Annotated in this window: 47 protein-coding genes, 4 tRNA genes and 1 other RNA gene (1 of these 52 running past the window's edge); 20 read left to right on the forward strand and 32 right to left on the reverse strand. The window is 38.2% G+C overall.

Annotation, left to right across the window (positions count from 1 at the left end; genetic code table 11):
• From AC1M84_RS02325 to cxpE, 9 genes are all read right to left on the reverse strand, one after another.
• On the reverse strand, positions 1 to 1,267 hold a 1,267-nt coding region (locus tag AC1M84_RS02325; RefSeq protein ID WP_481594349.1), incomplete at its 3' end, for a phage late control D family protein.
• 258 nt (positions 1,268 to 1,525) lie between these two features.
• Positions 1,526 to 3,091 (reverse strand): alkyl hydroperoxide reductase subunit F, encoded by a 1,566-nt coding sequence (gene ahpF, locus AC1M84_RS02330; protein WP_481594350.1) that lies wholly within the window; start codon positions 3,089 to 3,091, stop codon positions 1,526 to 1,528.
• A gap of 171 nt (positions 3,092 to 3,262) precedes the next feature.
• Complete coding sequence (locus AC1M84_RS02335) at positions 3,263 to 4,183, reverse strand: hypothetical protein (protein ID WP_481594351.1); 921 nt, start codon at positions 4,181 to 4,183, stop codon at positions 3,263 to 3,265.
• A 17-nt stretch (positions 4,184 to 4,200) separates the two neighbouring features.
• Positions 4,201 to 5,280 (reverse strand): toxic anion resistance protein, encoded by a 1,080-nt coding sequence (locus AC1M84_RS02340; protein WP_481594460.1) that lies wholly within the window; start codon positions 5,278 to 5,280, stop codon positions 4,201 to 4,203.
• Between the two features lie 59 nt (positions 5,281 to 5,339).
• A complete protein-coding gene (locus AC1M84_RS02345; protein ID WP_481594352.1) occupies positions 5,340 to 6,122 on the reverse strand; it encodes a tellurium resistance protein in 783 nt (260 codons plus the stop codon).
• Between the two features lie 128 nt (positions 6,123 to 6,250).
• Complete coding sequence (locus tag AC1M84_RS02350; RefSeq protein ID WP_481594353.1) at positions 6,251 to 8,662, reverse strand: CSLREA domain-containing protein; 2,412 nt, start codon at positions 8,660 to 8,662, stop codon at positions 6,251 to 6,253.
• A 12-nt stretch (positions 8,663 to 8,674) separates the two neighbouring features.
• Entirely contained in the window at positions 8,675 to 10,465 is a 1,791-nt protein-coding gene (gene rbtA / locus AC1M84_RS02355; protein WP_481594354.1) for a rhombotarget A, read from the reverse strand.
• 179 nt (positions 10,466 to 10,644) lie between these two features.
• Entirely contained in the window at positions 10,645 to 11,352 is a 708-nt protein-coding gene (hda, locus tag AC1M84_RS02360; RefSeq protein WP_035266869.1) for a DnaA regulatory inactivator Hda, read from the reverse strand.
• A 15-nt stretch (positions 11,353 to 11,367) separates the two neighbouring features.
• The gene (gene cxpE / locus AC1M84_RS02365; RefSeq protein ID WP_481588959.1) at positions 11,368 to 12,591 is read right to left on the reverse strand and encodes a chloramphenicol efflux transporter CxpE; all 1,224 of its coding nucleotides are present in this window, start codon (positions 12,589 to 12,591) and stop codon (positions 11,368 to 11,370) included.
• Positions 12,592 to 12,727: 136 nt separating this feature from the next.
• Here cxpE and purM point away from each other — a divergent pair, with 136 nt between their 5' ends.
• Together purM and purN are read left to right on the forward strand one after the other, a co-directional pair.
• A complete protein-coding gene (purM, locus tag AC1M84_RS02370) occupies positions 12,728 to 13,798 on the forward strand; it encodes a phosphoribosylformylglycinamidine cyclo-ligase (RefSeq protein ID WP_035266866.1) in 1,071 nt (356 codons plus the stop codon).
• Positions 13,799 to 13,816: 18 nt separating this feature from the next.
• Positions 13,817 to 14,446, forward strand: a complete 630-nt coding sequence (gene purN, locus AC1M84_RS02375; RefSeq protein ID WP_092766790.1) for a phosphoribosylglycinamide formyltransferase — start codon at positions 13,817 to 13,819, stop codon at positions 14,444 to 14,446.
• 15 nt (positions 14,447 to 14,461) lie between these two features.
• Here purN and AC1M84_RS02380 read toward each other — a convergent pair whose 3' ends face one another.
• Positions 14,462 to 15,271, reverse strand: a complete 810-nt coding sequence (locus tag AC1M84_RS02380; RefSeq protein WP_481594355.1) for an alpha/beta fold hydrolase — start codon at positions 15,269 to 15,271, stop codon at positions 14,462 to 14,464.
• The gene (gene sppA, locus AC1M84_RS02385) at positions 15,268 to 16,281 is read right to left on the reverse strand and encodes a signal peptide peptidase SppA (RefSeq protein ID WP_035266860.1); all 1,014 of its coding nucleotides are present in this window, start codon (positions 16,279 to 16,281) and stop codon (positions 15,268 to 15,270) included. Before sppA ends, AC1M84_RS02380 begins: the two co-directional genes overlap by 4 nt.
• Positions 16,282 to 16,412: 131 nt before the next feature.
• Here sppA and AC1M84_RS02390 point away from each other — a divergent pair, with 131 nt between their 5' ends.
• Positions 16,413 to 17,348: a lysophospholipid acyltransferase family protein gene (locus tag AC1M84_RS02390; protein ID WP_481594356.1), complete on the forward strand. Its 936-nt coding sequence runs from the start codon at positions 16,413 to 16,415 to the stop codon at positions 17,346 to 17,348.
• Here AC1M84_RS02390 and AC1M84_RS02395 read toward each other — a convergent pair.
• The 3 genes from AC1M84_RS02395 to AC1M84_RS02405 all read right to left on the reverse strand — a co-directional run bounded on the left by AC1M84_RS02395 (position 17,345) and on the right by AC1M84_RS02405 (position 21,822).
• Positions 17,345 to 19,834 carry a DNA internalization-related competence protein ComEC/Rec2 gene (locus tag AC1M84_RS02395; RefSeq protein ID WP_481594357.1) on the reverse strand — a complete coding sequence of 830 codons (2,490 nt, stop codon included), beginning with the start codon at positions 19,832 to 19,834 and terminating at the stop codon, positions 17,345 to 17,347. The genes AC1M84_RS02390 and AC1M84_RS02395 overlap by 4 nt on opposite strands.
• Before the next feature lie 82 nt (positions 19,835 to 19,916).
• A complete protein-coding gene (gene lolD, locus AC1M84_RS02400; RefSeq protein ID WP_035266856.1) occupies positions 19,917 to 20,594 on the reverse strand; it encodes a lipoprotein-releasing ABC transporter ATP-binding protein LolD in 678 nt (225 codons plus the stop codon).
• Complete coding sequence (locus tag AC1M84_RS02405; protein ID WP_481591824.1) at positions 20,587 to 21,822, reverse strand: lipoprotein-releasing ABC transporter permease subunit; 1,236 nt, start codon at positions 21,820 to 21,822, stop codon at positions 20,587 to 20,589. Before AC1M84_RS02405 ends, lolD begins: the two co-directional genes overlap by 8 nt.
• 23 nt (positions 21,823 to 21,845) lie before the next feature.
• Between AC1M84_RS02405 and AC1M84_RS02410 the strand changes: the two genes are divergently transcribed.
• A complete protein-coding gene (locus AC1M84_RS02410) occupies positions 21,846 to 22,421 on the forward strand; it encodes a PilZ domain-containing protein (RefSeq protein WP_092766795.1) in 576 nt (191 codons plus the stop codon).
• Between the two features lie 9 nt (positions 22,422 to 22,430).
• On the opposite strand, the gene AC1M84_RS02415 is transcribed toward AC1M84_RS02410, so the two are convergent.
• Together AC1M84_RS02415 and AC1M84_RS02420 are read right to left on the reverse strand one after the other, a co-directional pair.
• Entirely contained in the window at positions 22,431 to 23,339 is a 909-nt protein-coding gene (locus tag AC1M84_RS02415; protein ID WP_481593046.1) for a DMT family transporter, read from the reverse strand.
• Between the two features lie 23 nt (positions 23,340 to 23,362).
• Positions 23,363 to 23,830 carry a YaiI/YqxD family protein gene (locus AC1M84_RS02420; RefSeq protein WP_035266848.1) on the reverse strand — a complete coding sequence of 156 codons (468 nt, stop codon included), beginning with the start codon at positions 23,828 to 23,830 and terminating at the stop codon, positions 23,363 to 23,365.
• A gap of 270 nt (positions 23,831 to 24,100) precedes the next feature.
• Between AC1M84_RS02420 and AC1M84_RS02425 the strand changes: the two genes are divergently transcribed.
• The 6 genes from AC1M84_RS02425 to AC1M84_RS02450 all read left to right on the forward strand — a co-directional run bounded on the left by AC1M84_RS02425 (position 24,101) and on the right by AC1M84_RS02450 (position 27,769).
• A tRNA-Glu gene (locus tag AC1M84_RS02425) sits at positions 24,101 to 24,176 on the forward strand.
• Positions 24,177 to 24,284: 108 nt separating this feature from the next.
• On the forward strand, positions 24,285 to 25,697 hold the full coding sequence (locus AC1M84_RS02430) for an amino acid permease (protein WP_035266846.1): 1,413 nt from the start codon (positions 24,285 to 24,287) through the stop codon (positions 25,695 to 25,697).
• Between the two features lie 214 nt (positions 25,698 to 25,911).
• Positions 25,912 to 25,987: transfer RNA gene (locus AC1M84_RS02435), tRNA-Glu, on the forward strand.
• A 24-nt stretch (positions 25,988 to 26,011) separates the two neighbouring features.
• A tRNA-Glu gene (locus tag AC1M84_RS02440) sits at positions 26,012 to 26,087 on the forward strand.
• A gap of 45 nt (positions 26,088 to 26,132) precedes the next feature.
• Positions 26,133 to 26,208 (forward strand) — tRNA-Glu (locus AC1M84_RS02445).
• Positions 26,209 to 26,365: 157 nt separating this feature from the next.
• On the forward strand, positions 26,366 to 27,769 hold the full coding sequence (locus AC1M84_RS02450; RefSeq protein WP_481594358.1) for an iron-containing redox enzyme family protein: 1,404 nt from the start codon (positions 26,366 to 26,368) through the stop codon (positions 27,767 to 27,769).
• Positions 27,770 to 27,828: 59 nt separating this feature from the next.
• On the opposite strand, the gene AC1M84_RS02455 is transcribed toward AC1M84_RS02450, so the two are convergent.
• From AC1M84_RS02455 to AC1M84_RS02480, 6 genes are all read right to left on the reverse strand, one after another.
• On the reverse strand, positions 27,829 to 29,073 hold the full coding sequence (locus AC1M84_RS02455) for an NADH:flavin oxidoreductase/NADH oxidase family protein (RefSeq protein ID WP_481594359.1): 1,245 nt from the start codon (positions 29,071 to 29,073) through the stop codon (positions 27,829 to 27,831).
• 102 nt (positions 29,074 to 29,175) lie between these two features.
• Positions 29,176 to 30,753 (reverse strand): dipeptide ABC transporter ATP-binding protein, encoded by a 1,578-nt coding sequence (locus AC1M84_RS02460; RefSeq protein ID WP_481594360.1) that lies wholly within the window; start codon positions 30,751 to 30,753, stop codon positions 29,176 to 29,178.
• Positions 30,731 to 31,741 (reverse strand): ABC transporter permease, encoded by a 1,011-nt coding sequence (locus AC1M84_RS02465; protein ID WP_481593050.1) that lies wholly within the window; start codon positions 31,739 to 31,741, stop codon positions 30,731 to 30,733. Before AC1M84_RS02465 ends, AC1M84_RS02460 begins: the two co-directional genes overlap by 23 nt.
• Positions 31,742 to 31,743: 2 nt before the next feature.
• Complete coding sequence (locus AC1M84_RS02470) at positions 31,744 to 32,814, reverse strand: microcin C ABC transporter permease YejB (RefSeq protein WP_481588947.1); 1,071 nt, start codon at positions 32,812 to 32,814, stop codon at positions 31,744 to 31,746.
• An 11-nt stretch (positions 32,815 to 32,825) separates the two neighbouring features.
• Positions 32,826 to 34,673, reverse strand: a complete 1,848-nt coding sequence (locus tag AC1M84_RS02475) for an extracellular solute-binding protein (protein WP_481594461.1) — start codon at positions 34,671 to 34,673, stop codon at positions 32,826 to 32,828.
• Positions 34,674 to 34,712: 39 nt separating this feature from the next.
• Positions 34,713 to 37,925, reverse strand: a complete 3,213-nt coding sequence (locus AC1M84_RS02480; RefSeq protein ID WP_481594361.1) for a LysM peptidoglycan-binding domain-containing protein — start codon at positions 37,923 to 37,925, stop codon at positions 34,713 to 34,715.
• Positions 37,926 to 38,140: 215 nt separating this feature from the next.
• Here AC1M84_RS02480 and dnaQ point away from each other — a divergent pair, with 215 nt between their 5' ends.
• The 3 genes from dnaQ (at position 38,141) to nudC (ending at position 42,086) form a co-directional block, all read left to right on the forward strand.
• Entirely contained in the window at positions 38,141 to 39,568 is a 1,428-nt protein-coding gene (gene dnaQ, locus AC1M84_RS02485; protein WP_481594362.1) for a DNA polymerase III subunit epsilon, read from the forward strand.
• Positions 39,569 to 39,687: 119 nt separating this feature from the next.
• Entirely contained in the window at positions 39,688 to 41,328 is a 1,641-nt protein-coding gene (locus tag AC1M84_RS02490) for a chemotaxis protein (protein WP_481594363.1), read from the forward strand.
• Positions 41,328 to 42,086: an NAD(+) diphosphatase gene (gene nudC, locus AC1M84_RS02495; RefSeq protein ID WP_481594364.1), complete on the forward strand. Its 759-nt coding sequence runs from the start codon at positions 41,328 to 41,330 to the stop codon at positions 42,084 to 42,086. The genes AC1M84_RS02490 and nudC overlap by 1 nt, the downstream gene beginning before the upstream one ends.
• 23 nt (positions 42,087 to 42,109) lie before the next feature.
• Here the strand turns inward: nudC and AC1M84_RS02500 are convergent, their stop codons facing one another.
• The 4 genes from AC1M84_RS02500 to AC1M84_RS02515 form a co-directional block, all read right to left on the reverse strand.
• Positions 42,110 to 42,991 carry an alpha/beta hydrolase gene (locus tag AC1M84_RS02500; RefSeq protein WP_481594365.1) on the reverse strand — a complete coding sequence of 294 codons (882 nt, stop codon included), beginning with the start codon at positions 42,989 to 42,991 and terminating at the stop codon, positions 42,110 to 42,112.
• Positions 42,991 to 43,683 carry a BON domain-containing protein gene (locus tag AC1M84_RS02505; protein WP_035266827.1) on the reverse strand — a complete coding sequence of 231 codons (693 nt, stop codon included), beginning with the start codon at positions 43,681 to 43,683 and terminating at the stop codon, positions 42,991 to 42,993. Before AC1M84_RS02505 ends, AC1M84_RS02500 begins: the two co-directional genes overlap by 1 nt.
• Positions 43,684 to 43,747: 64 nt before the next feature.
• On the reverse strand, positions 43,748 to 44,164 hold the full coding sequence (locus AC1M84_RS02510) for a YraN family protein (protein ID WP_180027924.1): 417 nt from the start codon (positions 44,162 to 44,164) through the stop codon (positions 43,748 to 43,750).
• Between the two features lie 14 nt (positions 44,165 to 44,178).
• Positions 44,179 to 45,108, reverse strand: coding sequence for a penicillin-binding protein activator (locus AC1M84_RS02515; protein ID WP_481594366.1), 930 nt, complete (start codon positions 45,106 to 45,108; stop codon positions 44,179 to 44,181).
• Positions 45,109 to 45,119: 11 nt separating this feature from the next.
• Here AC1M84_RS02515 and rsmI point away from each other — a divergent pair, with 11 nt between their 5' ends.
• Positions 45,120 to 45,962 (forward strand): 16S rRNA (cytidine(1402)-2'-O)-methyltransferase, encoded by an 843-nt coding sequence (rsmI, locus tag AC1M84_RS02520; RefSeq protein ID WP_481588939.1) that lies wholly within the window; start codon positions 45,120 to 45,122, stop codon positions 45,960 to 45,962.
• Between the two features lie 40 nt (positions 45,963 to 46,002).
• Here the strand turns inward: rsmI and AC1M84_RS02525 are convergent, their stop codons facing one another.
• The 5 genes from AC1M84_RS02525 to AC1M84_RS02545 form a co-directional block, all read right to left on the reverse strand.
• Positions 46,003 to 46,251, reverse strand: a complete 249-nt coding sequence (locus tag AC1M84_RS02525) for a hypothetical protein (protein WP_035269751.1) — start codon at positions 46,249 to 46,251, stop codon at positions 46,003 to 46,005.
• A gap of 170 nt (positions 46,252 to 46,421) precedes the next feature.
• Complete coding sequence (locus tag AC1M84_RS02530) at positions 46,422 to 47,660, reverse strand: FAD-dependent monooxygenase (protein ID WP_481594367.1); 1,239 nt, start codon at positions 47,658 to 47,660, stop codon at positions 46,422 to 46,424.
• Positions 47,657 to 48,865, reverse strand: a complete 1,209-nt coding sequence (locus AC1M84_RS02535; protein ID WP_481594368.1) for an FAD-dependent monooxygenase — start codon at positions 48,863 to 48,865, stop codon at positions 47,657 to 47,659. The genes AC1M84_RS02530 and AC1M84_RS02535 overlap by 4 nt, the downstream gene beginning before the upstream one ends.
• Positions 48,866 to 49,060: 195 nt before the next feature.
• Positions 49,061 to 50,380, reverse strand: coding sequence for a Xaa-Pro aminopeptidase (gene pepP / locus AC1M84_RS02540; RefSeq protein WP_481594369.1), 1,320 nt, complete (start codon positions 50,378 to 50,380; stop codon positions 49,061 to 49,063).
• Positions 50,381 to 50,462: 82 nt separating this feature from the next.
• A complete protein-coding gene (locus AC1M84_RS02545) occupies positions 50,463 to 51,083 on the reverse strand; it encodes a UPF0149 family protein (protein WP_481593061.1) in 621 nt (206 codons plus the stop codon).
• A 65-nt stretch (positions 51,084 to 51,148) separates the two neighbouring features.
• Between AC1M84_RS02545 and AC1M84_RS02550 the strand changes: the two genes are divergently transcribed.
• From AC1M84_RS02550 to AC1M84_RS02565, 4 genes are all read left to right on the forward strand, one after another.
• Positions 51,149 to 51,700, forward strand: coding sequence for a hypothetical protein (locus AC1M84_RS02550; protein ID WP_035269763.1), 552 nt, complete (start codon positions 51,149 to 51,151; stop codon positions 51,698 to 51,700).
• A gap of 2 nt (positions 51,701 to 51,702) precedes the next feature.
• Entirely contained in the window at positions 51,703 to 51,987 is a 285-nt protein-coding gene (locus tag AC1M84_RS02555) for a cell division protein ZapA (RefSeq protein WP_092766816.1), read from the forward strand.
• 101 nt (positions 51,988 to 52,088) lie between these two features.
• Positions 52,089 to 52,272, forward strand: a non-coding RNA gene (ssrS, locus tag AC1M84_RS02560) — 6S RNA.
• 419 nt (positions 52,273 to 52,691) lie between these two features.
• Complete coding sequence (locus AC1M84_RS02565; RefSeq protein ID WP_481593063.1) at positions 52,692 to 53,666, forward strand: hypothetical protein; 975 nt, start codon at positions 52,692 to 52,694, stop codon at positions 53,664 to 53,666.
• Between the two features lie 252 nt (positions 53,667 to 53,918).
• Here the strand turns inward: AC1M84_RS02565 and AC1M84_RS02570 are convergent, their stop codons facing one another.
• Entirely contained in the window at positions 53,919 to 55,175 is a 1,257-nt protein-coding gene (locus tag AC1M84_RS02570) for a putative solute-binding protein (protein WP_481594370.1), read from the reverse strand.
• A gap of 224 nt (positions 55,176 to 55,399) precedes the next feature.
• Here AC1M84_RS02570 and AC1M84_RS02575 point away from each other — a divergent pair, with 224 nt between their 5' ends.
• Both AC1M84_RS02575 and lon read left to right on the forward strand, forming a co-directional pair.
• Positions 55,400 to 56,014: a 5-formyltetrahydrofolate cyclo-ligase gene (locus AC1M84_RS02575; RefSeq protein WP_481593065.1), complete on the forward strand. Its 615-nt coding sequence runs from the start codon at positions 55,400 to 55,402 to the stop codon at positions 56,012 to 56,014.
• Between the two features lie 116 nt (positions 56,015 to 56,130).
• On the forward strand, positions 56,131 to 57,671 hold the 5' portion of the coding sequence (gene lon / locus AC1M84_RS02580; protein WP_035269773.1) for an endopeptidase La. It continues 886 nt past the right edge of the window; the window shows 1,541 of its 2,427 coding nt (coding positions 1–1,541); the start codon lies at positions 56,131 to 56,133; its stop codon lies beyond the right edge, outside the window.

A 57,671-nucleotide genomic window follows, 5' to 3' on the forward strand; every position in this document is an offset into this window, starting at 1 on the left:
TGGCTTGGCGTTCTTGATCCTTGTGGGTTGCTTGGTTGGTGTTTGTCTTGTGTTTTGGCGTCCATTGGCTGCGTTGTAGCAGTTGTTGGACCTGTTGGTCTAAGTCTTTGGGTAGGTTGTTTTGGTTGTAGTAGCGTTTGCCAACAATGAGGAATTCTTGGTCAGCTCCGCTGTGTTGTTCAATTTCTGGATGGCCATCGAGCCTGAACCAGTAGCCGACTTGGCTGTCTCTGACGCTGGCTTTGGCGATGAATTGTTTGCTTTGTCCGGCGTAGTAGTCGCTGAGGTGTTGGTTGAGTTTTTCGACTTGGCCGTTACCTGAGGCAGTGGCTTGGTCTTCGCCTTTGAGATCTTGGATCCATGCAGGGCTGATGTGCCATGCTTGTTCGAGGCCTAGGCTGGCATTGTCTTGGGGGTCACTGTGTTGGTGTTTGCTTTGGACTGAGCCTGCGCCTTCTTCTTGTTCGAGGGCTGTGGCTTGCCAGCGTTGTAGGTGGACTGCGGTGGGTTGTAGGCTGCGTTGTCCGATAAAACTGGTGATGCTATCAAATTGTTCTGTCGCATCACTACGGTGGTAGCGGATGTTGCGTCGGTTAAGCGCTTGGTATTGGCTGTTGTCGTCAATCAGGCGGAGCTTTTGTGCTTCGATCGGGCTGTTGTTGCTCGGTACAATCGGTTGCGCTTCATCAATGAGCCAGTTAATGCCTTCACTGCGTAGTAAGCGAGTCAGAAAGTCGTAGTCGCTTTCGTTGCTTTGCATGATGAAGGGTCGGATGTCGTATTGTTGTTGCAATCCACTGTGGTCTAGGCTGAGGCTCGAGGCAAAGAGTGGGCTTTTGTTTTGCCATTCTTCAAAGAGAATTTCCACCACTTCGACCACGGATTTGTTCATAAATACGCGGCTGTTGCGGCGTTTGTGCCACAGGTTTGTTGCATCGTTGAGCGTGAGTTTGTAGAGGGTCAGTGCCCCATCGCTTTGTCCTTGTGAGGCTTCGGTGATGATGCCGGTAGTTCTAAACAGGGTGCCTTGATCGGTGACTTGATCGACGGCCACTTGTGTGCCGATGAATTGTTTGAGTGGAATTAAGGCATTGGTGGAGAGACAGATGAGTTCTGCTTGCACGCCTTCGTTAAGGACATGGCTGCCATCGATGCGTTGGAGGAAGACTTGGCTATTCAGTTGTGAATGACTGAATTGGATGTGGAGGGCTCTGTTTTGGGCGGTTAGGCCGAGCTGTTCCAATGCCGAAAAGATGTTGGCAAGCATGGTTATTATCTGTCTTTTATAATTTAATAAGGCTAAAGAATTTCTTAATATTTAAACAAAAAACAGACACGATAAACAGGTCCTGTTACACAAAACACCCATTTATTGTGAAATAAAATTACAAATAAAATATAGATTTGATTTAACAAATAATATAAAGCAAGTGAATGATTACAAAAAAAGAGGCTGAAGTGTTAGCATCTTCAACCTCTGTAAACTACAAAACTAAGAACTTCTTATTTAAAGAATACGATTGAACTACTGTCCAGAACGAATGATGTAATCAAACGCTGACAGTGATGCTTTCGCGCCTTCACCAGTGGCAATGATGATTTGCTTATAAGGTACTGTTGTACAGTCACCCGCAGCAAATACACCTTTTACATTGGTTTCGTTGCGATCATTAATCACAATCTCACCACGGTTAGTTAATTCAACTTGGGTTTCTTTTAAGAAATCCGTGTTTGGTAACAAACCGATTTGTACGAAGATCCCCGCCAATTCGACAGTGTGTTCTTCATCCGTCGCACGGTCTTTGTATTTCAGTGCAGTGACTTGTTTGCCATCACCAACGACTTCTGTAGACAACGCATTTTTGATGACAGTCGTGTTAGGTAAGCTGTTCAATTTATCTTGAAGGACTTGGTCAGCACGCAGTTTGGTATCAAACTCAACCAAAGTGACATGCTCAACAATACCTGCAAGGTCAATCGCAGCTTCAACACCAGAGTTACCACCACCGATCACAGCCACACGTTTGCCTTTGAACAATGGACCATCACAGTGTGGGCAGTACGCAACACCACGGGTTTTGTATTCTTGCTCACCTGGTACATTCATTTCTCTCCAACGTGCACCTGTAGACAGGATGACCGTTTTCGATTCAAGTTTTGCACCATTCTCTAAAGTCACTTCAACTAAACCGTTGGCAGTTTCATCTGCACCTTTAATGTCAGACACACGTTGTAGGTTCATGATGTCGACACCGTATTCACGAACATGTGCTTCCATTTCAGCTGCAAACTTAGGACCTTGCGTCTTTTGCACTGATGTAAAGTTTTCAATGTCCATGGTGTCCATGACCTGACCACCCATGCGCTCAGCAACGATTCCTGTACGGATACCTTTACGAGCGGCATAGATTGCAGATGTGTTACCTGCAGGACCACCACCGATCACAAGCACATCAAATGCATCTTTGGCATTGAGCTTTTCAGCATCTTTCGCAGCAGAATTAGTATCAAGCTTCGCAACAATCTCTTCCAATGTCATACGACCTTGACCAATATGTTCGTTGTCTTGGAACACCATTGGTACAGCCATGATTTTGCGTTCCTCTACTTCGTCTTGGAAGAATGCACCATCAATCATGGTTGCTGTTGTGCCAGGGTTGTAGATTGCGATCAAGTTAAGTGCTTGAACCACATCTGGGCAGTTATGACAGCTTAAAGATACGAATACATCAAAGTCAGATTTGATTTCTAAAGCTTTAATGGATGCTAATACTTCATCAGATACTTTTGGTGCATAACCAGAAGTTTGTAGCAATGCCAAAATCAAAGAAGTGAACTCATGACCCATTGGTAAACCTGCGAAGAAGACACGCGGTTCTTCACCCGCTTTAGCAATACCAAAGCTCGGCACACGTTTATTTTGTCCATCAAAACGAGCTGTGACGAATGGAGAAAGTGCAGCCACTTCTTCCACAAGTTCTTTGATTTTTGCAGATTTGTCTGAATCATTTAAAGTCGCAACCAATTCGATTGGACCTTCAAGGCGTTCTAAAAGCGTTTTTAATTGAGCTGAAGTATTTTGATCTAACATTGCTAACGTCTCCAAAGGAGTAATATTTGTTTGATAAAGCTATATTAGAAGAAATACAAAAATAGGTAAAACAGTTAGTTTACATAAAGACTATCGAAAAATTGAATTAAAAAATCATCCATTTAAAAATGAATGATTCTTTTATGATGATCGTAACAGTACAAACTTTAACTATATCTCCAAACGTTGAGTGATCGTTTGAATTCTGCTTTTAAAACTACGAGCTAATCCAAAGAAAATAAACATTGCCAATAACATGATAGCTGAGAGCAGCATGAACATCATCTTGACGACTTCTGAGATTTGTCGTGCCTGATTTGCCCGAGGATCTATCGCTTTTGCCCAAGGAGTAATAGATTGACCATACACTTGTTGCTGCATTGACCATAACTGCTCTGCATTAAAGCCATATTCGACAAACTGTTTTTCATTTCTTTCAGCTTGCGCAAGTCGAGCTAAATATGCAGTTGCTAGCTTGGTATCTTCAGGTTTGTGAATCAAAGCCACTTGCGCAAGGACGTAGGCTTGAATAATTGGATTGACCTGTTGTTCACTCATGATGACAGCAATCTGACTTTCATGAATCGATTTATCATAATGACTTAATTGATATTGTTGTTCTAAAGACTCATCATTCAAGTCATATTGAACATAGGTCAAACTTGACCAAATTAAGATGACAGCAATTAACCAACCTACAAACTTAAGCACAAATGATTGAAAGCGCACATAGAAAAAACTTATTTTTTTTAAAAAATGAACAATAAAAAAAGCACCAATGACTGAGCTAAATACTTTTAGAATTAACCAGCCTAACCAAGATATTAAATTAAAAAAATAGTCAGGCTGATGTTGGTACACGTTTAAGACTTCATCTAAACTATGTGGCAAATGAAGCTGCTGAACAGTTTCACTCATTCCCATAAAACCATAAATCATGTCCTGATGAATAAAAAGCGACACGACTGAAATGATGAATACACTGGTACTCAAAAATCCCCATAAATTAAGTATGCGATTTCGTTTGTACAATTCAGGCAATCTTTTCTGAATCTCAGTCTGCGCCACAAGATATTCATTGGTTTTATTCAAATTTAAACCTCAAGAAATTAGTGTTTTGGCTGATTTTGACTCGAATCCAAAACAAGTTGTTGAAGATTTCCTTGCAAAGCCTTAATACGGATTGATGCCTCTTCACGTTTTTGCATCCCTTCTTTCTGAATACTAATAACATCATTCACTGTTTTAATGAGGGTATTTTGAACATGTTCAAGTGTTTCAATGTCAATCACTGAACGTTGATTTGCTCGAGCAGTATCGACTGAATTCTGGTGTAATAAATCTGCATTCCGTTTAAGTAACTCATTCGTCGCATCATCAATAGTATTAGCCAATTGGACGCTATTTTTTTGCTCCTGTAATGAAATCGCTAAACTAATTTGATTTTTCCAAGCAGGAAGCGTGATATTTTTTATCGCATAAAACTTATCCACCAACATTGAATTATTTGATTGAATAATTCGAATCATCGGTAATGTCTGCATCGCAGATTGTTGCAATACCTGTAAATCACTCACTCTTTTTTCCAAATTGTTTGCTAAGTGATTTAAGTCGTAGATTTTTTGATTGGTTTGCGCATCTTGTTCTAGCGTACTCAATTCAGCTATTTGCTCTTGAACTTCTTGTTGTTTAATTTTCCCTGCAGCAATATAAACCCCTAATTGTTTATATTCATCCTGCACACCATCAAACATACGATCCAATGTATTTACACGGTCTTTTAAACCTTGTTGAGAGGTTTCAATTTCTTTAACTAAAGCATCTATTTGTTCTTTAGTGGAATTGAACTTTTGATCAAAGCTCTGCTTCGCACCTTTAAATCGATTTAAGATACTGCCCAAGAAGCCTGAACTTTTAGCAGGGCTTAAAATACTGTTTGTATTGAGCTGTTGAGCCACTGTAACAACTTCATTTAACTTTTGACCTGTTGCATCCAAATCTTTATTTTTGACTAAATCCAGCAGTTCATCCGTATAAGTCGCTGTTTTAGTCGCGATATTTTTCCCATATTCAGCAACCGTTGCATGATTCATATCAGCTAGTTCTTGGTGAACTGATTCGACTGCTGCAAGGTCTGAGGTCATCAACCCAATTTCTTTTAAATCTAACTTGGAAAACTTTTCCTCCATAGAGATTAAGCTTAAGGATTCATTTTTCTTTTGAATTGGAAAATCAGACATAACACACCTTATTCTTTAATTAGTGATTTTTTTAAAGATCGAATCAGTTGTTCGCGACTTTGATCTAACTTTTCAATATCGACTGCGCCATTTTTAATTTGAGTTTGCTCAAGATGATATTGCCAAGCTGGGATTAATACTTGCTGCGCTTCACGAAAACGATCCGTCAGAGTTAATGAAAGTTGTTGAGTCAATTGCATTTGCATAAGAGAAATATCATTGTTTGCTTGTACCGACTCTAATGTTTGTATTTTTTTAGCCAATCGCTCCTCAAAGTTATCGAGTGGATGGCGATGATGAAAAAAATCTGTGTATTCTGTTAAAAATTGTCTTGCTGCTTGAATGTAGCGCGCCATTTGCTCTCTTAAACCAACTGCTTGCTGAAATCGAGAACTAGACTTTTGGATTTCAATGTGAATACGTTGGGACAGCTGATCAGCATCTAGAATGAGTCTATCTAAATCACGAATATAAGAAATTTGACCCGCACCGAACTCCAAATCCAGACCTAACCACTTTTGGAGAGCGTTAAATTTTTTTTGTTTTAATTTCTTTTTGGATTGATTCAATTTTTGAATAATATCTGAAATTGTTTCGCTTAATTTTTTATTTAAAGTGGGGTCTATACCTACCAATAGAGCATTTTGTGCCTGCACAATATGTTCAGCATATAAATTAAGTTTAGACGAATCAGTCAATAAAGGAACAAGATCATGCCTCTTAATTGAGAGCAAATCCGAAGGATTAACTTCAATTTGATTTAAGGGTATAAGCTCATTAAAAGATGACATTGGTGTAATTTAAGAAAGTGATCAGCAATCTTCAAATGTAGCAATAAACTGTTCAAAATATACTAATTTTTTGCAAAATATTACACAAAATCAAACACAAAAAAAGCCAGCAAATGCTGGCTTTTTTATTAATGAGGTTTAGATTTTCTCATTCTAAGCCAACTTAAACCAATGAGTCCTAAAAGCCCAAACCCACCTAGGCTCCCCCCTCCACTCGTACGAGAACTTCCAGGCCCTGTTTCCGCATTTAGAACAGCTAATGTTCCCTCACCTGATGAAGCGCCGTCTGCGTCCAATACTGAGTACTTAAGATCATAGGAAAAGACATCCAAATTATTGTTCAACTGAACTCGAATGTTTCCACCATAGCACTTTTTAAAACGGTCATTAGCACATGGCTCTACCCGATCCGCGATAATTGAAACGGGATTCGGTACTCTTGCAAAATAAATTGATACCTCATCCCCATTAGCATTATGGTAAAACTCCTTTTTATTTGGAGGATTGATTGCATTTCTGTTGCCATCACCAGCATCACTCGCTTCAGCCAGTAAATTTACACTGATTTGAGTCGATTTTTTTGGATTGATTGTATATTCCACACGTTCAGGAACAGTTGGCACGATATTGATAAAATTACCAATTAAATATGCACTTGATGTTTTTTTACTGTCGCTTTTTGAAGTAAGCGTATATGTACAGAATTCAGAGTCTCCACTCGGTGTTATGCGGCCATCTGTTCTATACATGACTATCTGCTTAAGCTGCGGTTTCCACTCACATTTCAACCGATCATCAAACTTACCTAAGAACGTTTTATCGATATCTAATTTCCCAACTCCCACAACTTCAACTTTGATATCATAATTATCAACATTAAGATGCTCAATTTTTCGCACCTTACCATCAGGAGAAACAAATTCATCTGGTAAATTCAATTTAAATGGATCGAACAAAATTGGACGATATTGATTAAGATTATTTAACTCATTCAAAAATGCTTTTTGATCGGTGAGCTCCTTATTATAATAATCAATCACTTCTTCTTTGGTTTCAGGATCGGCAATAGCATCTTCGAATGCTTTAATTCTATTCTCAGTTGATTTCTTTATTTGAACCAGTGATTCATTTGCTTTACTTAAATTGGAAACAGTCAACTTTAAGGTTTCTATCGCACCAATATCGCAAGTATTGGGAGTCGCATCTAAACTGTTGAGCGAGTCCAATCCAATCCGATTAATACCTCGTTGATCAAGCAGCGAACAACCATCAGTACCAAAATCAACTAAATCTTTACCGCTAGAATTAATCTTCGGAAAAAAGACAGGATGAAAGTTAGTATTCTCATCATTAACCGGTAACGATGTTGAAAACAGATCATTGATACTCAATTGACTAACATCAAGACTATTTTTTTGTGCATTTTCTGACGCTTTTGCTGGTAGATCACAGTCTATAGATGAATTACTCAGTGGAATAGCATTTGCCAATAATTCAATACCTGCTGACTCAACTTGGCTCACATCACCGTGACTATATATACAGGCTTTAGCCTGATTAAAACCTATCACATTATGATTTAAGGCTTTTGCACCTGTATTTCCATACCAAAGCACAGATCGCGCGGTATTGGCGATAATCGTATTACTATCGAGCTTCAAAATAGAATTGGGACTCAAATTTATTTGACCCCCATCTGTTAAACGATCACTAAATTGAAAAATTTGACCTTGTGTATTATTTAATACATTGGAAGAGATTGTATTTGCTTGCAATTGTGCTGTAGGTTCACCACAAAATGAGAATAAACTGTTTGAAGCTGTATTTCCATTTTCGGTAATAGACATACGGGATAAATCAATCTTACGACGTGTGAACACAAGATTATCCAAGCAAGACATTGCTATAACAGCGCCTTGCTGAGCTGTATTACCACTCACCCACCCGACCGAATAACTTAAAGAGCTATCACTGTCATTCAAAAATATCGCTCCACCTCTTAACGCTGAAGACTTTGTGATATTTACATTGTATAAATCAGTCTCACCCCCCAATAGCAAAGCGCCACCATTGGTAGATGATTTACCATTTGTCAGCTCTATATTTTTTAAACTCAAACTCGGTCGATTTAGATTGGTCGTATTGAAAATGCGATGTGTATTTTGACCATTAATTATAGTTTGAATTTTAGTTTGCGCAGGATAACTATTTGAAATAACATTCGGTTTGGAATAATCGACAGGCTCTTTACCCCTAATAATCACTGAAGAAGATGGCTGAAGCTCTGCATTCAAGCTATAAGTACCAGCTTCAAGCTGAATAATGTCAGTTTGTACTCGATCCGTATTACCTTTAGCACAACCTCCATAAGCTCGATTAGTCGAAGCAGCCTTCAACGCTTCTCTGAGTGAACACTTTGCATCATTAGTACCGTCTTCATCATCGAAGGTAGTGACATAAATTATTGTATCTTCAGCAGCCATCAAGGACATTGCAGACAGGACTGCTAAGGTCAAAAAAGCTTTTCTACTTTTCAACATACGATTCCCTTATTATTTTTTTCTACGTATCGCGATTAAAGTCATCAGACCTAATACGGAGATTAGACCTAGCCCCCCACCAGAAGTTTTTACTTTATCGCTTGTATAAGTATCTCTGGGGTCTTGTTTAATGACGGTTGGAATTTCGATATAAGGATTCATTGACTCATTCAATTGACGTGTAGATACAACGACCAAAACTTTAAAATCATCAGTTCCGTGCCAATTCCCTTGAGGTGTATAAGTAAACTCTCCATTTTGGAGTAGTTCAGCTTTACCTTTACTAGGAGAGTTATTTTGTTGGATGATCATACAGCCCGCTTGCCATTCTTCTTTTTTGGGATGAGGTCCGACTAAGGCATCACATTGACTAGCGGGTATTAGCTCACCATCTCCTAGAAAATCATTAATATTTAACTTAACAATTTCTCCGTAAAAGATATCCTTGCCAAATCTGCCTGAAGACGTACTTGACTGAATCAGTTCGATTGCGCCTCGATCACACAAAATACGATCCTTACGTGCGTTGCCACGCTGATCAACTGTTTCACATGATGTACCATTTGAATCTGGTCCACGATTAATGATCGGAGAATCTGTCAATTGTCGATAACTAGGCAACACTCTTGGGCGGAAATATCCTAAAGCATAGCCAGAATAGACTTTGAACGGACATAAAATGCCAGATGAATTAACATCACATTCACCTTCTACATCAGTCCCAGCTAATAATGTGCGCTCGCCCAGTTTTTCTGAAGCTGTGCCCTCACAACCAAAACCATATAAATTATTGTTTAAATTTGATTGATCGATTGCAGTCTCTACACGACAGTCTCTATTGCCATTTTTTGCAATTATATTGTTAGTAAGCAATGCCTTCTTAAACGGCGCATTAAAAATCAATCCAAAATCATTAAAGACCAGCGTATTGTTATTAAGTGCAATACCATCCTTCACATTGATAATATAGCCCTTATTATTAAAAATTGTTGAATTGATCACTTTGGCATAATTGAGATTGGTCACCTTAGTTTCATCCTCACTCAACACTTTATGGCTATAAATTGCGAAACCTTCTGAATCTGTTGTTTTATTACCTTTAATAACAGAAGCACTAATGTCAAAATCAGGAAATTCACTATACAATACAGCACCTTGTTGTGCTTGATTGTTTTCCAGTAACGAATTAACTAGATTCACTCGCGCGGAACGAATTTTGCTAGTTTCGGATTCAATAAATGATTCAACATTATAAATCGCACCACCAAAATTTGCTTTGCCATTGATAAGATGGCTTTTATCAAATTTTAGCCGTTCATAATTGAGAATTAATCCACCTTTGTCTTTGCATACAGATGCAGTACAACCTTGCAAGGTAATTTCGTAAAATTCCACACCAATTGCAGCATCTCTAATTTCATCATCAGCTTTAGGACGAATTCGCTCAATATGGAAAATTCTATCAGTACCCTTCATTGTTATGACGGCATTTTTTGTACCAGGAATATCGTCGACAATGGTAGTTTCATACTGCGTTCTAAAAACCATCGGTTTAGAGATGCGAACTTGCTCGTTTAGGAGATATTCTTTCGTAGATAAGATAATATTATCTGTGGCATCTTTACCACCACAGCCATTGAGACCTGCTTCAGGTTTACCCTGATTAATATATTCAATTGCTTCACGCAACGAACATTCATCATCATTTTTGGTGATATCTTCAGTGGTCGTAACCACAATATCTGCACTGAATACATGCCCTGTTGCACACAACAATACAAGACCTAAGCCCCGTCTGAGCATTACCATCTCCTTAATTTTTCTTTATTTTTTTAAGTAGCGAACTTTAATTATGTAGCGCTATTTATCCATTTTGACTAATCTGTCACAAATTTTTAGAATTCTCAATTATTTTTAAGTAAAAAATTGCCGAGTTCAGATAAAATCTACATTTTGAGTTTTGAATAACATTTAAAAAGCATTTAAGCACTATACTGATCGATGAGCGCGTAGATTTGCTTAAGGGTTGCGTTGGATAGCTTAACTTTTTCACCCTGTAGTAACTTTGATAATTGATCAACCGTTTGTAATAAGGTACTGGTCTGTATCGGGCCATTGGTCAGCAGATAATCAATAATTAAAGGATCAAAATGCACACCTTTACGATCTAACACAGAATGTAATAAGGCATAGCGGTCAGCGTAGGATTGACCTGTTGGCACTTTAACACTCACCGCTTGAGTTAATCTCGACTGAAGATCTGGTAATTCAAGTTTCAATTCAATTGGCGCAGATCTAGATGAAAAGACTAGTTGTCCTCCACCATCATTATTATTATTTATTAAATGAAATACCGCCTTTTGCCAATGCGGTACACCACTAATCGCTTCAATATCGTCTAGAGCGACCAAATCATAACGATCCAATGAAGTAATCGCCTCAATTGGAGCATCGAGCAATTCTAGCAATGAAACTTTAATTGCAGATTTCCCAACATCTAGATATGAGTCACATATCGCAGTTAATAAGTGACTCTTACCTGTGCCCGCACCGCCATAAAGGTAAAATCGATTCATTAATCCAGCATGAAGTTGGCGAACTGCATCAATGACGGGTCCCCAACCTGGGCCGGAAAAATCACTGATCCGTGCATCAAGTTGAGGTTCTATATCAAGTTGCAGTTGCCGCATAAATGCTTGGTCACCTTAAGGTTCTTTATTTTGTTTCTGCACATCGATTTTTTCAGATGTTGCAATATCTTGTTGATTATTGATTGATTGTGGTTTGAGATCAAGCTCAATATCAACCTGATCGGTTTGGATTGTAATTTCACCACCACCATGATCAGCTACGGCAACAGCTGGCGTACCATAAATTGTACTCCTTTCATAAGTGTCACGTGCATGTCGGAGCAGTACCACGATTACAGCTGCAACAGGTAATGCAATCAACATACCCAAGAAACCAGCCAATTGTGCACCAGCCAATACAGCGAATACGACCGCTACTGGAGAAAGACCAATTTTATCTCCCAATAAGAATGGCTGAAGCACATAACCTTCAACAGCTTGCCCTACCATGAACACCACTGCAACTAAAAGGAGTTGAGTCCAATCCATACCAAATTGAAAGAAAGTTGCGATCACGGCAGCAATAATTCCGACTGCAAATCCTAAATATGGGATGATACTTGCCAAGCCTGCAATCATGCCAATAATCAAACCAACTTCCAGACCAATCAGTTGTAAACCAACAGCATAAACAATCCCCAAAAGGATCATCACGAGGAATTGTCCTTTTACAAATGCACCTAGTACGCTATGGCATTCACCTACGATTTCAAGCGTTGAAGCTTCATAAGGACGCGGAATGAGTCGACGCAAACTATTGAGCATTCGATCCCAATCTAAGAGGAAATAAAATGCAATAATTGGAATCAGTACAATTGTCCCACCAATCTGAATAAAATTCAGACCAGATTGTGCCAATTTGAGTGCCATCGCTTGGATACTGTCAGCACTATAATTGGTTTGAACATACTCCATAACAGCTGCTGAAATCTGATCTACATCTAATTCTAGTGGCACTATATTGAAAGTATCTGATAACCACGGTAAGAAGCTAAAATTTACCCAATGAACTACTTTCGGGATACTGGATTTAGCATACATCAGCTGTTCCCAAATTAATGGAACCAAATACCACATTGCCCATGTGATCACGACACCAATACCAATAAATACCAAACTGATAGACAACCAACGAGGTAAACCTATCTTATGCAATCGATCAACCAATGGACTGAAAAGATAAGCTATTAAAAATGCACCAATAAATGGGATTACGACCGGTTTTAATAAGTATAAAATCCAGAGAAATAAAGCTATCCCTGCAAGGATAAAAACACGGCGTAGGGTACGATCTACCATAGAAACTCGCCTTTTTTTAAGATTATTCGTTATGTAAAGGAAAATATTTTAGTAAAGATAACATTTTAGTGCATAAATAACATAAGAGTTTCGTATATTCAGGTTATAATCCCCGCGCGAATGCGGAGACTTCAATATGAGCAACTCAACTTCTACCCCAAACACTGGTTTAAGCTACAAAGATGCAGGTGTCGACATTGAGGCGGGCGACGCGTTAGTCGATCGTATCAAATCTGTCGCTAAACGCACGACTCGTCCTGAAGTAATGGGCGGTCTTGGTGGCTTCGGTGCACTTTGTAAAATTCCTAAAGGTTATGAAGAACCTGTTCTCGTATCTGGCACAGACGGTGTTGGTACAAAATTACGTTTAGCATTGAATTTAAACCGTCATGACACAATTGGTCAGGATTTGGTTGCAATGTGTGTGAACGATTTACTTGTCTGTGGTGCTGAACCACTCTTCTTCCTTGATTACTACGCAACTGGTCACCTCAATGTTGATGTCGCAGCAAATGTAGTGACAGGTATCGGTCAAGGTTGTGAGCTTGCTGGATGTGCATTGGTCGGTGGTGAAACTGCTGAAATGCCAGGCATGTATGAAGGTGAAGATTACGATTTAGCTGGTTTCTGTGTAGGTGTTGTAGAACAAAGTAAAATTATTGATGGCTCTAAAGTTAAAGCTGGTGATGTATTAGTTGGTGTTGCTTCAAGCGGCGCACACTCTAATGGCTACTCTCTTCTTCGTAAAATTTTAGATGTAAAAAATGTTGATTTAACTCAAATTGTTGATGGTCGTCCACTTGCTGATGTCGCAATGGAGCCAACTCGTATCTACGTTAAACCAATTCTAGAGCTTCTCAAACAGGTTGATGTTCACGCGATGGCACACATCACAGGTGGCGGTTTACCAGGTAACTTACCTCGCGTATTACCAAATGGTGCTCAAGCTGTAGTAAACGAATCTTCTTGGGAATGGCCTGAGCTGTTCAAACTTCTTCAACGTGAAGGTGGTGTAGAACAATTTGAAATGTACCGTACATTCAACTGTGGCGTAGGTATGGTTCTAGTTGTTGATGCTGCTGAAGCTGATAAAACAGTTGAAATCTTAAATCAACTCGGCGAAAAAGCATGGACAATGGGCCACATTGTTGACAATGCTGAATCTGTCGAAGGTGCAGACGAAAAAATTCGTGTGATCTTCGCTTAATCAGTTTATTGTTAAAACATGATTAAAATTGCTGTTTTAGTATCAGGTAACGGATCAAACCTACAAGCATTAATTGATGCAAACCTTTCAGGTCAAATTGTCGGTGTGATCTCGAATAAACCTGATGCTTACGCACTTGAGCGTGCTACTCATGCCAACATTGCAACTGCAGTGATTGAACACAAAAACTTCCCAGACCGTGAAACGTTTGATGATGTTATGCATCAGCAACTGCTCGACTGGGAAGCGGATCTTGTAGTTTTAGCGGGCTTTATGCGTATTTTAAGTGCTAAGTTCGTTAAAGCATGGGAGGGTAAAATGATCAATATCCACCCTTCTCTACTGCCAAATTACAAAGGAATGCATACACATCAACGTGTATTAAATACTGGTGATTTATGGCATGGATGTACAGTACATTATGTCACTGCAGAACTAGATGCAGGTCAAGCACTTGCTCAAGGCGTACTCAAAGTGTCGCACCATGATAATGTTGCATCTTTAGCTGATCGTGTACATCAACTTGAACATTTAATTTATCCTCAAGTTGTAGAATGGATTTGTAATCAAACCATTCAAGTCACATCCGAAGGCGTGCACTATAAAAATCAAATTTTGAAAGATCCAATACAGTTCTGTCATATTTGATTTAAAAAACGCAGCTTAGGCTGCGTTTTTTAGTGGCGTCAAAATAGTTTTTAAATGCGCAGCCAATTGCTCAGGATGTTCAAGTGGGAACATGTGTCCACCTTCAAAAATACTAAAAGGCACACCAAACTTTTTCCTCACTTTATGAGGGAATTTACGTGCTAAGAATGGACCTTCAGAAGCAACAATTAATTGACTTGGAACTTTGAGCTTAGGTTGAGGCAGCCACCATAATGAAGGATTGGTTCTAAAAATATCCACTTCAATAGATTTTGGAATCGCCAATTCAACGCCGCCACGCGTTGGATCTTCAACTAATGCAAATTGAATATAGTCATTAAAACATTGCTCATCAAATGCTGTATATAATGCTTTGGGTCGAAGTAATGTTGCAGCTTGCTCTCGACTATCCCAATGATCACGTCGACGTTTAGACAATGCCGCTGGCGACATTTGATCCACTGCTTTTAACTTCAAAGACTTTGCAATATGCATAGCAAATGATTCTAGCCCCATAATAAGAGGTGGATCGAGAAGAATAGTTTGACTAAAAAGTTCTGGGCATTTCAACGCAGCTTTGAACGTCAAAACTCCTCCTAAGGAGTGCCCGATACCAATCACTTTACGACCATGGGATTTCTGAACAATATTATCAATCACTTGCTGTGTCATACTTTCCCAGTGTTGATCTACAGGATAACGTTGATCAACACCAAGATTGGTCGTATAAATCACATCGAATTGATCAGACAAAGCATCAAAAAATTTTTGATAAACTTTCGATGGAACCCCGTTGGCATGAGCAAAATGGATCAATGGTTTCATTGGATTCGATTCACCTGCTCAGATTGAATCTGCTTGGAAATTGAAGAAGCAAAACCTTGACCAATTTCACTTCCAAGTCGTCCAAGCACAGAATCAAAGGGGCTACGTTGAATAGTATAATCTACCGTTTTTTCGACTTTTAATTCGCGTTTCAGTGTGTGAATACTGCCAATCCGATCTGCAATACCGAGCTTCACAGCCTGCTCACCAGTCCAAAACAAACCTGAAAATATAGCAGGGTCTTGCGATTTCAATTTATTGCCACGACCTTTTTTGACTGCATCAATAAAATGTTGATGAACATTATCCAATACACCTTGTACGTGTGCACGTTGTGCAGGATCAACTGGTTGTGTCATCGACAATAATGCTTTGTTCTCACCTGAAGTCATGGTGCGATCTTCAACGCCAAGTTTTTGCATCAAACCACTCACTCCATAGTTTGGCATAATGACACCAATTGAGCCGACTAAACTTGATGGATTAACAATAATTTCATCCGCAGCAGACGCAATGTAATATGCACCTGAAGCACCTGTGTCACCAATTAATGCATAAAGTTTTTTATCTTTATAAACCGACTTTAAATATTGGATCTCTTGCCAAATTTCATCAGACTGAACTGGAGATCCACCCGGAGAGTTAATATTTAAAACAACAGCTTGCGATTGCTTGCTTTCAAATGCTTTTTTCAAACCTTTGATCGTATCTGCACTATTCACACTTTGCTGGTCTGCAGCAATCGTTCCTACAATATCGACTGTAGCAATATGCTGTGATGACACCGCACTATCAGTGGAAGTCGTTGAACAACTTTTCCCCATGACCAAAACTATAAATAACAGATATGCGAAAGTAAGAAATTTAAAAAAGATTCCCCAACGTCTTGCACGTCTCTGTTCTTCTACAGATGCGAGAACAGCTTTTTCTAAAATTTGCCATTCTTTTCCGTTCGGTTGGTTATTTGGTTTTTGATTTTCATTTTGTGGTTCAGGCGGCCAAGCGGACATACATACCATCCAAATTAAATTTAAGCTGACATTATATACAAGGAATGAGGTCAAACTATTTATAAGTCAAGATTTAACATATAATAAACCCAAATCACAATATTCTATGAACTTACCAAATTTTGAATCTAATGCCTGAAACCAAAACATCGACCACAATCCGCCTGTTAAATTTCTTCAGTCGCCGTCCGATTCGTTTTTCTCGTTTTTTTGCAAAAATGCTTGCAGGGCTGATTAATACGCTAAAAATTACAAAAACTACGAACACCATCCGCCTCAATATCGACATTTGCTTACCACATCTTTCTGATGAAGAAAAACATTTAGTGACTCGTGCAGCGGTAAGAAACGAACTTCAATCTTATATGGAGTTTTTTAGTATTTGGGGAAGCTCAAACGAAACCAATATTTCACGAATACGCAATGTCACTGGTGCTGAATATTTTCATGAAGCAATGGCTGAAAAGAAAGGTATTATTTTACTCGCACCACATTTTGGTACATGGGAAGTCATGAATGCGTGGTTCGCACAATATACCAAGATGACCATCATGTATAAACCCATCAAGAATGAAGAAGCAGATCAATTTGTGCGCCAGGCTCGTAGTCGAGAACAAGCAACTTTAGTCCCTACAGATGAGAGTGGTATAAGACAAATTTTTAAAGCCCTTAAATTAGGGGGGACAACTGTGATTCTTCCAGATCACAATCCTAAACACGGTGGTGAAATGATCGATTATTTCGGCATACCACTCGAGTCCAGTAATTTAAGTGCCAAACTCATCCAAAAAACTAAAGCCAAAGGCCTATTGGTCTATGCAATTCGCAATGAAACTGAAGATTTTAATGTATTTATTGAACCAATGGATGCTTCGATTTATGAAGGCACGCCCGCTGATGGAACGTTAGTAATTCACCGTGCAATAGAAAGTCTGATTCATCGTTATCCTGAACATGCTCATTGGAGCTACAAACGTTTCCGTGCAAATCCTGATCTACATAACATTTATCGTATCCCTGCAGAACAAGCCAGAGCAAAAATAGAGCAAGTCAGAAAATCAAGTTAATCTATGGGGATATTCCGAGTTAACCACGCTTTTTGATCTCGATGATATCGAAATTGTACATCTCTGTTTTTATCGAAGGTCATTCGAATGCTGCCCTTCGATTGGGTATCGAGTAGCGGAATATTAAGCGCTTTTAAACGCTCTTTGACAACAGGATGTGGATGATTATAGCGGTTATCAAAACCAGCCGATGCAATGGCAATTTTAGGTTTGGTATTTTTTAAAAAGTCGTAAGATGAACTATGTCGACTGCCATGGTGTCCTAAGATTAAAATATCTACTTTAAGTTCAGGATACTGCTTTAAAATACGATACTCTGTCTCCCACCCTGCATCCCCCATAATCAGAATATGCTTAAAATCGTTAGCATAGGGTAATGTCAGATACATTATGCACGAAAGCTCATTACGATTTTGACTGACAAAATTTAATTGTGATTCAGCTGGTGAAAGAAATTGTATATTTATCTTACCCAATTGTACCTGTTGATGCTGTCGACAATAATCAAATTCAACATACTGAAACCTATCATCTTTTTCATTTGAGATAACTTGATCAATTTGTATATGTTTTCCGATAGTGCGGTATGCTCCAGCATGATCTTGATCAAGATGACTGATAAAAACTTGATCTAATTTTGATATGCCACGTTGAATTAAGAAAGGGACAACTACACTTTCTCCAATACTAAATGTATTCTCATCAAAGCTCCCGCCTGTATCAACTAAAGCATTTTTCCCTGATGACTGTAAGAGTATGGATTGCCCCTGACCTATGTCTAAAATTTCAATGATATCGTATCCATCATCACGTTTAGGCATCAGCAATGCCACACCTAATACTGGTATCCATAATCGAGGGATTACATTCTTTGGCATAAAGAACATCAATACTGCCAAAGCGAGCAAAAACATTTGTGCTTTCGTTAACGCCACCCATTTCAATGGATTGTCTAATATTAATCCCAACTTAGTCAGCAGCACCAAAAGAACCGATATCAACATATCAGCCAGATGAAATAAAAATAGACCAACAAAAGGAATAAAGCTGAGACAATAGCCCAGTACTTCTAATGGCACGATCAAGGTCCCAATCATTGGAACAGCAACTAAATTAGCAAATGGCGCAAGTAAAGAAATCTGTTGAAATATCAGTAAAGTGAATGGTAACAGTGCAATAAATATTTTCCATTGAGATTGCAAAAGTATTTTAAGATACATTTTTGCTTTATCTAGAAAATGATATTTGTTGATTAAAGCAGTGTTTTGCTGTTCATGAACGATCGTTTGGTATACACGAATCAAAATCAAACATGCGCCGTACGAAAGCCAAAATGCAGCAGATAAAATACTAAAAGGGTCTAAATAGAGCATTAAGCTCGCACTGATAAGTAATACCACAAAAGGCTTAATCTTAAATTTAAATAAAATAGCGATACTAATTAGACAAACTGACAATGTAGTTCTTAGTGCAGGAATTTCGAGCCCTGAAAAAAAACTATAAATAATTACCCCACATACGAAAGGGATTAAAAGTAAATATGTTTTGGGAACTTTTAGAAAAATATGAGGACGAAAAATTGATACAAGATACCCCATGAACCACGATAATAAACCAGCAAAAATTAGAACATGTGGACCTGAAATAGCCAATAAATGCGTAATGCCTAGTTTTTTAAATAATTCTTCTTGTTGCTCCGTCAGTAGACTCTTATCACCTGTGAGTAACGCGACTAGCAAACCCTTATTCCTGAATACTCCCTGTTCGATATCATCCCTAAAAGCTAAACGTGCTTTTTCAATGCTCAGGCTCAATCGTGCGATAAGGCTCCGATGCACATCGGTTGAAGATAAATAACCTTCAGAATATAACACCGCTTCACTTACAGGTACGATCCAATCTACACGCATTGTTCCAGCTATATTTTGCTGCAACAACCATTTCTCATGATCAAATACCCCATCTACTGCATAACTATGTGCGGGTCTTAATTTTCCCGTAACTTTATAATAGCGCCCTAGTTCTAATGTCGTATCAAGTTTTGACTCTCGCAAATATAATAATAGCGTTTGAGATTGTCCTTGCTTCTTGTCGATCACTTGCGCACGCTGCTGTATTGATCGACCTTCCTGATCCATTTTCAGCTGATTAATTTTATTGATATAGACAACTATTTCTTTTTCTTCAATATATTGAACACGTTTCTCTAAACGATCGTGTAAGGCTGTTTTTGCATGTTGATGCCCCAAAACAAATGTGATCAGACAAATTCCCGTTAGCACAAGCATTCTTGATGATGACTGGACAATACTTGAGGTGTGAGGATAAATGAATCGATCAGGTTGCCTCATTAATCGTACAAAGTAATCCATGATCAAAATGATACTTGCCATACCCAGCAAGAGAGTTGAATATTCAACTTCACCCTGAAAGCTGATCGTAGCAACACCAATGATCCAAAAGATGAGAATAAATATTAAAAACATCTAACTTTTATGTTTATTTTTCTTAAATAGATTAAAGCCCACCTAAGTGGGCTTTAACAAGACTGTTAATCGGATTTTTAGGCTATACCCACAATCCATCTTGCATATGCAAAATCTTATCAGCAGTTTGTGCGAGCTGTTCATCATGGGTCACGATGAGCATTGCCATATTAAATTCTTTACGCAGATCGGAAAGCAATTCAAAAATTGTGACGGCAGTTTTACGATCTAAATTTCCAGTAGGCTCATCTGCCATCATCAATTTAGGTTGAGCCACTAAAGCCCGTGCAAGCGCAACGCGTTGTCGCTCACCGCCAGATAACTCACCTGGTTTATGCGTTAAACGATGTGATAAACCCACTTTATTCAACAAATATTCTGCACGTTCTTTTACTTCTTTAAAATTTGCATCTTTACGTAACATCAGCGGCATTGATACATTTTCTAAAGCCGTAAACTCAGGAAGTAAATGGTGAAATTGATACACAAATCCGAGGTGTTCATTACGTAGGAAACCGCGTTCAGCTTCACCTAAAGTGTCAAAACGCTGCCCATTAAGCATCACTACACCTTCGGACGGACGATCAAGCCCCCCTAATACATGTAACAGCGTACTCTTACCCGAACCACTTGATCCAACAATTGAAACAAATTGTCCTTGCTCAACAACTAAATCCAATCCCTTAATCACTTCAACAGTTGATTTACCATCTGTAAAATGTTTATGAATATTTTTGGCTTCTAAGACAATATTACTCATAGCGTAAAGCCTCTGCTGGTTGAACTTTGGCAGCACGCAGCGCTGGATAAATTGTTGCAAGGAAACTTAGCGCTAGTGATAAGCTAACAATCACCACCACATCTTGCCAACGTAGATACGATGGTAAATAGTTAATGAAATATGCATCGAACAAATTTAGTCCAAAAGCAGTGTTCAACCAGCCAATAAATCCACTAATGCTCGTTGCAAAGATGATACCTAGTGCTGCTCCTGCCAGTGTTCCTACAACACCAATCACCGTACCCTGTACCATAAAAATCTTAGTGATCGTTGCTGGTGAAGCACCTAAGGTTCTTAAAATAGCAATGTCAGATTTTTTATCAGTAACCACCATCACCAATGAAGATACAATATTAAATGCTGCAACCAAGACAATGAGGAAAAGTAAAAGGCTAACCATTGCTTTTTCCATCTGAATGGCACTAAAGAGATTGCCGTGCGTATAAGTCCAATTTGATGGATAGAAATTGCCTCGTAAATCCATAACAACTTCTTCAGCGACTTGTGGTGCTTTGAAGATATCATCTAGCTTCATACGGATACCTTGTGCACCATCCGGCAGTCTCAACAATGTCGAAGCATCATTTAGCGCGATGTAACCCATCATCGAGTCCACTTCCGCACCAATACTAAAAATACCGACAATTTTAAAACGTTTAAATCTTGGAACAACGCCAGCGGGTGATGGTGTCGCTTCAGGTAATACCAATGTTACATTGTCATTGAGACTTAAACCTAAAGCATCCGTCATCTGCTTGCCCAAAACAATCCCGAACTCACCTTTCTTTAATGAGTTGATGTCGCCTTGAACCATATGATTTTGAATAATAGATACATTTTTTTCATAGTCAGGCTCAATACCCGTGACCATTATCCCTGCAACCTGTCCTTGGGCTGTTAACATCCCCTGCAACTGTGTAAAAGGTGCAACACCCGTCACATGTTCATGTTGGTCTATTTTCTTTGCAAGCTCAGGCCAGTCTGTTAGAATTTGTGTAGAGGAAACAGTCGCTTGAGGTACCATTCCCAAGACACGGTTTTTTAATTCACGATCGAAACCGTTCATTACAGATAACACAGTAATGAGAACAGCGACGCCCAAAGTCAGACCGATCATGGAAACTAAAGCAATAAAAGAAATAAAGTGATTACTTCGCCGTGCGCGAGTGTATCTCAACCCTATATACAGCGAGATCGGTTTAAACATACCATCTAGTCCGAGGTGTTTTAATGGAAAATCTTCAGCATCAAAGTGGCAATATTGAAAGACGCGTCATGTCACGTATTGATGCTGCCTTAAGAATAAATTATCAGATCATCACGAAAGATGTCGCTTTGAATGATCCCTATGATTCAAATTTTGTACTACCGCGCTATTTTCTCTTACTTGCAGAATTAGATCAATTTGATCATGCGCTTATGTACGAATTAGAACAATTAAATCAAAAAGATCAACAAATTGCTCGGATATTATCCTTATTTAACCAAAAATTAAACCTGATTACGGGCTCACTTTACGACTCTATTGTACAAACCATGTTACCAGTACCTACTCAAGTCAATTTGTCTGAAACGGGTTTTAGTTTTTATGCTGAGCAACATATCCCTGAACAAACCTATATACATATCACATTGAGTCACCCTGAAAATGATTTTCATATCGCTGCAACTGCACAGGTTGTCTACAGCAATCAAGAAGAAAATGGGCTGTTTAGAACTGGTGCATATTTTCTAACGTTACATCCCCAAGACAAAGTAAAGTTAACAGAAGCCTTGAAGCATTTAAAAAACTCACAGAATCACTGAGCATTAAACTTAAGGTTTTAATACTTTTTGTTTAAATTTCCGATTCGCTTCTATATCCCGATAAAAATACATAAATAATCCCAGAAGTAGAATCATTGCTCCCAGTATCATGCCAAGCGTTAATTTCTCATGATTAAATGCAGCACCTATACCAAGTGCTAGAACTGGAGTCATTACATTTGTAAGGGACAATGTGGTGGGTTGTATTTTTTTGACCAAGTAAAAATAGCAAAACATAGCGACTAATGAAGCCATAACGACAGAATATATGATCGCAAGTAACGACTTCATTGAAGGTAATTCAGTAGGTAAGTATTTCCATATAAATGGCACAATTAAACATGCAACGATAGTAGAAACAAGTATTGAACCAGTCGCCTGAGCCATTGGTGCTACATCAGCATTTATTTTTTTTACCCAAAAAATTGACATTGCGTATGAAAAAACGCTGAGCAACATTAAACCAATTCCAATGGGATGGATATGTTGTGCTGATCCAGTAAAACTGATCACTACGAGCCCAGTAATCGCGACGATCATTCCTAACCATTGCAGCTTATGCAAATCTTGTTGAAAGATAAATTTTCCAATAAGCCCTGCCATAATTGGTGCTAATCCAAACATCAATGCAATCATGCCAGAACTTAGGTAATCAGTAGCCACATAAGTAAAAAATTGCGAACCAATCAAGCTAAATGACCCAGCAAAATAACTATGCAATGCAATTGAATTTAAAGGAAATTTTACCTTTAAAACAATGAGAAGTAATGCTGCGATAGGCAGTGCCAAGCCTAATCGAATCACCAATGCCCACATTAAGTAAATATCTTCTACACTCCATACAATCGCAAGTGGAGTTGTTGCCCAAATGATGACCAATAAGGCATAAATGAGCATAAGTTTAGATTTTTCTGGCATGTGAACTCGATTGATAAGATAAATCAGGCAGTTTTTCTTTTTTGTTTTTGAATCGTTTGATCCAAAGCACTTGAAAATTCACGCTTATCTCTTTCTGAAATTGGCGGTGGTCCACCGGTTTGAACGCCAGCCCCTCTCAAAGTTTCCATGAAATCACGCAAATGTAATCGTGCCTTAATATTAGCTTCTGTCCAAATTTCACCACGTGGATGAATTGCAACGCCACCCTTTTCGATGACTTGAGCTGCTAGAGGAATATCCTGCGTCATGACAATATCATGCTCTTTCATACGTTCGATAATTTCTTTATCAGCTTGATCTGCTCCACTCATCACCTGTATTGAATTAATACGAACAGAAGGAGTTATTCCTACATTTTGATTGGCGACAAAAGTTACTTCAAGTTGATAACGATCAGAAGCTCTTAAAATGACTTCACGCAAAATTTTAGGTAATGCATCAGCATCGACCCAGAGTTTAAATGGCAACACGCCTCTTTCCTTCGTTGTCTTACCACGTCATCTTATCAAATTTTACAGATGGCTGGTTTGATATGATGAATATAAAGCGGATCGTTTTTTTATAGTGAGGACCTTCTCTCCATGTTATTTAAATACATGAAAAATCTTATTGTTGTCAGTTTAATCAAAATTAAAACTAATTGATTGTTTTTGCTTAATGTATGAACGATTAAAACTTTTTTTGATACGAAGCTTTTGACAATTGAAATGTCTATCCTTAATATACAAGCACCTCGCAACGTCCCTATCGTCTAGAGGCCTAGGACATCGCCCTTTCACGGCGGTAACCGGGGTTCGAATCCCCGTAGGGACGCCATTATGGTTTCATACGATCACTCAATATTCAAAATTACTATTATTTCATTGAAGAATTGTAGTTTTTCACTACAATAACTCGCTTCATTTGTTTCGAATTTTCAATCCTATGCACTCATCTCCGAATGATGCTTCGCATCAGGGCAATTCTGCGCCTTTACAACGCGCTATGAGTACTCGACATCTGGTTATGATTTCGCTTGGCGGCGCAATCGGTACTGGACTTTTCTTAGGTTCGGGTGAAGTCATTGCACAAACGGGGCCTGTAGGTGCCATTATTTCTTATATCCTTGGCGGGATTATCGCCTACATGGTTATGCTGTGTTTAGGTGAGCTTGCCGTTCATATGCCTGAGTCTGGTTCGTTTGGTGCTTATGCCAAAAGATATATTGGACCAGGAACAGGCTATACCATCACTTGGTTATATTGGTTAACTTGGTCGGTTACTTTAGGAACTGAGTTTACAGCCGCCGCCCTCCTCATGCAGGAATGGTTCCCAGATAGTTCCATGTGGATGTGGACTATAGTCTTTGGTGTATTCGTATTTGTTTTAAATATGATTTCCACAAAATGGTTCGCAGAATCTGAATTTTGGCTGGCCTTAGTTAAAGTTATTACTGTTGTTGCATTTATTCTCTTAGGCCTACTCGCAATTTTTGGTGTAATTGGCTATCAAGGTTACGAAACGGCGCCTTTATTTAGCAATTTAACTGCTCAAGGTTGGTTCCCTGAAGGTCTATTCCCAATTTTTGCTACGATGCTTATCGTAAACTTCGCATTCTCTGGAACAGAATTAATTGGGGTTGCTGCTGGTGAAACTAAAGACCCAGCTAAAAATGTTCCTAAAGCGATTAATACAGCGATTTTTCGTCTGTTGATTTTCTTCGTAGGTACAATCATTGTAGTAACGTCACTTCTTCCACATCAAGAAGCTGGCTTAGCTGCTGAAGGTGTGAGTAGCTCTCCATTTGTGACTGTTTTCCAGCATATTGGTATTCCCTATGCAGAAGATATCATCCGTTTTGTAATTATTACCGCTTTATTATCAGCTGCTAACTCTGGTTTGTTTGCTGCGTCACGCATGATGTGGTCTTTATCTTACAAAAAGCAGCTCCCTGCAGTATTTTCTAGAGTGAATGCACGTGGTATCCCCTATGTTGCAGTGATCGTGACAATGATCGGTGGGTTACCAGGCTTATTGTCAGAACAATTCGCACCTGAGACTATTTTTACCAATTTATTAGGTATTGCTGCTTTTACAATGGTCGTTGTGTGGATGAGTATTTGTTTAAGCCAATTTAATTTCAGACGCGATTGGTATAAGCAAGGGCGCAAAAAAGAAGAGCTGGGCTTTGCTGCTCCATTATTTCCAATTGTCCCAATCTTAGGTTTTGTGTTCTGTTTTATCACATGCTTAAGTATGGTATTTGATCCAAGTATGCGTATTAGCTTTTTCGGGTGTTTAGCGTTCATTGCTGTATGCTATGCCAGTTATTACCTGTTTTATCACGATAAATCTTGATTTTGAAATAGCGACTTCGGTCGCTATTTTTTTGCTTAGACAGTTCCTATTTTCCCAATGCTTTTCTAATATTTCTTGGATATTTGATCTAAATTTAGCCTTTAAATTCAATATTGTTTTATTTTCATACGAACACACCATTTTTTTAATTTTTTTGCTGAAATGCGTTTGACACCCCCCTATTTTCACCCTATTATACGCCCACCTCTGAAACGTCCCTATCGTCTAGAGGCCTAGGACATCGCCCTTTCACGGCGGTAACCGGGGTTCGAATCCCCGTAGGGACGCCAATTTTCAGAAGTAGATTTTATTAAGTCCCTATCGTCTAGAGGCCTAGGACATCGCCCTTTCACGGCGGTAACCGGGGTTCGAATCCCCGTAGGGACGCCATTAATTTCAATTGAAATAACATGGTTTAAAATATATTTCTGTACTGTCCCTATCGTCTAGAGGCCTAGGACATCGCCCTTTCACGGCGGTAACCGGGGTTCGAATCCCCGTAGGGACGCCATATTCGAGATGATACATCTCATAAAAAAGCCCAAGCATTTAAGACTTGGGCTTTTTTTTATAACTTAGTCACCCTAAAAATCGAACACAAAATAAACAACATTATCATCTTTGCAGGTTATGGTGGTTTAAACCCTTAATAACGCTTGGAGAAGATGATGTTGGACAACACCGTACTTAATCCCCTAGCATCCCCATCACAATTAAATACAATTAGTCCTAAAACAAATAAAGACTGGGTTGAGTTTTTTTTAGACCCTAAAGTGAATCGTGAATGTAAAACAGAATATGCTGAAACCTATGTTCTTTCACTATTCGATCAACTCAATACGACTCATTTATCGTGGATTGATCAGGTAGACCAAGTTAGGCAACATATACAACACGAACATGATCAAACTTGTTCTAAATTTCAAAGTTATCTAGATCAACGAAAATCAGGCCTTGGGCGTGACTACTTTCCAACCATCTCTCATGCTTTAGAATTTTTATATAAAGTTGCTCCAGTTAAGTATGTAGATGGCTCATGGCTATATTCATCTCTTACGCACCCCTCTCTGTTTGAAAGCAAAGATCTAAGCTATATCTACTTAGAAGAACTTGGGTTGGGAGATGCTAAAGCAAATCATGTTTGCATGTATCAAAGCTTACTACGACATTTCGAGCTTGAACCGTACATTAATTATTTAGATGATATTTATTTTGAACAAGCCGCTGTTCAACTTGCTCTCGCATATATACCACATGATTTATTTCCACTGGTAATTGGATTTAACTTGGGTTATGAACAATTACCACTACACCTGTTAATCACCAATTATGAGTTAGCAGAACTTGGAATTGATCCTCATTATTTTAATGTTCATATTACAATTGATAATGCACACAATGGACATGCTGAAAAATCAATACAGGCATTTATTGATCATTATCATCAAGCTCAAGATAAATCAAAATATCTTGAATTGGTTAAAATGGGTTTCCAAATGAATGATCTTGGCTTGAGCTCAACAAATATCATCCAAGAAATTGATCTGACTCAAAGCGTTTATCAACTTCTGCAAAGAAAAGCAGTTGTCGGTCAACATATCCATAACCAAAAATGTCAATTTAATGGCAGATCAATTAACGAATGGCTCGCTCAACCTGAATTAATATCTGAATTTATTCAAATCTTAATTGATAAACAATGGATTATTAAAAACAGGCCTGTCGAAGAAAGTCGTTTTTGGAAACTTATTCACGATAGTGATGGCAAAATGTTTGGTGTGTTTAATGCAACTGAGAAAATGCTGATCAAAGACTGGATTCAAGGGGAATCATTAACTGTTCGTTTAAAAAGAATGCCTGTAACAGGAGATCAAAACTGGCTATCAAAATACAATAATCAACATGAACTTGAACAGATCAAACATCAATGTCATTCATTAGATGATATAAACGATAAACTCGCATTATTAATTCCATATCTATCACCTTACTATCATCCACGAGCGATCGGATTATGGTCAACCCAAGAAGTCTCTAAGTTACTTTTCCCTTTTCAAACACTTGCGCTTTAGTTTTAACTCGCCGCATAAAATAAGGAGCCATAAAGGCTCCTTATATGTATTGATTTATACTATGCAGATTTTCTTGAATTAACTTTGCCCTGAATGATAGCCTTCACATTTCCTTTTGCATAATTCAGAAAAACTTTTAAAGGTGAAAGTTTTGGATTAGGTTGATTACCCTCACCAATCGCTTTGAATTGTGCCGCATACCAAATAATTTCCATAATTGCCATTTTATCAATAAATGGAATCCCTGTTTTAATTGGTTTTACTGCATATCTAACATCGTGTCCTGCAATCAAACGATCAGTTAAATCCGTTTCTACAGCGAGTGGGCGTGCAATTCCAATAAAGTCACATGCACCACTTTCTAAAGCATCATTCATCCCTTTAACGGTTCTGAATCCACCTGTAACCATCAGTTTGCATTTTACTTCTTGACGTATTTTCTCTGCGAAATCTAAAAAGTAAGCCTCACGTGCAATGGTACTTGCTTTACGCTGTTCAGCTTTAGCACCTGCCATTGCGGGCGCTTCATACGTACCACCTGAAATTTCAATTAAATCGATACCTGCATCATCAATAGCTTTAAATACTTGAATCACTTCTTCTTCAGTAATTCCACCACGTTGAAAATCTGCGGAATTCAATTTCACTGAAACGATAAAATTCTCGGATGTTGCAGCTCGAACAGCTTTATAAATTTCTAATAAGAAACGCATACGATTTTCAATGCTTCCACCCCATTGATCATTACGCTTATTGGTCAGTGGCGATAGAAATTCACTTATTAAATATCCATGAGCACCGTGTAATTGAACACCTTCAAAGCCCGCTTTTTCGCAAATCGCTGCAGAGGTTGCAAACCTTTGGATTAGATCTAGGATTTCCTCATGCTCGAGAGCCCGTGGAGTAGCAAAGGTAGTAGCCAACATAGCACTAAATGGAACAGCAGACGGTGCAACAGTTTCTTTATTTAAGCCTTTAGGACACTGTCTGCCCGGATGAGACAATTGAACAAGCTGGACCATACCATAACGTTTACCTAGGTCAGCCCATGCCTTTAATTTAGGTAAATCTCGCTCATTTTCGACCACGACGACACCAGGCTCATTCTTCGCACGTAGATCAACCATCACATTTCCTGTGATTGAACCCCCTAAACCTCCTCTTGCCCAAGCTTCATACAAGCCTGTGTGCAAATGATTTGGTTCACCAGCAGCATTCGCTAGAGCTTCACTCATTGCGCCTTTAATAATGCGATTTTTGAAAGTTGTATTGCGAATTTGAATCGGCTCAGCAATTTTACTCATCTTGAAGTTCTCAATTTTGTGCTTATCTAAACCTAAAACCAATTAGGCGTGACTTCCCTGAATTTCAGTCTAGAATTGACAATCCTTCTTGTCAAATAACTTTTATAAACTACTTTGTATAAGATGTTGCGTATAAGCATGAATCGGTGCACGGAATAAACGTTCTGTCTCTTGAATTTCTAAAACTTTTGCATCTTTCATCACCATAACTCGATGGCATAACGCTTTCACAATTTTCAGATCATGACTAATAAAGATGTAACTGATCCCTGTTCTCTGCTGTATATCTTGAAGTAATTTCACCAATTTTATTTGTGTATTGCGATCTAATGCAGATGTTGGCTCATCCAGAATGAGTAATTGAGGTTTCAGAATAAGTGCTCTGGCCAGCGATACTCTTTGTCGCTGTCCACCCGACATTTGATGAGGATAACGATCAAGAAATTCTTTTGTGAGATTAACCTCTTCAAGGGCTTGAATCGCGAGATTTAATTTTTCACTCTTTCTCAATTTTTTTAATCTTAACCCTTCAGTTAATAATGACAAAACATCCATTCTTGGATTGAGACTCGAAAAAGGATCTTGAAAAACGATTTGAAAATCTTTTCGATGCGCTCTTAATTGCTTGTCAGACAACCGATTAAGATTGATACAATTTAACTCAATGGTACCTGTTGACTCTATGAGTCGTGCAAGCGCGAGTGCAGCACTGGTTTTTCCAGACCCACTTTCACCTACAATACCAAGCGACTCTCCTTGTTTAAGCTGGAAACTTAAATCTTCCACCGCTATAAATTGAGTTTTAAATACATTCAGAAAATTCAGCTTAGGTGGATAGCGCACTCGAAGATGTTCAGTATTTAAAAGTTCTTTGGGCTGTTCACTGATAGGTGAAATCGAATCAAACTGCTGATTAAGGAGCAGTCGAGTATATTCATGGCGAGGCTGCAGGAATATTTGAGAGACATCACCCTGTTCAACTGTGACACCTTTAGACAAAACCAATACCTGATCAGCATATTGTTGCACCAACCTTAAATCATGACTAACCAAAACTAAGGCCATATTTTTTTGATGCGCTTGGTCTTTAATTAAATTTAAAATTTGTTTCTGTAGTGATACATCAAGGGCTGTTGTTGGTTCATCTGCAATTAAAATTTCAGGTTCCGAAATCAGAGCTGTTGCGATCATCACCCTTTGACGCTGTCCACCAGACAACTGATGTGGATATCGCTTGAGGATGTCTGATGAATTACCCAACCCTACATCACAAAGCACTTCTTCTATTTTTTTTTGAATGTCTTTTCTCTTAAGCCCCTTCGACCATAAAGGTTCTGAAATAATTTTTTCAACTGTATGTAATGGATTAAGTGCCGTCATTGGCTCTTGAAATATCATCGCGATCTTATTGCCACGTATTAAGCGCAACTGATCTTCGTGTTTTAGACGCAGATCTTCATTTTGAAATATGATTTCACCACTTAAGTCTAGAGCGCGATCTTGAAGACCTAGAAGACTTAGACAAGCTAAAGATTTTCCTGAACCACTTTCACCAACAATCGCTACTGTCTCACCCGCATTTAGCTTAAAAGACAAATCAGTTAAGATTTTTTGTTCATTCAACTGAATATTGAGCTTGTTGACTTCAAGTATTGGTTTAGCCTCTTGGATCAAATGCATCTCGAGCTGCCTCTCCGATATAAATAAGAATAGATAACACAACTGCTAGACTAAAAAATCCAGATAAAACCAACCACGGTGCTGATAGATTATTCTTACCCTGTAATAAAATTTCACCAATTGAAGCTGTATCAGGTGGCAAACCATAGCCCAGAAAATCCAAGGCTGTAAGTGCAGTAATATTAGCGGTAAGAATGAAAGGAAGCTGTGAGAGTGACGAACTTATAGCATTGGGTAAAATATGTTTGATAATAATTTGACTATCTGTAGCACCGAGTGATCTCGCAGCTCGCACATAGTCCAAATTTCTGGCTTTCAGAAACTCTGCACGAACAAGACCAACTAACGCAGTCCAACCAAACATCAGCATAATTAAAAACAGCCAATATACGCTTGGTGTAAACATGCTCACTAAGATCATCACAATAAATAACATTGGTAGACCACCCCACACCTCTAACAGCCTTTGACCGATCAGATCCAACCAACCGCCAAAGTAGCCTTGGATAGCACCAATGGTAATTCCTATGAATGCAGATCCAATAGTAAGTGCAATGCCGAACAGCAAAGAGATACGAATACCATATATTAATCTTGCCAAGACATCACGACCTTGATCATCTGTGCCTAACCAATTCACGGAGGTCGGTGGAGATGGTACAACTTCTGCCAATTCATAATTAGGTGTTTGATATGAAAATGGGATGATAGGCCAAATCTGCCATCCATGCTCATTAATCAATTCTTGAACAGCTGGATCTTTATAATCAGCCTCAGTCTCAAAGACACCACCGAATGTTGTTTCAGGATAAGGCTTAAAAATTGGGAAATAAATTTCTTCTTTATAATAAATAAGTATTGGTTTTTCGTTGGCAATAAACTCTGCTCCCAAGGATAAAATAAAGATCGCGATAAATAAAATGAAGCTTAAGAATCCGAGTCGATGTGACTTAAATTTTGAAATTCGTTGATCGAAAAGTGGAGACATTATTATGCTCCTCGACGATCAAAATTGATTCTTGGATCAATCAATTGATATAGAACATCACTGAGTAATCTCAAAATTAGACCGACCAACGTAAAGATAAACAATGTTCCAAAAATCACGGGATAATCACGCTGCTGAATTGCCTCAAATCCGAGCAATCCCAAACCATCAAGATTAAATATAATTTCTACAAATAGATTGCCAACAAAAAAAATTCCGATCAGTGCTTCAGGTAATCCTGCAATAACGATTAACATGGCGTTACGGAAAACATGATTGTATAAAACGCGTTGCTCGGTCAGACCTTTAGCACGAGCTGCCGTCACATATTGTTTATTTAACTCTTCCATAAAAGAGTATTTTGTTAGATATGTGAGGGTCGCAAATCCACCTAATATAATAGTAAGGACAGGCAATGTAAGATGCCAAAAATAATCTTTAACTTTATCAATGAAACTGAGTTCAGCAAAATTCTCAGAGACCAATCCTTGTAATGGGAACCATTGTAAATAGGATCCCCCCGAAAAAATCATAATAAGTAGAATACCAAATACAAAAGTTGGCACTGCATAACCAACCGCCAATATTAAGGAGGTCGTTTGATCAAACAGACCGCCATGTTTATTCGCTTTTCTAATCCCTAGAGGAATGGCGATACTGTAGATCAGTAAGGTACTCCATAATCCAAGGGAGATCGTGACTGGCATTTTTTCCAAAATTAATGTTGCTACTGATTTATTTTTAAAAAAGCTCGTTCCAAAATCGAGTTGAAAATATCCTTTTAGCATTAGAAAAAAGCGCTCATGCACAGGGCGGTCAAATCCATATTGCGCTTTGATCTGCTCGACCATTTCAGGACTGAGTCCTCGTGTACCCTGATAATAACTCTGGACTTCATTGATATGAGATGTCGAACCAGACACAACACCAATGCCTTGAAATTGTTCAGCTCTCTGTATTGCCTGTTCTACAGGTCCACCAGGAGCAATTTGAACGACGGCGAAATTGATCAGCATTATCAAAAATAAGGTGGGAATGATCAGCAAAAGTCGTTTAAGTATATAAAGACCCATAAATTTAACCTTCAACGTGAGCCTTTACTTCGACCAAGATAAGCAGACACTTTGCGAGCTTGCTGTTGATCTACCCACCAATAATCTTCACCAACAGCGAGTTTGGGTTTAATCTGTGGTTGTTTATACATATTCCAATACGCATACCATTCACGATCATTTCCGTAAGTAAGTATCTGATAATATCCTGCACGTAATAAACGATCCAAGATACGTGTATTTAATATTAATTTTTCTCGATCGGGTGCATGAATAATACGTTGTATAATTTCATCTATAACGCTATTTTTCACACCAGAAAAATTATAATTTCCCTCTTCATCTGCAGCATGACTGCTCCAAAATTGCGCTTGCTCATTCCCAGGATTTAGTGATTGAGGCATCACCATCGTGGTTAAATCAAAATCATATTGACGCATCCGCTGTAAATATTGAGGCATATCGACTTGCCGAATCGAAACTTGAATACCCAATTTTTTTAAATTTCGAATATAAGGCATGAGCGTCCGTTGTAAGCCCTCTTGATGAAGAAGCAATTCTAATTGAATTGGTTTTCCATCACGCGCATGCAAACTACCATTTTTAAATGAATACCCCTGCTCAATTAAAATTTTCCGAGCAGTGAGTAAGCCTTTACGATTGTAACCTGTACCATCAGTGACGGGATATTTCCACGCTTTTAATACCCCTTCTCGTTGTAAAGGATGTAACCGAGATAAATAAGGTTTTAATATTGTTAATTCTTTTGGACTTGGTACTGACTTTGCTTCGAGCTCACTAAACTGAAAATGACTTTGTAAACGTTGATATTGTTGATAAAACAATGCTTTATTTTGCCATTCAAAGTCATAAGCATAGGTCATTGCTTGTCTAAAATAGATATCGTTTAGCGGTTTTTTTCGTGTGTTAAAAACGATACTTTGTGTCGGAGCAGGGTTTTGTAAAGCTACACTATATTTTTTAACCAATCCTGAGTTAAATGCTGGAAAGTTGTATTCCGTCTTCCATTTACGAGCAAATTTCTCTTGGTGAAATGTATATTGTCCAGCTTTAAATCCTTCAAATGCAATGTCCGAACTACGGTAATAAACATATTTAATTTGATCAAAATTATAACGACCGCGATTTACAAGTAAATCCTTAGCCCAATAATGGGGATTACGGTGATAGGTAATACTACGACCAGCATCAAGATTTTTAATTGTATATGGCCCTGATCCTAAAATGGGTTTGAGTGTTGCTCGACTAAAATCTTTAGATTGCCAATCTTTTTTAGAAAAAATTGGCATCTGTGAAAGTATTGCTGGCATTTCAGTATTTCTTTCTGATTTAAATACCATTTTTACGGCATGTTTAGACAGAACCTGAATTTTATCTAAATCAGACAAATACATCTGTAAACCGGGATTGGTTTTAGTTAAATACATTTCAAACGTGAATTTAACATCCTCAGCCAGTACAGGAGATCCATCACTAAATCGAGCACGTGGATTTAAATGAAAAATCACAAATTGTGTTCGGGTTGGATCAAACTGAATTTTCTCAGCCAAAAGTGGATAAAACACATTTGGTTCATCTAATGACTTGGAAAATAGCGTATCGAACAAGTAATTTGTACCTTCAACCCAACTTCCTTGCCCATTCATACCGTTTAGATTATCAAATGTCCCATCAGCCGCTTTCACCAACTTTCCACCCTTTGGTGCGTCTGGGTTGGCATATGGCATCGCATCTAAATTCAGATATTTCGGTTTTGACTGTAAAGCAATATAAGGCGTCGTTTGAAGATTTGCCCATGCACTGATATGAATGGGCAAGAAGAGGAAAATAAACTTTGCTTTTGACAAAGTTGATGAAATGCACATCTCGATATGAAATTCCTGATTGCTTAAGCAGACTTAAGAATGTGGAACTTTAATCGTAGCACCAATCTGTAAAGGTGTGTTTGGTTTCAAACCATTCATTTCTGCAAGCTGATCAATGTCTATACCAAATCGATTCGCAATTCTGTACAGGGAATCACCACTACGGACTTTATAATCTGTGACCACTTTAGGAACTTGAATAATTTGGCCTCTTTGCAATCCAGCACGTAGGTTTAACTTATTGAGATCTGCAAGTTCTTTTGCAGTCATGTCAAATCGTGTAGCAATAACATGAAGAGACTCGCCTGATTTGACAGCATAATCCTCTGTATCACGCGATTTTGATTGACGGACTGGTGTTTTTTCTGTACTTGCAGCCGTCTTTTCAACATCGCCACTTACTTTTAATTTTTGACCAATTTGAAGGACTGATCTCGCATTTAGATCATTCTGCGTAAGTAATGATTGAAGCGGCATATCATATTGTCGCGCAATACTTGCTAAGGTCTCTCCACTCTTCACAGTGTGAAACTCCACTTTCTCAGCAACCGAATTATTTCGTGTCGAACTCTGCTTAGTGGAAGCTTTATTTTCATCTTCTTTCAAATTCAGCTTTTGCCCAACTTGTAAACCAGCATTCGTTCGCAAGCCATTCATTTCTGCTAACCGTGCAACAGAAAGATTATATTTGCTTGCAATGGCATTCAGGCTATCGCCTGATTGAACAACATATTGCTCTGGTACTTTAGATCCCGCTGGTACTTTAATGGTTTGACCAACCATCAATCCTTTTTCAATATCCAAATTATTCAGTGTCGCCAACTCAACAACGGTTAACTTATGCGCATTTGCAATGTTGTACAACGTATCTCCTCGTTGTACGCGGTAAGTTTCAGTCTGAATTTCAGGTACAGTTTTAGCATTACTCGCGCGAGTTGTTGATGAAGCTGTAGCAGATTGCACTTCTTCTAAAGGAACATTAATTTTTTGACCCGCGTACAGGCTACTATCAGCTTTCAGTCCTGAGCTTAATGACGCTAACTCTTGAGTCGAAAGTCCATATCGATCAGCGATTAACTTTAAGTATTCGCCACGTTTGACCGTATAAGATTTCGTTTGAACCTTAGTTAGCGCTTGTTCAGTTTTGCTTGATTTAGATGCTTGAGACTGGGTTAAATTTAATTTCTGCCCAACCAGTAAATTACTATTGATAGTTAGACCATTCAATTCAGCCAGTTGTTGGACACTTAAATCAAACTGGTTTGCAACACTAGTCAGACTATCATTTGCTTTTACAATATAACTTGCTGGCTTTATATCCGTTTTCTGGGCAGATGCTACTGGTTTAGCATCGTACAGATATAGGGTCGCACCTACATATAAGGTTGCATTTGGATCTACTTGGTTCCATTTTGCAATATCTCTCCAACTTACGCCGTTTTTCATTGCAATAATTGCCAGCGTGTCACCAGGGAGTACCGTATACGTACTACGTTTACCCTTAGGTGGTTCTACAACCACTTCACTTTCAGTTTTCTTAAATGCCTTACCTTGATTAAGCTGGGCTTCCTCAGAAGTAGGCAATGTACTTTCTGCTACAGATTTAGGATAAGCAAAGCCAACTTTAACTTCTGAACCTTGTCCTGCTGCCACAGACTGACTTGTCTGAATCGCAGTTAATTTAATCTTGCCATCTAAAGGATCGACGATCTCAGTACCTTGAGGTGCAATGGCACTAATCTCTCTAACGACTTCCGCTTTTTCTGCTTCAGTGGCCTGTGGCTCAATGACCGAGGCAATAATTTGATCAGAACTCGTAGTTGTTGTGGTTTTTTCAGATGCAATTGAAGCTAAGATTCTGGCTTTTTCTTCAGCAGTGATTTCGGGTTCGACACGTACAGGTTTAACATTTTGCGCCGGTGTAACAGCAACAGGTATACGAGGTGCGCTTGGCACCACTGCCGAAGCAGCAAAAGCTGCCAATGCATCAGAACCAGAAGGAGTCCTACCCTTCGAAGTTGAAATTGTTGTAGAAACTGAAGCTGTTTGAGTATTATTAACTGGCTTCACTGTTTGAGTTGCCAATACGGAAGCATTTGAAGCTTTTGGTGTATTTACTGTCGTTGTAATTGTGGTTGCTGGCGTAGATGTAGAAACAGGGCTTGAAGCGCTCGCCCATAGACCTGTACTGCTTGGTTTGAGTGCTTTCAGTTTACGATCAATATTTGGATTTAAATCTGCTGGAATTAAAATTCGCTGTGGACTTTGAGGATCAATGATATCACCACGATGCCCTGGATTCAGTTGATAAAGTTCTGCACGACTTAAGCCTGTCAGAGAAGCAATTTCGTTTAAACTCGCACCTGCTGGAACTGGAACTTCTCTAAAGTGAGGACGATTCGCAATTGGTGGTAATCTGACGCCATACTTTTCAGGGGATTTGATAATCTGTGCAACCGCAAGGAAACGTGGAACATAGTTCATTGTCTCTTGAGGCAAACGTAATGACCAATAATCTGTAGGCAAGCCAGCAGCCTTATTACGGTTAATCGCTTGTTGAATACGTCCAGGACCAGCGTTATAAGCCGCTAAAGCTAATTCCCATGAACCGAATTGGTTATATAAACTTCCTAAAAACTCGTAGGCTGCACGTGTAGACTCAACTACATCACGACGTCCATCATACAAATTGGTCTGTCTTAATCCATAAATACGACCTGTACTTGGGATGAATTGCCACATCCCTGCAGCTGCCGCTGAACTCGTTGCAGCTGGATCATAGGAACTCTCAATGACGGGAAGTAAAGCAAGTTCAGTAGGTAATCCACGGCGCTCTGCTTCCTTTACAGTATGATAAAGATAACGAGAAGCTCGAGCGGATAAACGATCCAGATAAGGCTGACGCGTAATAAACCAACTTCTTTGAGCATCAATCCGTGGATCCCACTTTGTTTCATCCATTTTAAAACCAACGGTCATACGTTTCCAAACATCGCCGTGTTTTAAAATAAGTAAACGATCACCTTCAACTGCACGCATATCAGTTGCAGATAAAAGATCTTCAAGTGAATCTAAGCTACTGGCATCTAACATGCCGAGTTGATTCGACTTTTGCGTCTTTGCAGAAGTGGGACTCGCTGTACAGCCAGTCATTACGCCTAATCCGGTTACTGCGGAAGTAATTACTGAAATTTTAAATAAAAAAGTTGCAGATGGCTGCCACACTGCGGTGGTTGTTTTAGACATACAAATTCCGAAAGACGCATAGTAAATTTATTGTATATAAGCCATTTTAGAGGAGCTCGTTGTTCAGGCAAGTCTCTTCTTGATGAGTAATTGCTTATAAATGTTACAAGACATTAAAAAATATCCAGTTATCGCACTGATGTTTCGCATTTACGTATACAATAAAATTTCCGAACTTGATGTTCAACACTTTATTCGATTGATTGGTTCAAACTATGTCTGAAATAACACTTTATGTTGATGGCGCATGTCGTGGTAATCCTGGGCTAGGTGGCTGGGGTGCTTACATCATCACTAAGGATACAGAACATAAAATATGTGGTGGTGAACCAGACACGACCAATAATCGTATGGAGTTAACCGCTGCAATCGAAGGAATCAAATTTTGTCCTGTTGATGCAAAGCTTATCATTTGGACAGACTCAAACTATGTAAAACGCGGTATTACTGAATGGATCAGTGGTTGGAAAAAGAAAAATTGGAAAGACGTAAAAAATCCTGATTTATGGCAAACTTTGGATCAAGTTTGTCAAGGTCGAGACATTGAATGGAACTGGATTAAAGGTCATGCAGGACATCCAGGCAATGAAATGGCAGATCAGTTAGCTAATCAAGGCGCTGACCAAACGGCTGAACAATTTAAAAATTCCCTGCAAGCGAATGATAAAAAAAAACAGTCTGAAGATTGGTTGCTCAATGATCCGTTTGGTTTAGATCTCAATGATCAAGATGAAGAAGTTGAAATTGATTTAGCAGAAAATGATGATCAAGCTGAATACAGCACGGACGAAGTCACCTCAAACTCCTCAGATATTATTAAGGATATTATTAAGACAGTTGATGCACAGGACTTAAATTCTGAATCTGTAGATCAAAGCGTTCCTCAGTTAGCTGAAAAATCGCATCCACATATTGTGGTCACACCTGCTCGTTTAAATTTACAGGGACCACGCCAACTGATTTTAGATACGGAAACTACAGGTTTTTATTATCAAGATACAGACCGTATTATCGAGGTAGGTGCGATTGAAATGATCAATCGTAAACTGACAGGAAGTTCAATTCACATTTATATCAATCCCAAAAAACCAGTCGGTGAATCTGAAGCAATTCACGGTATTTCTGATGATTTTTTGAAAGATAAACCTATATTTGAAGAAATCGCTGCTGAACTGTACGAGTACTTAAAAGGTGCAGAAATTATCGCACACAACGCAACTTTCGATATGAACTTCTTAGATATGGAGTTCAAACGTGCTGGCTTTGGTACGCTTTCAGAAGTCTGCGCAGTGACCGATACACTTGCAATGGCAAAAGCGAAACATCCAGGTCAAAAGAACTCATTGGATGCATTAGTGAAACGCTACGAAGTTCCACAGCGTGATCGTACCTTCCACGGCGCCTTACTGGATGCAGAAATTCTGTCAGATGTTTATTTAGCCATGACAGGTGGTCAAGTTTCATTTGATATCGATGCACTCTCAGCGCATGATCATCATTCTGAAACTGGACAAAATCAGTACCAAAAAATTGAGGTAGATTTACCAATCATTTATGCTTCTGATGAGGAATTAGCAGCACACCAAAAATGGATCGAAGATTACCAAGAAAAAAATAGTGAGCCGTGTTTATTTGCTAAATAATCTACCATCTGCTTGATTCATTTTGTAAAGTACGATCAGTTCGGCTATATTCATTTAGAGCAAAAACTCCCCTTATCTGGGCTCTGAGCAAAATTAACGGCCAACATAGGTTTCGATCGATGTCTTATCAAAGTTCAATTTATTTTGACCCTACAGCATTACTTATTGTTAAAAAAGAAATTGATCAAATCATCGATCAGGTCGAAAATACAGTATCAGAGCTTATCGAGGATCAAACACTTCCTTTTGGGATAGATGACGCATTCATTCGACTTGAGCAATCCAATCAAGTTTTTGCCATGATCGAGCTTCCTCATCTCGCACAACTTGCACACTACTGTGCGCAAGTCATGTCAAAGATGATGCAAAATCCAACTGCAAAAAACCTGAAATACGCTGCCGCATTAAGTGATGGCACAACAATGCTAAAACGATATATCGAATTTATTTGCTTACGTGAAGTCGATGTCCCCCAATTTCTCTTAGATACACTTAACCATCTAGAGCGAGTATTGAACATCCCTTGTACAGCATTGGGTAATGGAATTCAGACCGCTCAGAAACAATTAACTTTAACACCGCAAGCATCATCGAATCAGATTAATTCATCTGATTATTGGAATACACTATATAAAGATTGTTTAATAAAAATAGTGACGCAAAATGAAACTGAAGACGATTTTGATCGTTTTAAACTCATTGTAGATCATATAGCACTGCTCTCTCTTGAAACACCGAGTCAACAATATTGGCTTCTGATGCAAATCGCATTTAATCAACTTGACCAACTCATTCTCAGTGATGCACGCCTAAAATGGTTGGCTAAAGTTGGCAGTCAGATCCGAGAGTTTTTAAATGCACCCCAGCATTTTCAGGTCGATGAAAATGACTTTGCTAATGCTTTAGCGATTTGTATTAGCCAAGAAAACTACGATTCACAAATGCTTCGTGAGTATTTTCAAATCTCGGACAACATTTTGACTGATGTTCAACTACAAATTTTTAGTCGCCATCTGTTTGGACCTGATCAAAGAACAATCGATGCCGTTGCTCACTTGATTACAGAAGAATTGAATCAATTAAGGTTAGATATTGAAAGTCACTATCAAAGTTTTACTGACGATCAAATTTTAGATATTCGCTTAAAGCTCTATCGTATGGCAAATATCTTTTTAGTGATGAATCTTAATGAAGCTTATGCAGAAATGAAACTGCAAGCAGAGCATTTTCATCGAACCTATATTCAACAAAATGCCGATTTTGCTCAACGATTAATGAACAGCATGCTGTCGGCTATGAACTCTATCGGGATTTTGAAGCGAAATTTTGCACCAACTCGCATTCAACTTGATGTGAATAATATGAATATATCACTGGATCGGTTAGATGATGCGCATGAAACGCTGCAAAAAGAAGCTCGAATTCTCTTGCAAGAACTAGGCGATAAACTTTTTCAAAACAATGATGCTCAAGACACAAATGATTTATTAAACATCACAACCAATTTAAGACAATTAAGCGGTGCTGCTCTATTTCTTGATGCTCAAATATTAAGTAATGCGCTAAAAAATAGTGCTGAGGCGGTTGAACACTATTACGATATTCAGAAATCACTCACCCACCAACAACTTCAGCACATTCTAGATGTGCTTGCCAGTCTAGAACTTCATCTTGATGGCTTGAAGTATGATTATCCTATTCATAAATCAGTATCTGAGACTGCACTCATCAGCAGTCAAAAAATTAAAGCGGTTGCCTAATGTCTGAACTCTCTGTTGCTTATATTTTTAAACAACATCAACTTCTCGTCGATGAAAACTTCCAATTACCACGTGTTGAACGTTTAGAGAGTGATCTGATTTTCAAATCTGGTGATCAGGTAATTGCACGAGATCTACATATTGAAGAAGCGATTCCTGAAGGTTATCAACTTGTGCCAATCCGACAGTTGATCACTCAATGGTCTAAGCAACAATTTGAACAAGCGAGCCGAGCAGTTCAATTATTAGAATGGCGTCGTAATCATAAATTTTGCAGTCATTGCGGTACAGAAACGGATGTACACCGTTCAGAATATGCCATGATCTGCCCAGCATGTAATTATCACCAATACCCTCGTGTTCAACCTTGTATTATCACCGTAATCACACGAGGTGACAATGAAATTTTGCTCGCGAAAAATGCAAAAAATAAATCCAATATGTATGGATTAATTGCAGGTTTTGTCGAAGTTGGTGAAACTTTAGAAGAGGCTGTGCAACGCGAAACCATGGAAGAAATTGGTCTAAACGTTAAAAATATTCAATATCTTGCCAGCCAACCTTGGCCATTCCCAAGTAATTTAATGATTGCTTTTCGGGCCGAGTATGATTCAGGTGACATTGTACTTCAAGAAGATGAAATTAGTGATGCCCAATTCTTTAAATTTGATGATTTACCAGAAATTCCATTTGCAGGAAGTATTGCGCATGCCATGATTCAACATGTCATTCACAATACTCCTTTCAAATCAGAATAAATCAAATCTGAATCGTTATAGATTTATTTGAAGGACTCTTCTAAAACTTTCAGGATGAGAGATCGAGTTTTGAAGAGTCGACCAAATAATGTTGCAGTTGTTGCCATGATTGATACATGTCCAGTACCAGGCACCCGAATGAGCTGGCTATGATTCTCTACAGCTAACAGTGCTTGATGCATCTCTTCAGAATTATGATCTTTTACCAACGTATCTTGATCTGCTAGAAAAATATAGTGCTGAATATTATTTTTCTCTACAAAATAGTATGGCATCACCGCTTTGAAATTTACTGCTTTATCGAATGCATGTTCAGATAAATGATCACCTAGATAGTTAAAGTGATAAGGTCCAGCCAAACCAATCAACGCCTTAATTCGATCTCGTCCTTCAAAGTCAATGAATGAAGGATGGTAAATCAGTGACATCACATTAAAAGCACCAGCAGAATGTCCGATAAGCGCTATTTGATCTGCACAAATACCATATTTATCAGCACCTTTGATTAAATATTGAATTGAATCTGCAAGGTCAGTTACGTAACGAGGAAAAATATGTTCTGGCGCCAGATGATAGTTTATTACGGCGAGGTTATATCCAGCACGAGTCAAACTTTCTCCAAGAAACTTGTAATCGTCTTTGCTTCCTCTACTCCATGCACCACCATGCACGAATATAATTAAAGGTTTATTCGCTGGCACTTGGCAAACATAAAGATCCAGTCGTTGCCGAGATTTAAGACCATAAGCAATATTTCTTTTTACAGAATAGCCTTTATTTGAGGTCAATTGATTTAATGCCAAACCACCCAAATTATATGGGCGAAAAGCATTCAGTTTTTGATTCAATTCGGTCAGTTTTAACTGAACTGATTTCGGAAAAAATTGCGCAATCTTATTCGACATTATTGGTAACTAACACCAGCATCAGGATCAATTGCAACGGGTGTTTCAACATAAGGTTGAGTACTCACCGCTGAAGGGTTCATAAGTGATGATGATTGAACACCTGCGCCTACTTGAGCAGATTCCACGTTATCAATCAAAGTAACAATTTTCGTGACATTCCCTACTCGTTGTAAAACTTCAATGAGATCTTGCTCTTCAGCTGTATTTAAGCGTCCCATCACATATAACACGCCATCTTCAGTATGAACCAAGACTTTACTGTCTGAAACAACTGGCGCACGCATAATTAAGCCACGTGTATTCGCTGTCGCAGTCGCATCTTGCATGATGGTAGAGTAACCAATTTGAGGACCAACTGTGATGTAATTATGAATAGATTTCACATCACTCATCGCTCGAACGTTATCTTCTGCTAACTGTTTCAAATGCGCATCAGGCACTTGACCTGTTAACAAGACATTACTGTGAAAGCTATTCACATTGACTCGAGATTGTTTAAAACGAGCATCCAATTTGTATAAATTGATCTTTGCTGTACGTTCAATTGAAGAGTCAATAAATACCTGACCTAAAGAACGAGCTCCACTCACCACCCCAACTGGTTCTGCGCCAGTTCCACCTGAAATAAAACTTGCACAGCCTGAAAGACTAGCAACACACGCCATCGAAATTACAATACGCTTCAACACTCAATCCGTCTCCTCGTGAAACTTGAATTTTTTCTATTGTTGGAAATGGCTTAGCTCATTCGGTTCATAGATTAATCAAGTCTGCATTTATTGTAAATGCATTTTCAATCCACTCGAGATCATAATCCATATCAGAAATTTCATGCTGTAACGGTTTTGCAATTTTTTTATGAAAATCAAAACAAAACACATCAAAACGATAATAAAACTCTGTATAGCTTGGAAATTTTTGAAGAAATGACATTGCTGTTTTCGCAATTTTAATTTGCTTGCTCGATGATATTGATTCTAGGGCTGAAGCATAGGTTGTTTTTGATCTGGCTTTGACCTCAACAAATATAAGCTCAAGATCACGTTGAGCAATCAGATCTATCTCACCATAAAGAGAATGAAAATTTCGAGCCAGCACAATATAACCCTGTGAGATCAAGATTTTTTCAGTTTGGTCTTCAGCCCATATACCTAATTGTTGAGAACTCATCCATTTAAGTCCTCTTAAATATTTTTTAATCTAAACCATGTTTTCTCGAAACACGCAGGTTTTCTTTCGATCCGATGCTCTTTAAAACTCAAATGCCCAGTCTGACCTTGAATTGATATTTGATCAGGATTCTTCGTTTTCAACATCAAATCCGCCAAACGCCAAACATCTTGACCGAAGGCATTGAGACGTTGGAATGCAGCAGTATTTTCTGTTGTTTGATTAGGTTTTTTTAAAAATTGAACCATGACTGGAACATCACAGAATTTAGTTCCCTTCGGAATATCCATATTATGATCAATAGCAAAAGCCTGAACATACAAACGTTTTGAAGGCTTATTCTTCAATGAGTTGATCCACGCCATACTGCCTAAAAGCAACACACCTTCATTTGACTTTATATCAGGCAATTGTTGGACTAGAGAAAATTTACCATGAAAATTTTTAAACACGGCATTTACAAAGCTTAAGCTCTCAGACTCAGTACCAGACTCACGCAATATATAGAGATGTTGAACTCGATCCTTTTCAATCTGTTTAATTAAAACTTGAGCATCATCAGTTTTCGATAAACTAAACTGCCACACTTTTGCATGCTTAGAAGGAACTTCATTCAGTGCTAAAACAGGAATTTTAAGCGGTTCTTTCATTATTGCTTCGACATCCTGTCTGGCTAATGGACCAATAATAAGTTTGGTGTTTTGACTGACTTGCGTCTTTAGGATCTCTTTTAATCGTTTTTGATCCGAATTGACATATTTGATTGGCATTTCACTTTTAGACTTTTGATAAGCCTCATCAATACCATTTTTAATACTATTACTTGCTCGCACCATAGGGCCTGAATCAGGTAAAATAACCAATACTTCCGCTTGGGCTTGGAAAATCATTCCACATAAGCCAATACCAATGAATTCTTTTTTTATTCTTAATAGATCCAACATGGAGAAACCTTATGAGTGCTCAGTTATTTGTTGTAGCGACGCCAATTGGGCACTTAGATGACATGACTTATCGAGCAATTGATGTTTTAAAGTCTGTCTCTCTTATCGCGGCAGAAGACACACGTCAGTCCGCTCTTTTAATGAAACACTATAATATCTCAACTCCGCTTACAGCGTGCCATGATCACAATGAAAGTAACAAAATTGATATAATTATCGATAAGTTAAAAAATGGTGAAAATGTTGCACTCGTCAGTGATGCAGGTACACCATTGATTAGTGATCCTGGTTTTAAATTGGTTCGTGCAGCTCAGGAGCATGGTATTCGTGTCGTTCCTGTTCCAGGTGCATGTGCAGCTATTGCAGCATTAAGCGCTGTAGGTCTACCCAGTGATCACTTTAGTTTTGAAGGATTTCTATCTTCGAAACAATCACAACGTCTTATTCAATTAAATAAACTGAAAGACAACACGCATACCATGATCATCTATGAGGCACCACATCGAATCCTAGACTCTGTAACGGATATGGTCTCTGTGTTCGGGGCTGACCGTGAAGTCGGGTTTGCACGTGAAATTACCAAAACCTTCGAAACAATCAAAAAAATGACCCTTGGAGATTTACAATCATTTATTGCAAATGATCATCACCAGCAAAAAGGTGAAATTGTACTGGTCATTGCTGGAGCAGCCACTGAAAAAGACATGCAGCAAGAAGAATTAGACAAATTACTCAATCGTTTATTGCAAGATTTATCTGTAAAAGCAGCATCTCAACTTGCAGCTGATCTCACCGGAATCAAAAAGAAAGTCGCATATCAACGCGCGCTAGAGCTCAGTGGTGCGAATGATTAAGCAAAATAAAAAAAGCACCATATTGATGGTGCTTTTTTTATTAATCTTTTATTGATTCATCAGGTGGAACTTCAGTAATACGACCACCACGTGCTAGAAAAGCAGCAACTTCATCTTCCAGTGCCTGACGTTGTTTGAGTTTAGCTGTCACTGTTAATGTTTCAGCTTCAGCGACATCGGCATCAGATACAGTAACGTCACTTACGGCCGCACCTTTTTCTGCTGCTTGTGATTCATTTTCGTCTACAACACTGTCTTCGTTGTCATCAAAATCATTTGCGTCTGTCATTTCAAACTCCCCATCAATGTTTTCACGCACCTGATTGGAACGTGCTTTGATTTTTAGAGAAATGTATCAAGCTCTTTATCGTTCGCATAGTATCTAAAGCACCTCATTTGTATATTTTTTAATCATATTGGTAAAAAAATATATAATGATGATTCTTTTTAGATCAGATTTCAATTCACTTGATATCTTGTATTACTGAGCTGACTCAAACCATTCGCTTGCGACATAAACGCCGATTTTAACGCACTGATATTTTCAACTTGTTTCAAACCAAAGTTTCTCGCCCAAACAATAGGAAAAACAGGAGCAGATTCCATCCACCCAATCATAGACATACTATGCATCATGGCATCGTTTTGAAATTTACGGCGATGCTCATATTTCAATAAAGTTTGCTCATGAGCCCAAACGCCACGTGCGTAGTCCGAAAGTAGCGCATCGCATAGAATTGCTGCATCAAGACAACCAATATTCACCCCCTGACCAGCAAGTGGATGAATAACATGGGCTGCATCACCAATTAGCGCTAAGCCATCTTTAATATAACGTTGAGCAGCTCGTGCTTTCAGTGGGAATTTTGCTCGAGGCGTTGCGGCTAATACTTTGCCCAACATATGATGACTCTCTCGTGTCAGTAATTGTACAAAATCTTCATCTGAGAGTGACGCAAATTCGTCTACATAATCATCTGGTAAAGTCCATACAATGGATTGCCAATGACCATATTCTTGATCTTCTAAACTTGCCATTGGGAGAAAAGCCAGTGGCCCTGTTTCTAAGAAAATTTGACTCGCAACATGTTGATGCGCTTGTTCCGTCTTGATCGCGCAGCTAATACCCGCCTGATGATAATCCAAAACATCCAAATCAATCATGGCTTGTTCACGTACGAATGAGTTTGCACCATCCGCACCAATTAAAAGTTTCGTTTTCAATCGAGTTTGATCAGCGAGATGAAGAATCCAACAGCCATTTCCTTGCTCAATATGTTTCACTTGAATCTGAGTACGGTAATCATCAATCTGGTCGATCATCATGCTCTGAATCGCAAGGTTCAAGATACTTGGTTCGACCATTGAACCTAATATTTGTGCTTGATCAGGTTTAGAATGCGCTGATGTTCCAAAATTGATTTCACCAAAGCCATTTTTGTTCCACACCTGCATTCCCGTGTAGGGTTGTTGACGAGCCAACTTATCCCATACATCAACATGCTTAAGCAAATGAATAGTGGCTTGACTCAATGCAAGTACACGAGGATTCAATGATTTTAAGGTCTTCTCGTGATCCAATATCGGTGCTGCATCAAGTACAGTCGCTTGAACTCCACCTTTAGCCAGCAATAAAGCAGCTAATCCTCCGACTAAACCACCGCCCACAATCACGACATCTAAAATAGCATCATTCATGCTTTTAACCCCATTGCATAATTGGCAACGAGTGGCTTAATACCTGGAATATTTTCAAAGCACATTAGACCTGTATTTCGCACAAATTTTAGGATTGGATTTTGATTACTAAAGCCTCGCACCACAGAATCACAAAACTTAATCACACGTTGCTGATCTTTGAGTCGAGATTTTTCATACTCTTTCAGTACAGCAGCTTCACCTAAATCGGCATTTTTGATGACTTGTTGTTTTAAATAACGGGTCAATACATATGCATCACGCATACACAAATTAAAACCCTGACCTGCGACTGGATGAATGGTATGAGCAGCATTACCCATAAGTACAACACGCCCTACTGCTTGTTTTTCAGACAAAACTTGAGATAAAGGAAAACTAAATCTACGTCCAGTTTTCTCAAATTTTCCAGCTCGATCGCCATACGTTTTTTGAAGAGCATCTAAAAAATGCTGATCATTTTCATCACCTAACCACTCTCCCTCAGTGCCTTTAGGCACTGGCCAAACAACAGAGCGACGGTATTCACCAGGTAAAGGCAACAATGCTAAAGGACCAAGTGGGCTGAAACGTTCAAAACCGACATGGGAGTGAGGTTTGGATGTCTGCACTGTAGTGACAATCGCCACTTGATCATAATCATGCACTGATGCACCGACACCGAGTGCTTTTCGACAGAAAGAATCACGTCCATCTGCTGCTATGACTAATTTGGATTTAAACTGCAAATGTTCATTCGCTTTTGATGCTTCGAGATAAGCTAAATGTTCATCCTGTTTAAGTGACGTCACTTGAACACCATCAATTAACTCAATGAGTGGATTTTTTTTGACTTCTGATAACAATACTCGTCCAAGCCATGCATTCTCAATCACTTGACCAAAGCTTTCTACTTTCTCTTGAGCCGCGATTAAACGTGCCTTACCGAAACTTCCTTCTTCTGTGATATTTACTTCTAAAATAGGCGTTGCATATTGTTGCAGTGAATCCCAAATTCCCAATTCTTGATAAATTTGCACGCTTCGACGTGACAGCGCACTATTACGGGCATCAAAACTTGAATGATATGGTGCAAGGTTAGCATCATCATAGTTAGGATAGCTGATCGCCTCTAACAATTTCACTGCAATGTTAGTTTTAGCCAGCATAAGAGCAAGGCTTAATCCGACCATTCCACCACCGACAATGATGACTTCTTGTTGCATGTTTTGATCCTTATAAAAGCAAGCAATAGCTGTATACACATAAATTTTTAATCAAATTCATCTTACAATAAAGTTTTTACTTTTTATAATGAATTAGCGTTATTGAAGATGAAGCCATAATTCATTTTTCAATATTGAATATGACATTGAAAAAAAGCCGATGTTTCCATCGACTTTTGAGATTTGTGAAAATGGTTAACTCGCCATCAAGGCTTCGATATCTTCAATGGTTTTCACTACTTTAGCAGTCAGGTTTCTCGGTCCATCTTGAGTGACAACAATATCATCTTCAATGCGAATACCAATCCCTCTCCATTTTGGATCGACAGTTTCATCATCAGGGGCAATATATAAACCTGGTTCAATGGTCACCACCATACCTTCTTGATATGTTCGCCATTCTCCATCGACTTTATATGCCCCTACGTCATGAACATCCATGCCTAACCAGTGACCGGTTCCATGCATATAAAATTGACGATAGGCTTCTGTCTCAATGATTTCATCGAGATCACCCTGCATGATTCCAAGATTAAGCAAGCCTTGCACTAAAATACGAACAGCAACGTAGTGTGGCTCTTTGTAAGAGTTACCAATTCTAACCGCATCTATTGCAGCGATTTGAGCATCAAGCACTATATTATAAAGCGCCTTTTGTTCAGGATTAAATTTACCATTTACTGGAAATGTCCGAGTGATATCTGACGCGTAAAATTCATATTCACAAGCTGCATCTATTAAAACTAAATCGCCGTCATTAAGTTGTTTGTTATTTTCAACATAGTGCAATATACAAGCATTTTCTCCACCACCCACAATACTGTTATACGATGGTACACAACCATTTTTACCAAAAATATAATTCAGTTCCGCTTCTAAAGCATATTCCATCATTCCTGGTCGTACAGATTTCATCGCTTGCGTATGTGCTTGAGCAGAAATATCAGATGCGATTTGCATTAACTCTATTTCTTTTGGCTCTTTGTGTAGACGCATCTCATCTAAAATTGTATCTAACTGAATCAATTGTGTAGGTGCAGCGGTACCACGTCGGCTTTCACCACTTGCTTCTGCAATCCATTTTGTAATTTTTGCATCAAAACTGGCTTGTTGACCAATTCTATAAAATAATCTTTCTTTTCCTTGAAGCTTTGCGATGATTTCTTCGTCTAGTAGATCAATCGCATAAGCTTCATCTGCCTCATAGTCATCGACTGCACCATCAATCCCTGCACGGTAACCTGTCCAGATTTCCATCTCTCGATTGCGTTCACGACAAAATAAACTGTAAGTATAACCTTCTTCTTCAGTATCAAATGTTTCAATTACAGCAACTGCTTCAGGCTCTGCAAATCCCGTTAGATAAAAAAAGCTACTATCAGCGCGATATTTATAATCAGCATCACGATTTCTAAACATTTCTTCACGTGTTGCAATAATTGCAATGCTTCTTAGGCCTATTTCAGCGGCTAATTGATCACGTCGTTTTTGAAAATCTGATTGAGTAAGTTTCATATCTTTTCTGCAGCTTAGGCTATTTAATTTAAGAAAATACAGTACTACTTATATGTTAAGTAGTACTCTTGATTAAATGTAATCAACTTGGTCGATGAGGTGTAAACATCTCAACGACACTTTGCTCATTTTTTTTCGAAATTGTTGGTTTTACATGTTTCAGTAATGAGCTTTCTTCAACAGCAATCTTGGTTCGTCCAACAGATAAACTCACTGGAATTAATCGAACAAATTCATAAAGTTCTTGATAGCTAATTTCACCTTCTTCATCATTATCAGAATCTTCAAACTCTACTGCTGCAATATCTTGCAAGTGTTCAATCAACTCAGCTTCGTCAGTACGAATATGACCAGACGCTAATCCAAACCCCAATACTACTCCAGCACACCAATCTGCTAAAGCTTGAACACGCTCAGACAATACATGTTCATCATCAGGCAAAATGGGTAAATAATCTAATTCATCTTCTGACAAAGCATGCGAAACATCTTCAGATTCCTCAGCAAGTAAATTGAGTGCAGCAGGTTCTAATTGAGGCACATTCAATGTAGACAAAATTTGTAACCACTCCTCATGAGATGGCGGTTGGGTTACACAAACAATACCTGTAAGTAAACCATGTAACTCACTTGGACTAGTAATTTCCTCAATTGAACCGAAATGTTGGTTCCAATCTGTCCAACCTGAAATATCGTCTTGCATTCGTTTTTCCAATCTCTATACTTCTGTATATATTACCTTTGATTGCGAAACTACGCGACCTCGTTATGTTAGAACAATTACAGCGTTTACAAACGCATTTAGGCACGCTTAAACATCGTTTGTCCGAAACCGAACAAATGAATAGTTCTCTTGAAGCTAAGCAGAAAGAACTTCAGGAAACTCATCAAACTCAAACTGCTCAAAAAAATAGCGTCATCACTCAAAAGCAAGAACAGATTGAAAGTCTAAATGACAAATACAATCAATTGGATGGTATTTATAAAACTTTAAATCAAGATGCTACTGCTTTAGCAGAACGTTATAGTCGTTTAGAAAAGAGTTGTACTGATTTAAAAAATAGATTTCAGGAAATCTTGGCTGAAAGGAATGAGTTGAGAGTCATCAAAGAAAAAATGTTGGCTGAACAACGTCAAGCTCAAAAAGAAATTGATGAATTGAAGGCTGAAAATCAACGTTTAATCAAAAAAAATGAACTCGCTAAAACTAAGGTTGAGCAAATCATTCAACGATTGGCCATTTTAGGTACTGATCAAGATCATCATGCCCAAGAAATCCAACAATTAGAAAATCCGGCTGAACAAAATGAGGAAGCATAATTATGTCTGAAGTCGTTACAGTCGAGTTAAGATTAATTGAACAAACATTTAGACTTTCAACCACTCAAGATCAGAAAGATGATTTACAACGTGCTGGTGATTTGCTAAATGAGAAATTTCAAGAATTTCGTAGAAAAGCACCTAACGTAGAACACAATAAGCTGGTTATCATGGTGGCTTTAGAGCTTATGCAAGAAGTTTTAACAATGAACAAATCCTTACAAGAATATTCTCATTGTGAACGCTTACTTGCAACAATCTTGGAAGACGTTGAAAAAACTGTATAAATTTGATCTAAGTTTGCACAGTCAGTTTTACTGAGTGAATTATCACGCAAATAATGGCGATACTTAGGTTTGCCAATCTCACTCATTTCGTTATACTTAATTTAACTCTGGGATGCTCGCCAGCGGGTCTATTCCCCTGCCGATACTTAAACTTATGGATTGTGTTCTGTATATTTAGAGCGTATGCCCACCCTGAGTGGGAAACCCAGCAAGTATACGTCGCGTCCACCTTGAACTCATCGGGTTCAGGGTAACGACACATGCAGCGGCATCTCCGGAGTCTTCAATTTCTCTATATTTATAATTCAACGTTTTCTTGTTTTATTTTTTCAATTCATACCATAAATTCTCAACTTACTCCTTTACTCAAAATATAAAAATTTATTGAAATAAGTCACACTATATTTTAATTTTTCAAATTAATTTATAATATTTATGCTTAATGTTATTTAATTAACTTTTTTTTAGTTTTATTCTAAATAAATATTTAAATTATATTTAACAATATAAAAATAAAGCATTTAATTTGTAAATTTGGTTAATAATGACCTAGAAACTTTTCCAGAATTTAAATTATCATTCCTCTTAATAGAAATTACATAAAAAGTATTTCATTTTAATGTCTTCTTATTGTTTAAAGACTTCATATTAATAGTCAAACATCATAAACAATGAGAATAGATTTATATTTAAAGGAAGAGAATATGTCTAAATTAGCAAAATTGGCTGGGGTTGCGAGTATTGCTGCATTACTAAGTGCATGTGGTGGTGGAAGTGACTCGAAGCTTGACACGCCAAATGGTAATTATATTAAACCAGGCGATGTGAGCTCTACATTTATACCTTTTAAAGATAAGGATTTTTTAACAAAACTTAAAGAAAAGCTTGGTTTTTCAGAATCTTTGAATGTCATGGATGATCGATTTAATCAAGCATTAGGGCATATGATTGGCGAAACATTGGGTGATGGACCCATTACTCGTACAGGTAGAGTAATTGAATTAACAGATCAAGGAACAAGTGCATTTACAATTTTGAGAAATTCAATTTGTACTGAGCTCACTAAAAGTGGAACTACTCAAACAATCAAGCTAAAAAGTGGTAATGATTCTTGTGCAACTAGTTTCGGCAAGGAAGTCGTAACATTTAAAGGAGGATCTATTTCGCTTACTGAAACATTAAGCTCTACCACAGTTGAGTTTAATAATGCGCTTTATACACCGTGGACTGATACATCTAAACTATATTTAGTCACTGGTAAAATTGTAAAAGATACAGTTGGTTCTAATGGCGCAATTTATTCTGTAAAAGATCCTTTAAAATTCCAGATTGTAGATAAAAATAACCCTAGCACTACATTGGAATATATGGGGCTACAGGATTATGAATACCGTTTTTTTGATGAACAATTACAAAGTGTGTCAAGTAAAGGTACAATCGTTGGCCAACCTAAAGATGCTAATTTTTCATATGCATTTAACTTCAGTGTAACTCAACCATTCGAAAAAGAGTGGTGGAGAATTTACCCGAAAGCAGGCGGTAAGTTAGAAATTATTGATGAGTACAATCAAAAGATTGTCGTTGAACAAACTAAAGATTATTCATCATCCGCATCAGTTCGCTTTAACTCAGGCGTGCCAACTAATGTGTCTTGGAGCGATATCGTTAAAAAGAAATAGGCATAAAGCCCCCATCTGGGGGCTTTTTTAACCATTTAATTTCATGTGTTGCGCGTTCTCTGACATTCTAAGCTGCTCATAATGCACTGGATCATATGCGCATGCACTTATCAACAAAGTAGAAGTAACTACTGCGATAAAAATTTTCATCTCACATTTACTCTTAACCTAGATGTGAGTAATTTAAAGCATGGCTAAAGACAAATAAAACCGATTAAAATTATAAAAACAATCTATTTTTTAGATTATTAGTTACTCATCTTGAAGCGCACACTCATAATTCTTAGGATCATCACTACATCGTATCTTTTTAAGTATAGACATCATTTCAGGATGATAATGCCCTTCTTTCATCATCTGAATTCTAGCTTCGCGCATAATTTTCAAATATCCAGGTTTCTCAGCATCTCTTATATTCATCCAAAATTTAGGATCAATTTTAGATTCAGTTTGATCAATAAACCTATAAGCCGGTGTTAATTGCTTGGAAATAATCTCCCTTGCTATAGGCCCCATTCCAGCAGGAAATTTATTTCGATGCATAATCAATGTACCCGTTACTTGAACGAGTGGAAAACGAATAATTGCGCCTCGTACCTCGCCCTTGCTTGTCATTCCACGATAGAGTTCTAAAGGTTCAAATAAGATTGCAGGCGCTGCGATAATATCAACTTCCTTATTGTTGAATTTCCCGCCTACCGAAGTTAAATCCACTGTAACTGGTTGAGCACCAACATTTTGGACTAATTTTTTTTGGGTTGCGTCAAAACTCATTACAGCGACTTTTTTCCCAGCCGCTTTAGATAAAGTATCAATTTTACGATCATTTACCATTATATAAGCAGCACCTAAAGGCACAATACCAACAACCTCATAATCCTTATTGACCATTTTCGAGTCAAATTCAGGTCTTGCTAACAGCTGAATCACTTTAGTCAGTTGTTTATAGTTTTGAACTGCACCTATTGCATCAATACTTCCAACAAAAGAGTTGAATTGCTTGGCACGTAAATTACTTATTCCAGCACCATCACAACGTTTACTTCTAAAGTCTTCAGTTAAAACCCGTTCATCTGTATAGACTTTTAAATTAACTTCAGTGGATGTTTTTTGCTTTAATTTTGGATAATTCAAATCTATCTGCATTTGTAGCTTAGCCGTACGATTGACAGTCATTTGCACGCCGAAATCTTGAGCAACTTTAGCAATTCGTGGTAATTCACTCATATAGCTCGTCGCTTGCTCAAATGCTTCACCATGAGCACCGCTCGGTGAATACACACATAAGGTGACTTGTTTCGGAATCTGTTGCCAAACTTTTGGATCATTCAGTAGTTTTTTTATTTTATTCACAGAATGGCTGGACAGTGATAAATCCAACTTAGATCTAGTTTGAGCATTTACATGATTTGTGATTAGACCAGAAAGACTAATTACTGTCGTGAGCATAACCATACGATAAGCATGCTTGCTCTTTTTAAATAGAATACCGTATTTTTTATTTTTCATTATCGTTCCCTTTTCTATTTTTTATGATCAGACCTTAATTGATCCGATAGAGTTCAGCTTATCGGCTTCAATTTAAAATTAAATTGACCCTAATCTTTTATTTGTTACACCTAGAGTAAATGAAAAATATACTATCGAAAATATTCAAATCAGGTTGATTAAATCTGAGTAAAAATCGATAAACTACTTACCTTACACATGCACTTAGATTGGTATAGTTTGAAATGCAGTTGCAAACACAACTTTTAAGAAAAACTCTACGCTCTCGTAGAAGACAACTCTCAATTTTTACGCAACGACGTTCTGCTTTTCAGGTTTTGTCAAAAATCCAATCTCACTCTAAATTTAAATCTGCACAAAAAATTGGGATTTATTTAGATGCATTCGGTGAAGTTCAAACACATATCCTAATCATGCATTGCTTTTCGAAGCATAAAGTCGTTTATCTCCCAAAAGTCTCCAGACTTGATTCAACTTTAAAATGGGTTCCAATTTCAAAGCATCAATATCTAAATAAACGTTTTACTAAACATAAATTAGGCATGTATGAGCCTATGCATAGATTGGGGCAAAATGTAAAACAAATTGATTTACTGTTGATGCCCCTAGTAGCCTGTGATTATCATGGAACACGTATGGGTATGGGAGGTGGCTTTTATGATAGAACTTTAAAGCATGCGAGCAATCAACCCTATCGCATCGGTTTAGCGCATGACTTTCAATTAATCTTAGATCCTTTAAAGCGCCAACCTTGGGATCAGCCATTAGATGAGTTAATCACCCCTAGAAAACGATTAAAATTCAAACGAAGAATATTAATTCACCCTAAATCCAACTGAATTTATCAAGATTAGTAGAAATAAATCGAATTTTATCGATTTTCACCCTTGTATTTTTTAAATTACACATCACTATAAAAATATGGCAACACCGTTGTCACTCATTAGGAGTGCTCATGACTGATATTATTATGAATGAAGAAAACTTAGAACTTCAGACCCCTAGCGTGTTACCGCTATTAGCTTTGCGTGATGTTGTGGTTTATCCACACATGCAAATTGCGCTTTTTGTCGGCCGTGAAAAATCGATTAAAGCAGTTGATGTAGCTCGTAACAGTGACAATTTAGTTTTTGTAGTAGCTCAACAAGATTCTCTTACAGAAGAAATTGATCACGACAATTTATATCAATACGGTACTGTCGCGAAGATTGTGCAAGTCGTAAATCATGAGAACGATGAAAACTGCATTAAGGTTTTAATCGAGGGTATTTATCGCTCTAAATTGATTAATATTTACGATCAAAACGATTATTTAGAAGCTGAGCACAGCCTTAGCCCAATGACGATCCGTATGGAATCGGCAACTCAACAAACTCGCCTCGAAGAATTACGTGGTCTTTTCAGCCAATACGCTGAAGCAAAACTACGTAATGCGCGTGAGTTAATTAATGCTGCAAATAAAATCGATGATTTATTGCAACTCATGTTCTTCGTCGCAACACGCGTGCCGTTAAATATCGAAGTGAAACAAAAATTCCTCGAACACGATGAATTTGAAGCTCATTTACAAGAGTTAATGACTTATTTGCTTCAACAGTCTGAAGAACAACAGATTGAGCAAAATTTACATGACAATGTAAAACGTCAAATGGAAAAGAATCAGCGCGAATATTTTCTAAATGAAAAAATGAAAGTTATTCAGCGTGAACTTTCTGACATGAATGGCGGTGCTGAAGATGATATCGCAGAGATTGAAAAACGTTTAGCTGAAGCTGATCTTCCTGAGCATGTTCGTAAAAAAGCAGAAGGTGAATTCCGTAAGCTCAAAGCAATGCAGCCTGCATCGAGTGAAGCTGCGGTCGTTCGAAATTACATCGAAACTATTTTAGATACACCATGGAATAAGGCGAGCAAAGTAAGTATTAATCTTGCTAAAGCTCAAGATATTCTTGATGCTGATCATTATGGTTTGGATGAAGTTAAAGAGCGTATCGTTGAATATCTCGCTGTTCAATCACGTGTAAAAAAACTACGTGGACCAGTATTGTGTCTCGTAGGTCCTCCTGGTGTAGGTAAAACCTCATTAGGTGAGTCTGTAGCTAAAGCAACAGGTCGCGAATTCGTTCGAATGGCACTTGGTGGTGTTCGTGATGAGGCTGAGATTCGTGGACATCGCAGAACTTATATTGGTGCGATGCCAGGTAAGATTGTGCAATCACTTTCTAAAGTCGGTGTAAAAAACCCTTTATTCCTACTCGATGAAATTGACAAAATGGCTCAAGATCATCGTGGTGATCCTGCATCTGCCTTGTTAGAAGTGCTTGATCCTTCACAGAATCACAAATTCAACGATCACTATCTCGATCTTGATCTTGATTTATCTGAAGTCATGTTTATTTGTACTGCAAACAGTATGAATATACCTGAAGCTTTGTTAGATCGTATGGAGGTCATTCGCCTTCCTGGTTATACAGAGGAAGAGAAAATCAATATTGC

Source organism: Acinetobacter sp. 24-47-66 (assembly GCF_056779755.1).

Coding starts and splice junctions, on each gene's coding strand:
- AC1M84_RS02545 (WP_481593061.1), bottom strand. CDS start 51,083: ATGCAAGACGATATTTCAGGTTGGACAGATTGGAACCAACATTTCGGT.
- AC1M84_RS02510 (WP_180027924.1), bottom strand. CDS start 44,164: ATGAGTTCTCAACAATTAGGTATATGGGCTGAAGACCAAACTGAAAAA.
- AC1M84_RS02410 (WP_092766795.1), top strand. CDS start 21,846: ATGGAAAATCTTCAGCATCAAAGTGGCAATATTGAAAGACGCGTCATG.
- purN (WP_092766790.1), top strand. CDS start 13,817: ATGATTAAAATTGCTGTTTTAGTATCAGGTAACGGATCAAACCTACAA.
- AC1M84_RS02380 (WP_481594355.1), bottom strand. CDS start 15,271: ATGAAACCATTGATCCATTTTGCTCATGCCAACGGGGTTCCATCGAAA.
- AC1M84_RS02460 (WP_481594360.1), bottom strand. CDS start 30,753: ATGCATTTGATCCAAGAGGCTAAACCAATACTTGAAGTCAACAAGCTC.
- rbtA (WP_481594354.1), bottom strand. CDS start 10,465: ATGCTCAGACGGGGCTTAGGTCTTGTATTGTTGTGTGCAACAGGGCAT.
- lolD (WP_035266856.1), bottom strand. CDS start 20,594: ATGAGTAATATTGTCTTAGAAGCCAAAAATATTCATAAACATTTTACA.
- AC1M84_RS02575 (WP_481593065.1), top strand. CDS start 55,400: ATGCAGTTGCAAACACAACTTTTAAGAAAAACTCTACGCTCTCGTAGA.
- AC1M84_RS02555 (WP_092766816.1), top strand. CDS start 51,703: ATGTCTGAAGTCGTTACAGTCGAGTTAAGATTAATTGAACAAACATTT.
- AC1M84_RS02490 (WP_481594363.1), top strand. CDS start 39,688: ATGTCTTATCAAAGTTCAATTTATTTTGACCCTACAGCATTACTTATT.
- AC1M84_RS02350 (WP_481594353.1), bottom strand. CDS start 8,662: ATGTTGAAAAGTAGAAAAGCTTTTTTGACCTTAGCAGTCCTGTCTGCA.
- sppA (WP_035266860.1), bottom strand. CDS start 16,281: ATGTCCGCTTGGCCGCCTGAACCACAAAATGAAAATCAAAAACCAAAT.
- AC1M84_RS02430 (WP_035266846.1), top strand. CDS start 24,285: ATGCACTCATCTCCGAATGATGCTTCGCATCAGGGCAATTCTGCGCCT.
- AC1M84_RS02405 (WP_481591824.1), bottom strand. CDS start 21,822: ATGTTTAAACCGATCTCGCTGTATATAGGGTTGAGATACACTCGCGCA.
- dnaQ (WP_481594362.1), top strand. CDS start 38,141: ATGTCTGAAATAACACTTTATGTTGATGGCGCATGTCGTGGTAATCCT.
- AC1M84_RS02340 (WP_481594460.1), bottom strand. CDS start 5,280: ATGGAGGAAAAGTTTTCCAAGTTAGATTTAAAAGAAATTGGGTTGATG.
- AC1M84_RS02455 (WP_481594359.1), bottom strand. CDS start 29,073: ATGAGTAAAATTGCTGAGCCGATTCAAATTCGCAATACAACTTTCAAA.
- AC1M84_RS02345 (WP_481594352.1), bottom strand. CDS start 6,122: ATGTCATCTTTTAATGAGCTTATACCCTTAAATCAAATTGAAGTTAAT.
- hda (WP_035266869.1), bottom strand. CDS start 11,352: ATGCGGCAACTGCAACTTGATATAGAACCTCAACTTGATGCACGGATC.
- AC1M84_RS02450 (WP_481594358.1), top strand. CDS start 26,366: ATGTTGGACAACACCGTACTTAATCCCCTAGCATCCCCATCACAATTA.
- AC1M84_RS02465 (WP_481593050.1), bottom strand. CDS start 31,741: ATGTCTCCACTTTTCGATCAACGAATTTCAAAATTTAAGTCACATCGA.
- rsmI (WP_481588939.1), top strand. CDS start 45,120: ATGAGTGCTCAGTTATTTGTTGTAGCGACGCCAATTGGGCACTTAGAT.
- AC1M84_RS02500 (WP_481594365.1), bottom strand. CDS start 42,991: ATGTCGAATAAGATTGCGCAATTTTTTCCGAAATCAGTTCAGTTAAAA.
- purM (WP_035266866.1), top strand. CDS start 12,728: ATGAGCAACTCAACTTCTACCCCAAACACTGGTTTAAGCTACAAAGAT.
- pepP (WP_481594369.1), bottom strand. CDS start 50,380: ATGAAACTTACTCAATCAGATTTTCAAAAACGACGTGATCAATTAGCC.
- cxpE (WP_481588959.1), bottom strand. CDS start 12,591: ATGGTAGATCGTACCCTACGCCGTGTTTTTATCCTTGCAGGGATAGCT.
- nudC (WP_481594364.1), top strand. CDS start 41,328: ATGTCTGAACTCTCTGTTGCTTATATTTTTAAACAACATCAACTTCTC.
- AC1M84_RS02390 (WP_481594356.1), top strand. CDS start 16,413: ATGCCTGAAACCAAAACATCGACCACAATCCGCCTGTTAAATTTCTTC.
- AC1M84_RS02525 (WP_035269751.1), bottom strand. CDS start 46,251: ATGACAGACGCAAATGATTTTGATGACAACGAAGACAGTGTTGTAGAC.
- AC1M84_RS02515 (WP_481594366.1), bottom strand. CDS start 45,108: ATGTTGGATCTATTAAGAATAAAAAAAGAATTCATTGGTATTGGCTTA.
- AC1M84_RS02415 (WP_481593046.1), bottom strand. CDS start 23,339: ATGCCAGAAAAATCTAAACTTATGCTCATTTATGCCTTATTGGTCATC.
- AC1M84_RS02470 (WP_481588947.1), bottom strand. CDS start 32,814: ATGGGTCTTTATATACTTAAACGACTTTTGCTGATCATTCCCACCTTA.
- ahpF (WP_481594350.1), bottom strand. CDS start 3,091: ATGTTAGATCAAAATACTTCAGCTCAATTAAAAACGCTTTTAGAACGC.
- AC1M84_RS02565 (WP_481593063.1), top strand. CDS start 52,692: ATGTCTAAATTAGCAAAATTGGCTGGGGTTGCGAGTATTGCTGCATTA.
- AC1M84_RS02480 (WP_481594361.1), bottom strand. CDS start 37,925: ATGTCTAAAACAACCACCGCAGTGTGGCAGCCATCTGCAACTTTTTTA.
- AC1M84_RS02530 (WP_481594367.1), bottom strand. CDS start 47,660: ATGAATGATGCTATTTTAGATGTCGTGATTGTGGGCGGTGGTTTAGTC.
- AC1M84_RS02535 (WP_481594368.1), bottom strand. CDS start 48,865: ATGCAACAAGAAGTCATCATTGTCGGTGGTGGAATGGTCGGATTAAGC.
- AC1M84_RS02570 (WP_481594370.1), bottom strand. CDS start 55,175: ATGAAAAATAAAAAATACGGTATTCTATTTAAAAAGAGCAAGCATGCT.
- AC1M84_RS02395 (WP_481594357.1), bottom strand. CDS start 19,834: ATGTTTTTAATATTTATTCTCATCTTTTGGATCATTGGTGTTGCTACG.
- AC1M84_RS02550 (WP_035269763.1), top strand. CDS start 51,149: ATGTTAGAACAATTACAGCGTTTACAAACGCATTTAGGCACGCTTAAA.